Origin of the sequence: Anaerovibrio sp. JC8 (assembly GCF_002100115.1) — a bacterium.
Lineage (GTDB): Bacteria > Bacillota > Negativicutes > Selenomonadales > Selenomonadaceae > Anaerovibrio.
Genome location: NZ_ANBM01000002.1, coordinates 173,015 through 230,685 on the forward strand (window position 1 = coordinate 173,015; position 57,671 = coordinate 230,685).

Annotated in this window: 51 protein-coding genes and 2 tRNA genes (2 of these 53 running past the window's edge); 20 read left to right on the forward strand and 33 right to left on the reverse strand. The window is 48.1% G+C overall.

Annotated features, from left to right (window positions below):
- Positions 1-516, reverse strand: the 5' portion of a protein-coding gene (nagA, locus tag D081_RS02510) for an N-acetylglucosamine-6-phosphate deacetylase (RefSeq protein ID WP_085022559.1). The gene continues 648 nt to the left of window position 1, outside the view; 516 of the gene's 1,164 nt are visible here — the first part of the coding sequence; it begins with the start codon at positions 514-516; its stop codon lies off the left edge, out of view.
- Positions 517-632: 116 nt separating this feature from the next.
- On the opposite strand from nagA, the gene deoC reads away from it, so the two are divergent.
- On the forward strand, positions 633-1,298 hold the full coding sequence (gene deoC, locus D081_RS02515; protein WP_085022560.1) for a deoxyribose-phosphate aldolase: 666 nt from the start codon (positions 633-635) through the stop codon (positions 1,296-1,298).
- Between the two features lie 151 nt (positions 1,299-1,449).
- On the opposite strand, the gene D081_RS02520 is transcribed toward deoC, so the two are convergent.
- From D081_RS02520 to D081_RS02530, 3 genes are all read right to left on the reverse strand, one after another.
- The gene (locus tag D081_RS02520; protein WP_085022561.1) at positions 1,450-1,770 is read right to left on the reverse strand and encodes a hypothetical protein; all 321 of its coding nucleotides are present in this window, start codon (positions 1,768-1,770) and stop codon (positions 1,450-1,452) included.
- A 73-nt stretch (positions 1,771-1,843) separates the two neighbouring features.
- Positions 1,844-2,452 (reverse strand): hypothetical protein, encoded by a 609-nt coding sequence (locus D081_RS02525; RefSeq protein WP_085022562.1) that lies wholly within the window; start codon positions 2,450-2,452, stop codon positions 1,844-1,846.
- A 436-nt stretch (positions 2,453-2,888) separates the two neighbouring features.
- Positions 2,889-4,196 (reverse strand): DAK2 domain-containing protein, encoded by a 1,308-nt coding sequence (locus D081_RS02530; protein ID WP_085022563.1) that lies wholly within the window; start codon positions 4,194-4,196, stop codon positions 2,889-2,891.
- A 292-nt stretch (positions 4,197-4,488) separates the two neighbouring features.
- Between D081_RS02530 and D081_RS02535 the strand changes: the two genes are divergently transcribed.
- The 3 genes from D081_RS02535 to D081_RS02545 all read left to right on the forward strand — a co-directional run bounded on the left by D081_RS02535 (position 4,489) and on the right by D081_RS02545 (position 7,843).
- Positions 4,489-7,176, forward strand: a complete 2,688-nt coding sequence (locus D081_RS02535) for a cell division FtsA domain-containing protein (protein WP_085022564.1) — start codon at positions 4,489-4,491, stop codon at positions 7,174-7,176.
- 43 nt (positions 7,177-7,219) lie between these two features.
- A tRNA-Gly gene (locus tag D081_RS02540) sits at positions 7,220-7,293 on the forward strand.
- A 253-nt stretch (positions 7,294-7,546) separates the two neighbouring features.
- Positions 7,547-7,843: a hypothetical protein gene (locus D081_RS02545; RefSeq protein ID WP_085022565.1), complete on the forward strand. Its 297-nt coding sequence runs from the start codon at positions 7,547-7,549 to the stop codon at positions 7,841-7,843.
- Between the two features lie 115 nt (positions 7,844-7,958).
- Here the strand turns inward: D081_RS02545 and D081_RS02550 are convergent, their stop codons facing one another.
- Positions 7,959-9,095 (reverse strand): mechanosensitive ion channel family protein, encoded by a 1,137-nt coding sequence (locus tag D081_RS02550; RefSeq protein ID WP_085022566.1) that lies wholly within the window; start codon positions 9,093-9,095, stop codon positions 7,959-7,961.
- Between the two features lie 204 nt (positions 9,096-9,299).
- Between D081_RS02550 and D081_RS02555 the strand changes: the two genes are divergently transcribed.
- The 6 genes from D081_RS02555 (at position 9,300) to D081_RS02580 (ending at position 16,243) form a co-directional block, all read left to right on the forward strand.
- Positions 9,300-10,475 carry a phosphopentomutase gene (locus D081_RS02555; protein WP_085022567.1) on the forward strand — a complete coding sequence of 392 codons (1,176 nt, stop codon included), beginning with the start codon at positions 9,300-9,302 and terminating at the stop codon, positions 10,473-10,475.
- A gap of 275 nt (positions 10,476-10,750) precedes the next feature.
- Entirely contained in the window at positions 10,751-13,027 is a 2,277-nt protein-coding gene (locus tag D081_RS02560) for an anaerobic ribonucleoside triphosphate reductase (protein ID WP_085022568.1), read from the forward strand.
- A gap of 48 nt (positions 13,028-13,075) precedes the next feature.
- A complete protein-coding gene (nrdD, locus tag D081_RS02565; protein ID WP_027396792.1) occupies positions 13,076-13,360 on the forward strand; it encodes an anaerobic ribonucleoside-triphosphate reductase in 285 nt (94 codons plus the stop codon).
- Positions 13,347-13,844, forward strand: a complete 498-nt coding sequence (gene nrdG / locus D081_RS02570; RefSeq protein WP_085022569.1) for an anaerobic ribonucleoside-triphosphate reductase activating protein — start codon at positions 13,347-13,349, stop codon at positions 13,842-13,844. The genes nrdD and nrdG overlap by 14 nt, the downstream gene beginning before the upstream one ends.
- A 140-nt stretch (positions 13,845-13,984) precedes the next feature.
- Positions 13,985-15,232, forward strand: coding sequence for a threonine ammonia-lyase (ilvA, locus tag D081_RS02575; protein WP_085022570.1), 1,248 nt, complete (start codon positions 13,985-13,987; stop codon positions 15,230-15,232).
- A 231-nt stretch (positions 15,233-15,463) separates the two neighbouring features.
- Positions 15,464-16,243 (forward strand): NlpC/P60 family protein, encoded by a 780-nt coding sequence (locus D081_RS02580; protein ID WP_085022571.1) that lies wholly within the window; start codon positions 15,464-15,466, stop codon positions 16,241-16,243.
- A gap of 101 nt (positions 16,244-16,344) precedes the next feature.
- On the opposite strand, the gene D081_RS02585 is transcribed toward D081_RS02580, so the two are convergent.
- The 13 genes from D081_RS02585 to D081_RS02640 form a co-directional block, all read right to left on the reverse strand.
- Positions 16,345-17,373, reverse strand: coding sequence for a PocR ligand-binding domain-containing protein (locus D081_RS02585; RefSeq protein ID WP_085022572.1), 1,029 nt, complete (start codon positions 17,371-17,373; stop codon positions 16,345-16,347).
- A 118-nt stretch (positions 17,374-17,491) separates the two neighbouring features.
- The gene (locus tag D081_RS02590) at positions 17,492-18,415 is read right to left on the reverse strand and encodes a radical SAM protein (RefSeq protein ID WP_369823978.1); all 924 of its coding nucleotides are present in this window, start codon (positions 18,413-18,415) and stop codon (positions 17,492-17,494) included.
- Complete coding sequence (locus D081_RS12885) at positions 18,412-19,689, reverse strand: LTA synthase family protein (RefSeq protein WP_369823984.1); 1,278 nt, start codon at positions 19,687-19,689, stop codon at positions 18,412-18,414. The genes D081_RS02590 and D081_RS12885 overlap by 4 nt, the downstream gene beginning before the upstream one ends.
- A gap of 43 nt (positions 19,690-19,732) precedes the next feature.
- Positions 19,733-20,455, reverse strand: coding sequence for a hypothetical protein (locus tag D081_RS12890; protein WP_233127397.1), 723 nt, complete (start codon positions 20,453-20,455; stop codon positions 19,733-19,735).
- A 20-nt stretch (positions 20,456-20,475) separates the two neighbouring features.
- Positions 20,476-21,243 (reverse strand): DeoR/GlpR family DNA-binding transcription regulator, encoded by a 768-nt coding sequence (locus D081_RS02600; protein WP_085022573.1) that lies wholly within the window; start codon positions 21,241-21,243, stop codon positions 20,476-20,478.
- A gap of 118 nt (positions 21,244-21,361) precedes the next feature.
- Complete coding sequence (locus tag D081_RS02605) at positions 21,362-22,942, reverse strand: ClC family H(+)/Cl(-) exchange transporter (RefSeq protein WP_085022574.1); 1,581 nt, start codon at positions 22,940-22,942, stop codon at positions 21,362-21,364.
- 66 nt (positions 22,943-23,008) lie between these two features.
- A complete protein-coding gene (gene rpsR / locus D081_RS02610; RefSeq protein WP_027396783.1) occupies positions 23,009-23,242 on the reverse strand; it encodes a 30S ribosomal protein S18 in 234 nt (77 codons plus the stop codon).
- 15 nt (positions 23,243-23,257) lie between these two features.
- Positions 23,258-23,695 (reverse strand): single-stranded DNA-binding protein, encoded by a 438-nt coding sequence (locus D081_RS02615; RefSeq protein ID WP_085022575.1) that lies wholly within the window; start codon positions 23,693-23,695, stop codon positions 23,258-23,260.
- 19 nt (positions 23,696-23,714) lie between these two features.
- Positions 23,715-23,999 carry a 30S ribosomal protein S6 gene (rpsF, locus tag D081_RS02620; protein WP_027396781.1) on the reverse strand — a complete coding sequence of 95 codons (285 nt, stop codon included), beginning with the start codon at positions 23,997-23,999 and terminating at the stop codon, positions 23,715-23,717.
- Positions 24,000-24,202: 203 nt separating this feature from the next.
- Positions 24,203-24,278: transfer RNA gene (locus D081_RS02625), tRNA-Gln, on the reverse strand.
- 263 nt (positions 24,279-24,541) lie between these two features.
- Positions 24,542-25,219 carry a uracil-DNA glycosylase gene (locus D081_RS02630; RefSeq protein WP_085022576.1) on the reverse strand — a complete coding sequence of 226 codons (678 nt, stop codon included), beginning with the start codon at positions 25,217-25,219 and terminating at the stop codon, positions 24,542-24,544.
- A 3-nt stretch (positions 25,220-25,222) separates the two neighbouring features.
- Complete coding sequence (gene ptsP, locus D081_RS02635) at positions 25,223-26,929, reverse strand: phosphoenolpyruvate--protein phosphotransferase (RefSeq protein ID WP_085022577.1); 1,707 nt, start codon at positions 26,927-26,929, stop codon at positions 25,223-25,225.
- Positions 26,930-26,960: 31 nt separating this feature from the next.
- Complete coding sequence (locus D081_RS02640) at positions 26,961-27,236, reverse strand: HPr family phosphocarrier protein (RefSeq protein WP_085022578.1); 276 nt, start codon at positions 27,234-27,236, stop codon at positions 26,961-26,963.
- Between the two features lie 326 nt (positions 27,237-27,562).
- Here D081_RS02640 and D081_RS02645 point away from each other — a divergent pair, with 326 nt between their 5' ends.
- The 3 genes from D081_RS02645 to D081_RS02655 all read left to right on the forward strand — a co-directional run bounded on the left by D081_RS02645 (position 27,563) and on the right by D081_RS02655 (position 31,343).
- Complete coding sequence (locus tag D081_RS02645; protein ID WP_085022579.1) at positions 27,563-29,014, forward strand: hypothetical protein; 1,452 nt, start codon at positions 27,563-27,565, stop codon at positions 29,012-29,014.
- 23 nt (positions 29,015-29,037) lie between these two features.
- The gene (locus D081_RS02650; protein WP_085022580.1) at positions 29,038-29,988 is read left to right on the forward strand and encodes a PRC-barrel domain-containing protein; all 951 of its coding nucleotides are present in this window, start codon (positions 29,038-29,040) and stop codon (positions 29,986-29,988) included.
- A 68-nt stretch (positions 29,989-30,056) separates the two neighbouring features.
- On the forward strand, positions 30,057-31,343 hold the full coding sequence (locus tag D081_RS02655) for an O-acetylhomoserine aminocarboxypropyltransferase/cysteine synthase family protein (RefSeq protein ID WP_085022581.1): 1,287 nt from the start codon (positions 30,057-30,059) through the stop codon (positions 31,341-31,343).
- An 81-nt stretch (positions 31,344-31,424) separates the two neighbouring features.
- On the opposite strand, the gene D081_RS02660 is transcribed toward D081_RS02655, so the two are convergent.
- The 3 genes from D081_RS02660 to D081_RS02670 all read right to left on the reverse strand — a co-directional run bounded on the left by D081_RS02660 (position 31,425) and on the right by D081_RS02670 (position 35,296).
- The gene (locus tag D081_RS02660; protein ID WP_085022582.1) at positions 31,425-32,867 is read right to left on the reverse strand and encodes a sodium:alanine symporter family protein; all 1,443 of its coding nucleotides are present in this window, start codon (positions 32,865-32,867) and stop codon (positions 31,425-31,427) included.
- Positions 32,868-33,362: 495 nt separating this feature from the next.
- Positions 33,363-34,625 (reverse strand): metallophosphoesterase family protein, encoded by a 1,263-nt coding sequence (locus D081_RS02665; RefSeq protein WP_085022583.1) that lies wholly within the window; start codon positions 34,623-34,625, stop codon positions 33,363-33,365.
- A 35-nt stretch (positions 34,626-34,660) separates the two neighbouring features.
- Complete coding sequence (locus D081_RS02670) at positions 34,661-35,296, reverse strand: HAD family hydrolase (RefSeq protein ID WP_085022584.1); 636 nt, start codon at positions 35,294-35,296, stop codon at positions 34,661-34,663.
- 236 nt (positions 35,297-35,532) lie between these two features.
- Here D081_RS02670 and D081_RS02675 point away from each other — a divergent pair, with 236 nt between their 5' ends.
- Positions 35,533-35,967, forward strand: coding sequence for a PaaI family thioesterase (locus D081_RS02675; protein WP_085022585.1), 435 nt, complete (start codon positions 35,533-35,535; stop codon positions 35,965-35,967).
- Between the two features lie 269 nt (positions 35,968-36,236).
- Here D081_RS02675 and sufU read toward each other — a convergent pair whose 3' ends face one another.
- The 9 genes from sufU to D081_RS02720 all read right to left on the reverse strand — a co-directional run bounded on the left by sufU (position 36,237) and on the right by D081_RS02720 (position 45,653).
- On the reverse strand, positions 36,237-36,686 hold the full coding sequence (sufU, locus tag D081_RS02680) for a Fe-S cluster assembly sulfur transfer protein SufU (protein ID WP_085022586.1): 450 nt from the start codon (positions 36,684-36,686) through the stop codon (positions 36,237-36,239).
- Positions 36,676-37,911, reverse strand: a complete 1,236-nt coding sequence (locus tag D081_RS02685) for a cysteine desulfurase (protein WP_085022587.1) — start codon at positions 37,909-37,911, stop codon at positions 36,676-36,678. Before D081_RS02685 ends, sufU begins: the two co-directional genes overlap by 11 nt.
- Entirely contained in the window at positions 37,904-38,737 is an 834-nt protein-coding gene (locus D081_RS02690; protein ID WP_085022588.1) for a SufD family Fe-S cluster assembly protein, read from the reverse strand. Before D081_RS02690 ends, D081_RS02685 begins: the two co-directional genes overlap by 8 nt.
- A gap of 14 nt (positions 38,738-38,751) precedes the next feature.
- The gene (sufB, locus tag D081_RS02695) at positions 38,752-40,158 is read right to left on the reverse strand and encodes a Fe-S cluster assembly protein SufB (RefSeq protein WP_085022589.1); all 1,407 of its coding nucleotides are present in this window, start codon (positions 40,156-40,158) and stop codon (positions 38,752-38,754) included.
- 3 nt (positions 40,159-40,161) lie between these two features.
- Positions 40,162-40,929, reverse strand: a complete 768-nt coding sequence (sufC, locus tag D081_RS02700; RefSeq protein WP_085022660.1) for a Fe-S cluster assembly ATPase SufC — start codon at positions 40,927-40,929, stop codon at positions 40,162-40,164.
- Positions 40,930-41,118: 189 nt separating this feature from the next.
- Positions 41,119-42,321, reverse strand: coding sequence for a glucosaminidase domain-containing protein (locus D081_RS02705; protein ID WP_085022590.1), 1,203 nt, complete (start codon positions 42,319-42,321; stop codon positions 41,119-41,121).
- 211 nt (positions 42,322-42,532) lie between these two features.
- Complete coding sequence (locus tag D081_RS02710) at positions 42,533-43,453, reverse strand: SufD family Fe-S cluster assembly protein (RefSeq protein WP_085022591.1); 921 nt, start codon at positions 43,451-43,453, stop codon at positions 42,533-42,535.
- Positions 43,454-43,465: 12 nt separating this feature from the next.
- Complete coding sequence (locus D081_RS02715; RefSeq protein WP_085022592.1) at positions 43,466-44,194, reverse strand: ABC transporter ATP-binding protein; 729 nt, start codon at positions 44,192-44,194, stop codon at positions 43,466-43,468.
- A gap of 112 nt (positions 44,195-44,306) precedes the next feature.
- On the reverse strand, positions 44,307-45,653 hold the full coding sequence (locus D081_RS02720; RefSeq protein ID WP_085022593.1) for an RNA-binding domain-containing protein: 1,347 nt from the start codon (positions 45,651-45,653) through the stop codon (positions 44,307-44,309).
- Positions 45,654-45,890: 237 nt separating this feature from the next.
- On the opposite strand from D081_RS02720, the gene D081_RS02725 reads away from it, so the two are divergent.
- Complete coding sequence (locus tag D081_RS02725; protein ID WP_085022594.1) at positions 45,891-46,880, forward strand: hypothetical protein; 990 nt, start codon at positions 45,891-45,893, stop codon at positions 46,878-46,880.
- Between the two features lie 644 nt (positions 46,881-47,524).
- Here the strand turns inward: D081_RS02725 and D081_RS02730 are convergent.
- From D081_RS02730 to D081_RS02740, 3 genes are all read right to left on the reverse strand, one after another.
- Entirely contained in the window at positions 47,525-48,814 is a 1,290-nt protein-coding gene (locus tag D081_RS02730) for an adenylosuccinate synthase (protein ID WP_085022595.1), read from the reverse strand.
- 109 nt (positions 48,815-48,923) lie between these two features.
- Positions 48,924-50,216 (reverse strand): adenylosuccinate lyase, encoded by a 1,293-nt coding sequence (gene purB, locus D081_RS02735; RefSeq protein WP_085022596.1) that lies wholly within the window; start codon positions 50,214-50,216, stop codon positions 48,924-48,926.
- Between the two features lie 148 nt (positions 50,217-50,364).
- Positions 50,365-51,879 carry a phosphomannomutase/phosphoglucomutase gene (locus tag D081_RS02740; protein ID WP_085022597.1) on the reverse strand — a complete coding sequence of 505 codons (1,515 nt, stop codon included), beginning with the start codon at positions 51,877-51,879 and terminating at the stop codon, positions 50,365-50,367.
- 166 nt (positions 51,880-52,045) lie between these two features.
- Here D081_RS02740 and D081_RS02745 point away from each other — a divergent pair, with 166 nt between their 5' ends.
- The 5 genes in view from D081_RS02745 to dnaB are tightly spaced (at most 21 nt apart) and all read left to right on the forward strand, a layout consistent with a single transcriptional unit that may run on beyond the window.
- The gene (locus tag D081_RS02745; RefSeq protein WP_085022598.1) at positions 52,046-53,002 is read left to right on the forward strand and encodes a YybS family protein; all 957 of its coding nucleotides are present in this window, start codon (positions 52,046-52,048) and stop codon (positions 53,000-53,002) included.
- Between the two features lie 21 nt (positions 53,003-53,023).
- Entirely contained in the window at positions 53,024-55,045 is a 2,022-nt protein-coding gene (locus tag D081_RS02750) for a DHH family phosphoesterase (RefSeq protein ID WP_085022599.1), read from the forward strand.
- Positions 55,017-55,463, forward strand: a complete 447-nt coding sequence (gene rplI, locus D081_RS02755) for a 50S ribosomal protein L9 (protein WP_085022600.1) — start codon at positions 55,017-55,019, stop codon at positions 55,461-55,463. The genes D081_RS02750 and rplI overlap by 29 nt, the downstream gene beginning before the upstream one ends.
- A 13-nt stretch (positions 55,464-55,476) precedes the next feature.
- Complete coding sequence (gene lonC, locus D081_RS02760) at positions 55,477-57,468, forward strand: Lon family ATP-dependent protease (protein ID WP_085022601.1); 1,992 nt, start codon at positions 55,477-55,479, stop codon at positions 57,466-57,468.
- 9 nt (positions 57,469-57,477) lie between these two features.
- On the forward strand, positions 57,478-57,671 hold the beginning of the coding sequence (dnaB, locus tag D081_RS02765; RefSeq protein WP_085022661.1) for a replicative DNA helicase. It continues 1,138 nt past the right edge of the window; 194 of the gene's 1,332 nt are visible here — the first part of the coding sequence; its start codon is at positions 57,478-57,480; its stop codon lies off the right edge, out of view.

The window sequence follows — 57,671 nt, forward strand, 5'->3', positions numbered from 1 at the left end:
AATGAGCCTGATAATATCCCCGTAGTCACTGATTAAATCAAAATCGGCCTTCTGAATATTGCTGGCCTTCTGGGCCCCCTTGTGCTTTTCACTTATAAAGGGTCCCTCCATATTGGCACCAATAATTCTGGCACCCTCCCGGTAGGACATGGCCTGTCGCACTGTATCCAGTGCCTCATAAACCCGTGGCATATCATAGGTCATAGTGGTAGGCAGCATGGATGTTACCCCCGTTGCTGCCTGACAAAGAGCCATCTGACGAAGGCCTGTCTCCCGGCAGTCCATGGTATCTGAGCCGGCACAGCCATGAATATGAAGGTTGATAAAGCCCGGAGCCACATACTGTCCCTGGGCATAGTGAACCTCCTCAAAGGCATTGCGTCCCCTGCGGTCAAATTCTTCCTTGTCAATTATCTCTGTAATCCGGTCCTCATAGACCACCACTTTATCCTGTTCCACCCGAAAGGCCCCATCAAGCCCCGGGGTAATGAGCCTGCCGTTTACGATTGCTTTCATATTTCCCTCTTATTTTCCTTATGCTATAATCAAATTCAGTTGGAGTATAAAAATTCAACTGAATACGTCTCATTTTTCTATTAAAAATATATCACGATACAGGAGGATTTTCTATTATGAAGGGTTCTGAAATACTAGCCCATGTGGACCACACCTTGCTGAAGCCAACTGCCACCTGGGAGCAGATAAAGGAATTGTGCCGGGAGGCCATTGCCTGCAAAACCGCCTCAGTTTGCATTCCTGCCAGCTATGTGGCACCGGTTCATAAAGAATTTGGAGATAAAATAAATATCTGCACAGTTATCGGCTTTCCTTTGGGCTATGACAGCAGAGAAGCAAAAATTATTGCTGCTGGGCAAGCCGTAAAAGATGGTGCAAAAGAAGTTGATATGGTCATCAATATTACGGACGCCAAAAACGGCTTTTTTGACAAAATCACTGAGGAAATTGCCGCCATCAAGCAGGCAGTAGGAAACAATATCCTTAAGGTAATTATTGAGGCCTGCTACCTTACAGAGGCAGAAAAGAAAGCCCTTTGCAAGTGTGTTACTGAAGCCAAGGCTGACTTCATAAAGACCTCCACCGGCTTTGGTTCCGGTGGGGCCACCCATGAGGACATAAAGCTCTTTGCTGCCAATATTGGTCCTGATGTAAAAATGAAGGCTGCCGGCGGTATCCGCACCCTGGAGGACATGAAGCAGTATCTGGCAGAGGGCTGTGAGCGCATCGGCGCCAGTGCCGCAGTTGGACTACTGAAGGATAAAATGGATTTAGAGGTCTGAGTAATAAAAATTTCTAAAAGAGACTGGTGGTTTTCACGCCGTTCCAGAACTCAATGTTCAATTCACCAGCCCCTTTTCAGACCTTATTCAAATAATCATACTAAAAAAGACAGGCACAGATTACATCAATCTGCCTGTCTTTTCATTTGTCTTAATCTAAGGTTGGGTGAGCCTTAACGTACTCCACTGGACGGCTCCAATCCACATGAACCTCAGTGTTCTCCCAAAGTCTGGTGAGCACGGTCTGGAAGCTTCTTACATCTGCCAGAGGATCAAAGGTTTCCTCGGTGAAATCCAGCAGGGACTCATGAGGTACCTTAATAACGTGCTTCTCGCTGAGGAACTTCTCAGCATCGGCTACTGCCTTGGCATCGTCCAAAAATACCTTTACGGTCTTTGCCTCAGTATCATATTCAACCCAGCCGTTTACGCCACGGCAGCTGACAGCCACACTATATATCTTATCTTCCATTTTTCTTCTCCTTTAAGATTAGAATTCAAAAATACTAGAAATATTATACTACAAAAGTAAAATTTGGCTAGTCTTAATTAAGCTTGGAATCAGGAGTATATACTGCCACCTTCTTGAAGAAGCGGTCATTTATCTCCATAACCTCCTGGGCCGGCATCCGATAGAAATTCACCCGGCCTGCTTCCAAAGGCTTTGGCAGCCCTGATGGCTTGGAAATCTCAATCCAGCGATATGGAGCCGGATTGCCCTCCTCGTCCTCGTCGTAATAGAGAGTATCCTCAGGCCTTGGTTCCTCGGTGCCATCACACATCGGAAAGTTCAGCTTAATCTGCTCAATAAACATGAGGCAGGTTTCCTCGGACATATCCAAAGTGCCTTCCTTGCTTTCATCGTCACCATTGTAGGCAGCAATAAAAATGGCCTTGCCCCAGATAATCTGGTCGCTGTCAGCCCCCGGAAAACGGCGGTTTGGCTTCATGCCCAGAGCAGCCGCCAAATCATTTACCAGAATAAACAGGGAAATACCCGGCTGAATCTGAAAGAACTCCACGGCACCGTAGTTGCCCTCAAGGGTGTCCTTGATGGCCTCATCGTGAGGGCCATGAGCCGCCGGAAGCTTGATAATGGAAGGGTCCTTGCCTGGTTCAATCAATATAGCACGCATTAACTGCTGGTTACTCATCTGTGTCTATCTTCCTTCCTAATTGCAGCTTCTTTTGGTATTTTTCCTTTATATCTGAATGAAGCATTTTTGTATAATACTTTGTATATAGTAACTATAATTTTACCACACTATTCTTTAATCTTACTCACCTTTTTACCATTTTGTCAAGTCTTGTTATTCCCCCAAACCTATGGTATTATACAGCTAAAGAGGGATAATCTTCTTTGACCGTAGCGTCCATTCATCGTCTAACCGACTCTTTTTCATAAGGGAATCTGATTTTGTGCAGCAGATGCTGGATCGTCTCCGAACGAATAGCAGAACCTGTTACTTAGGATACCCACTTTAACACACAGGTTTAGCCTGTTGGACTACGGCATATGCGGACCCCGCTTTCGAGGAGCTGTTACTTCGGTAGCAGCTCCTTTCTTGTATTGTGAAAGGTAAAAAATGATTATTTATTCTGGGTGCTGTCCTCAGACATACGGCGAATGGCCTTCCGCATCTGGGCCACATTTTCCTCCACGGAAAGCTCCGGGAAAAATGCCCGCACAGCGTAAATCTGCTCCTCATGATTATTGGCCACCACCACGCTGACCCGGTCCCCCATAATGCGCTTCACCTGATGCATAACCAGCCGCAGATGCTCCGAATCTGTCAGAAGTATATATTTGTTGGCAATATCACTGTGGGCCGCATTGACAATTTCCTCCACTGACGGACCGGAGGAATCGCTGCCATCAATAATAACCGTAGCTCCGGCCTCCTGAAGCTTCTGGGCCCATTCGGTGTCATCAGCCACTGTCAGCAGGGCCTGAGGCATAATGCAGGCCTGCTGCACCATGGCCATGGCATGTGGCTCCGCCATAATATTGATATGAATCTCCCCCACATGGCCCCAGGCAACGGCACGCTCCAGAATAGTGCCGGGATGCTCGGAATGAACATGGATGAATATGGCCTTGAAGCGGCGTTCCACCACCACAAAATTGCCAATCTCCTGAAGCTCCTTTTCGATGAGAGGCACCGACAGCTTTGGATTGGCCACCAAAAAGCTGACACAGTAAGGACGGGCCTTGTCATTGGTAGGGCTCACAATGCCCCGGGCCTCATACATTTTCTTGCCCACATCAATCGGCGGCAAATTCAGATCACCCTGGAGGCCCTTCAGACAGCCCTCCAGAAACACCTGAAGAATCTGCTCACCGCAGTCAAGATGACCCACTTTATTCTCCTGGCTGGCCTTTATGGCCGCCTTCAAAATATCGCTGATATGCTTGCCGGATTTCACTGCATCGTGGGCACCCTTGGCCACCACCTTGGAGGCGACGATTATTGGCCGGTTCTTTTCCTCCGGAACTGCCTTCTGGGCGTATAAAATCCCATACTGGAAGGCCTTGCCAAATTCCTGGGAGGTAGCCGTGTACTTGCCGATAAGGCCTTTGGCAATGCCCCGTAAAATCTGGGAAACAATAACTCCCGCATTTCCCCGGGCACCCAAAACAGACGCGTCAGCAACGCGTCTGGCCAAGCCGCCAATACTTTCATTTACTGCCTCCGTCAGCGGAATTACCGCCGCTCCCATGGTTCTGAGCACATCAGAGCCCGGTTTGCCGGAGTAGAAAAAGGCACTGGATTCCTTGACGGCATTTATATTTTCAAATTCATTGAGAAATTCCCCGTAAGCGCCCAGCACCATGCGCTTATAGTCACTTCCCGTGATTTTTTCCCCTGTGCTTTCCGTATCTACAGTATCTGTCATTTTTAAACTAATGCCTCCATAACAGCATAGTGACTTTATTCACTTATCAAAATCAAGTATAACGAGGTTTCATATATCTATGACCTCGTTGCGACGCGAAGCTAGTCCTGAAAGGGAAACGCTGAGCGGAATATTTTTCTTCCTCTTAGGAAGAAAAATTCGAACAATTGCGTTATAATTATAATAAGTTGTATTTTTTCAAACTCACAAAAAGGATTATACTATGTTATTCTAGAAATATCTCTAGAAACCTTTTTTCAGGTTGAATTTTTGAATAAACGAGGACTTTATAATGGCAAAATCCGTTACAAAAAAAGAAAAAGAAGCTGTGGATAGCGAATTGAAACCCAGAACTACCAGAAGAACATCTGCCAGAAAAGCGGCATCAGTGGCTGAAAGCACTGCACCGGCTGAAGCTGTCGAGGCTGTAAGGGCTGTCTCTGTGGAAGCTGTCAAAGCTGAGGAAGTAAATACACCTGCGGAAACAGCAGATGTTACTGAAGCTGCCGACGTGGCAGAAGAAACTCCAAAGGCAAAAAGAGCAACCAAAACCCGGGCTACCAAAAAGCGGGGAGCCAAAAAGAAAGCTGCTGAGCCAAGAAAAGAGCGCAAGGAACGTATCTTTGCCCTTGATATCGGTACCAGAAGCGTTATTGGTATCGTAGCCGAAAGGGAGGCCAGCGGACTGAAAATCGTGGCCACCGAGCGTCAGGAGCACAAGACCCGTGCCATGCTGGACGGTCAGATTCACGATGTTCCTCAAGTTGCGGCCATTATTGATAATGTAAAAAAGGCTCTGGTTAAGCGAACCGGTCCACTGAAAAGTGCCGCAGTAGCCGCTGCCGGCCGTGCATTATATACCATGACTGCTGATGCGGATATGGAAGTCAATGGTATTATCACGGCAGAGCAGGAACGTGCCCTGGATTTTGCCGGGGTACAGGCAGCCCAGGCCAAGCTGGCTGCTTCCAAGACCATTGATGATCCAACCAAGTATTATTGTGTAGGCTACAGCACCATAAAATATGATTTGGACGGCATTCAGCTGAAGACCCTGGTGGGCCAGCGGGGCCGTATAGCCAATGCTACAGTTATTGCCACCTTCCTGCCCCGTCAGGTTATTGACTCCATGCACTCCGCCCTTCAGGCTACCAAGCTGGATATGCGGGCCCTTACTCTGGAGCCAATTGCCGCCATTAACGTGCTGATTCCTCCTACCATGCGCCATCTGAATCTGGTGCTGGTGGATATTGGCGCCGGCACCTCCGACGTGGCCATTACCAAAAACGGCTCCGTTATTGCCTACGGCATGGTGCCACAGGCCGGTGATGAAATTACAGAGGCCATTTCCCAGCGGTTCCTGCTGGACTTCAACGTAGCCGAAAAATTAAAGAGAGAGGCTGCCAACGGCAAGGACGTTCATTTTACGGATATTCTTGGCGCAGAGTACGATCTGACTGCCAAGGATGTTCTGGAGCCTGTTCTGCCAAACATCAAGAGTCTGGCGGAGGCCATTTCCAAGCAGATTATGGAGCTTAACGGCAGTGACCAGCCTCAGGCTGTAATTCTTGTAGGCGGCGGTGCCCTGACTCCGCATCTTGCAGATTATGTTGGTGAGGTTTTGGGACTGACCCCTGGCCGTGTGGCTGTGCGCCATCCGGAGAAGATCGACGGTATTCTGGAAATTCCGGATGAGCTTAAGCTGCCGGACGCAGTTACCCCATTGGGTATCTTAAAGGTTGCGGCTCTTACTTCACTGCATTTCCTTAGAATTTTCGTGAACAACGATGAATACAGCCTCTTTAATTTTCGTGAGCTCACTGTATCCGATGCCCTCCTGAATGCCGGCATTCAGCTTAAAAAAATGAATGGCCGTCCGGGGCTTGGCGTGATGCTCACCATTAACGGCGAAAACAAGTTTATTCCTGGTACCATGGGCACCATGGCACAGCTGAATATTGACGGCCGTCCGGCCACACTGGATACTGTGGTCAAGGAGGACAGCCGCATTGAGATTATTCCGGGTGAGGACGGTACCCAGCCGGAGGTAACCATCAATGATGTGCTGGAAATTCCGCCTTCCTACACTGTTTATATCAACGGTGAGGAGCGCAGCATCGATGCCCAGTTCACCATCAACGGACAGGCTGCCGAGCCGGGACAGCTTCTTAAGGACGGGGATATTATTACCAGCAAGGACACCCGCCTGCTGGGTGAAGTACTGAATTCCCTGAATCTGCCGCCTATGGGCCGTAAAATCAAGTACACCCTGAACGGCAAGGAAGCCCAGTTCACCGTAACCCCTACCATATTGCTGAATGATAATCCTGCCACCCTCTCCACAGAGGTCCATGAAAAGGATTATATCGAATACATCGAGTCTGAGGAGCCTAAGCTGGGCAACGTGCTGAACGTGTCCGAGCTGGATGCTACTCTAGTAATCTATTACGAGGGCCAGGAGCATAAGATTCCTTCAGCCACTGTTTCCCTTGAGGTAAACGGCCATCCTGCCAGCACCGGAACCATTATTGATGACGGTGCCGAGGTGCGCTACATGAAGTCCCTGCGGGCTACTACCACCATCAGTGATGCACTGCTGGCCGTAGGCTTCCAGCCACCTGCCGCTTCCTCCAGAAAATCCTTTACCATTATGGTAAACAAGCAGCCGGTTAACTTCACCGACCCGATTAAGAACGGCGATACTCTGGAGGTTATTCTTACTGATTATCAGCCACACCAGAGTGGAAGCAGCAATGATACTGCAGCTTCGGCCGCATCTTCTGAGACAGCAAAGCCACAGCTTGATGCCAGTGGCATGCCTGTTTCCCCTACGGAGAGCAGCTTCTCAGCCCCGCCAATGACCGAGGCTGCCAAGCGTGACCGGGAGCGGCTGGCAGATAAAATCAACAGCATTCCGGGGCTTAGTGCCGCATTAAACAGTTCCCGCAATAACACAAAGAGTCCGTTCCTTGATGACTGACCTTGATTAATTTTCCCTATTACGTTATAATAGGGAATTGAGCGCGGGCGTAGTTCATTGGTAGAATGGAAGCTTCCCAAGCTTTAGAGGGGGGTTCGATTCCCCTCGCCCGCTCCAGATTAAAATTAAAAGCTGAGACAGATGCATTTGCATTCGTCCCAGCTTTTTTGTTTATCTTTTTTAATATAGTTTATCAATATATATTATTTTTATAATCAGTTTTAATCAATTGTTATAGTAAATATTCTAAAGAAGTATAGTTAAACCACAATCTTTAGATGATTTTGTAGGACTAAGGTGCTATAATAACAGATGTAGATAATTTATTTTATTTATCTACTGCATTATTTTTTTAAGGGAGAGGTTTGTAATGAGAAGAAAAAATTCTGTTGCTGAGGCTGAGCAGAACCGGATTGATGAAGGTTTAAAGGCTCATATGTATGTCAGCATAGATAATATACAGGAGGAGAAGATGTTTTTGGAATATTTCCTCAAGGATGACATTGTGAAAAACTGCTACAGCAATTACAGCTCCGGTTATGACTATATGTTGTCCCTGAATCCCCAAAACTCGGGTAACCTTAACAGCTTCTGCTCTCAGATGAGGAAAATGCTGCCAAGTCTGAAGTCCACCACCATGATTTATGGGGGGAGACAGCTAAAGTAACAGTTTCACAGCTACCTGTCAATGACCACCAAAAAAGCCGGCAGAAAGGAGAATCTGCCGGCTTTTCATTTTACTGCTTCTTATTTGCTGTAATTATCTTGGCTGTTTTGCCATGTCATGCTTCCCCGTTATCAGCTCTGTCATGCTTTACTGTAACAATTGGGAACGGAATATCGATGCCTTCCTCACGGAACCGCTTGGTCAGCTCCTTGATGAAGATATGCTTCATGCGGTACTGATGGGTAAAGGCCTTACAATTTAAGAAAACATTAAATTCTATGGCACTGTCCCCAAAGGTGTGGAAGGATACCGCCGGCTTGGCTGGCGGAACAAAATCATCGGCTGCCAGGCCCTTTTCTGCCAGCAGCTCCTGGGTTACGCTGTCCTGAACCCGCTGGGCCACCTCCATGGCCACGGCCTCCACCTTGTCCAGATCGCTGTCATAGGACACACCGCAAGGCACCTTTATGCGGGTATCCTGGGCCGGCATGCTGTAGTTGGTCAGAATAGCCGAGGCTATCTGCTGATTTGGTACCACAATGGTATTGCCGTCCAGATTTTCAATGGTGGTGTACCGCCAGGCAATATCCTTTATTTTGCCCTCCTGACCGTTACTGAGGCGGACAAAATCATTGTTGCGGATCTGGGGTGCGAAAATTATGGTAAAGCCGGCAAAAATGCTGGCCATGGTCTCCTGCATACCAAGGGCCAGGGCCATACCGCCAATACCCATGGCAGTGATAAATGGAGTAATGGAAATGCCGCATTCTGCCAAAATAATGATTATACCTATTACATAAATGCTCCAGCTCACCATATCAGTAAGCAATGAAGTCTCGGAAATATTATCATGCCGTGCCACTATTATGTTATTGATAACCCCTGTAGCCGTGCGGGCAATGACCTGCACCACTGTAATAATCAGTATTATGAAGAAAATGTAGGTCAGCAGATGCTCCACCGGAGCCGGCAGGCTCATCATCTTTGTGAGAAAGCTGAGATACAGGGACACCACAATAAGCATTGGGGCTCCCTTCATGCCGCGGATAAGGGCAGCCTTCCAGCTGTTCTGCTTCAGGGTAGGGTGAGTCTCAATGTATCTGCCCACATATCTGTTGCACAGTCCCCCCACGGCGATGGCCAGAATCAGGCCGATTATCGGAGGCAAGAGCAACAACATTATCTGTTTTGGATCAAGAGTATCCACATATTCATGAAACATGTGAATATCAAAGGCTGTAAAATCAATCATATATTTCCTCCCAATCAGGACATAATCTGTTATTTATATGCTATATACATTACCTTTTAAATTATAACCCAATTATCCGAAATTTTCCTGTAAAAAGAAAAATATCCCCTGCCCTTCTGATATGCGTGGTGAAAATTGCAGGTTATGGCGGAAAATTGTAGAATTATAATAGGACAACAATATTTTATGAATGGAGGAATTCTCATGATATTCAAGCGAATATTTCTCATAGTGCTGGACAGCTTTGGCATTGGTGCCGAGCCGGATGCCGGGGAATTTGGGGATGCAGAAACCGTCAATACCCTGAAAAGTGTCCTGACCTCAGACAAGCTGAACATTCCCAACCTAAAAAAGTTAGGCCTCTTTAATATTGAAGGCGTAGAGTCAGCTGACAAGGAGGCTGAGCCCGGGGCTTCCTTTGCCCGTCTGCAGGAGGCCTCCAAGGGCAAGGATACCACCATCGGCCATTGGGAAATTGCCGGCCTGGTTTCTGATACGCCACTGCCGACCTATCCTGATGGCTTCCCGCCGGAAATCATCAAGCAGCTGGAGGATGCCTTTGGCCGCAAGGTTATCTGCAACAAGCCATATTCCGGCACCCAGGTCATTCACGACTATGGCCAGGAGCATATGGACACCGGGGCCCTCATTGTCTACACCTCGGCAGACAGTGTGCTGCAGATTGCCGCCCATGAGGATGTAGTACCAGTGGACCAGCTGTATGAATACTGCAGGCAGGCCCGCAAAATCATGACCGGTGAGCATTCCGTGGGCCGCATTATTGCCCGCCCGTTTATCGGCGAGTTCCCTAACTTTGAGCGTACTCCTAGACGTCATGATTATTCCATGGAGCCACCGGGGGATACCATTCTTGACCTCATGAAGGTGGCCGGCAACTCCGTTGTCAGCATCGGAAAGATCAATGACATATTTGCCGGCCGGGGAATCAGCCGCCATACGGCCATCACCAGCAACGAGGATGGCATGGAAAAGGCCATTGCAGAGCTGGGCAAGGATTATTATGGACTGTGCTTTGTAAATCTGGTGGACTTTGACATGAAATACGGCCACCGCCGTGATGTGGACGGCTATGCTGCTGCCCTGACCCGCTTTGATGAGCAGCTTGGTGAATTCCTGCCTAAGATGAAGCGGGGTGACGTGCTTATCATCACCGCGGACCATGGCTGCGACCCACTGGCTGCCGGCACGGACCATACCAGGGAATACGTGCCAATGCTGGTATGCGGCGAAGGCGTAAAAAAAGGAATCGACCTGGGCACCCGCCACAGCTTTGCGGATATAGCGGCCACCATTTCCAAGATTATGCGTATTCCTTACGCTACCAAGGGTAAGAGCTTCTGGGAGGAAGTCAAGGAATAATTGGTTGCCGAATTATACCTTTTTAATATGGTAAAGTTTTATACTTACCCACTTATCCCCAATTTTTAATATGCATGAGTTGTATATACAATAAGAAGGTGGTCTGTTACTGACCACCTTCTTTCATTTTCTGTATATTTATGCATTTTACTCACATATCCACATATAACCTTGTGGATAAGGTAAACCACAACATATAGTGTTGAAGTTTGACACTAAATACTATATATAGTAAAATCGTTAGTAGATTATAGAGGGGGGACAGGTAAGTTTACATGGCAAGTAATATACAGAATATACGAAAACGCAATGGGGACATTGTCCCATTTATTCCACAGAAGATAACGGATGCTATCCGCAAGGCCAATATGGAATCCATTGATGATACCTTTTCAGCCAAGGAGCTGGAGCGTCTTACCAATGAAGTAACAGAGGCCATTTCCGTCAAGGATATTCCTTCCGTGGAATTTATCCAGGACGCCGTGGAAAAGGTGCTTATAAGCAATAACTTTGCCAGCACCGCCAAGGCCTACATTATCTATCGGGCAGAGCACACCAAGATTCGTGAGGCTCAGGGGAACCTGATGGATATCTACAACGAGCTTACCTTTAAGAAATCAGCCGACGCAGATATTAAGCGGGAGAATGCCAATATCGATGCGGACACGGCTATGGGAACCATGCTGAAATATGGTTCCGAGGGGTCAAAGTACTACATTGATAATTATATCCTGCCGAAGGATATTGCCGCTGCCCACATTGACGGCGACATTCATATCCACGACAAGGACTTCTATATGCTGACCGAGACCTGCTGTCAGATTGACCTCATTAAGTTATTCAAGGATGGTTTTTCCACCGGTCACGGTTATCTGCGTGAGCCAAACGGCATCCGCTCCTATGCAGCTCTGGGCTGTATTGCCATTCAGGCCAATCAAAATGAAATGCACGGTGGACAGTCCATTCCAAACTTTGATTATGCCATGGCACCGGGTGTGGCCAAGACCTTTGCCAAGGAGTATTTCCGGGCATTGAGTGCCTTTTTTATTGCTGTTCTCAGCATGAATGCCAATGATGCCAAGCTGCTGGCCAAGGAAATCCAGCGTTGTATCCCTATGGATATTCGTCTGGGAAACACCGATGAATACATGCACCGTCTGGTGGACTTCCTGCCAAACCATCAGCAGAGCCACAATTATCAGGCCATTTCACCAAATCAGACAGAGCGTGCCCACAATTACGCTGTGGCTACTGCGGTGGATGCCACTGAGGATGCCACCTATCAGGCTATGGAGGCATTTATCCATAACCTTAATACAATGAATTCCCGTGCCGGTGCCCAGGTGCCATTCAGCTCCATCAATTATGGAACTGATACCTCTCCTGAGGCCCGCATGGTTATCCGCAACCTGCTGAAGGCCACTACTGCCGGCCTTGGAAACGGCGAGACACCAATCTTCCCGGTTCAGATTTTCAAGGTTAAGGAAGGAATCAACTACAACAAGCATGATCCTAACTTTGATTTGTTCCAGCAGGCTATACGCACCTCCGCCAAGAGGCTGTTCCCTAATTTCAGCTTCCTGGATGCACCGTTTAATCTCCAATTCTACAAGGAAGGGGATTACGACACCGAGGTGGCCTACATGGGCTGCCGTACCAGGGTTATGGGCAATGTTCACGACAAGAACCGCCAGGTAACCTGCGGCCGCGGCAATCTCAGCTTTACCAGTATTAACCTGCCTCGTCTGGCCCTCAAGGCCAAGGGCAATAAAAAGATATTCTTCAATGAGCTGGACAGCATCATTGAGCTGGTATTCCGCCAGCTGCTGCACCGCTTCAAGATTCAGTGCAGCAAGACCGTCCGCAACTATCCGTTCCTTATGGGACAGGGTGTATGGATTGACAGTGAAAAGCTGAAAATCGATGACAGCGTGGCCGAGGTTCTGAAGCACGGTACCCTGTCCATGGGCTTTATCGGCCTGGCCGAAACCCTTATTGCCCTCATGGGCAAGCATCACGGTGAATCCGATGAGGCTCAGCAGCTGGGTCTGGAAATCGTGGGACACATGCGCAAGCGCATGGATGAAAAATCCCAGCAGACCGGCCTGAACTTCACCCTGCTGGCCACTCCTGCAGAGGGCCTCAGTGGACGCTTTGTCCGCCTGGACCGCAAGGAATACGGTGAAATCCCTGGAGTTACTGACAAGGATTATTACACCAACAGCTTCCACGTACCGGTTTATCACAAGATAGCCGCCGCAAAGAAGCTGGAGCTGGAGGGACCATACCACGCCCTGACCAATGCGGGTCATATCAGCTACGTGGAAATGGATGGGGACCCTTCCAAGAATTTGAAGGCCTTTGAAGCCATTGTGCGCTGCATGCACGATAATGGCATCGGCTACGGTTCCGTAAACCACCCTGTGGACCGGGACCCTGTATGCGGCTACAACGGTATTATTTATGACGTATGCCCACAGTGCGGCCGCAGCGAGGCTGCCCACAAGAAACGCCGTATTGTACGCCGTCCACCGCAGTTTTGCAATGATTGAACAAAATTAATTTAGGTGAATTTATATATGAAAGGAAAGTGCAAAAAAATGGTAGTAAATGGAATTGATGTAACCGTAAAGGGACTGAATGATGTCAGCGAGCAGGAAATCATGAGCTACATCGACATGCTGGAGGAGGAAAACGATGAGGATCTCAGCAGCCTCACCATTTCCCCGGCAGAGGATGGCTCCGTGGCCCTGGATTACGTGTTACAGCCAGCCAAGTTCGAGCGTATCCGTCGCATCACTGGTTATCTGGTGGGCACTATTGACCGCTGGAACAACGCCAAGCGTTCCGAGGAGCATGACCGCGTAAAGCATGGCCTTAATTAAGCTAGCGGGTACGGTCAATGATTCAGTTGTAGACGGTGAAGGTTACCGTTTTACCATCTTCACCCAGGGTTGCCCCCATAACTGCATTGGCTGCCACAATCCCCAGACCCATGATTTTGACGGAGGTCATGAGGAAGATACTGATGATATACTGGGGACTATTCTGGATAATCCGTTGCTGCAGGGTGTCACCTTCAGTGGTGGCGAGCCCTTCTGCCAGCCGGTGCCATTGACTGATTTGGCACGAAAGATTCATCAGCATGGCCTGGATGTGTGGTGCTATACCGGCTACACCATAGAACAGCTCTTAAGGGGAACCCAACAGCAGGTGGAGCTGCTGAAGGAGCTGGATGTTCTGGTGGACGGCCCCTATCAGGAATGGAAGCGGGATATATCCCTCAGCTTCCGGGGCAGCAGTAATCAGCGGGTTATTGATGTACAGGAAACACTGAAAAGAAACGAAGTCGTTTTATATGAGGTGTAATGACGTATGTTACGGGGAGATTTTCTCCCCTTTTTCTTTTGCCACTTTTTCTTGGCAACTTTTTGTTTCCTGCGTTGACACCCATTTTTTCAAATGTTACACTTTTATGTAAATCATTTAATTAGTAAGGAGATAAGTCCATGGCAGAAGAAGTTAAAGTAAATACTATAGAGGAAATACTGGAAAACACCACTATTGCCGATGTTTATAAGGCAGCCAAGCAGCTGGACGGAGTGGCCAAGAAAACCAAGCTCATTGAGAGCCCGTTTTTTTCTGACCTCTGCGGCAACAATGTTTATTTGAAGCCTGAAAACATGCAGAATACCGGCTCCTTTAAGCTGAGAGGCGCCTACAACAAGATCAGCCAGCTCAGCGATGAGGAAAAGAAAATTGGTGTTATTACTGCTTCTGCCGGTAACCACGCCCAGGGTGTAGCCTTTGCTGCCCAGCAGCTGGGAGTAAACGCAGTTATCTGTATGCCGGCCACCACCCCACTGTTAAAGGTGGAAGCCACCAGAGCCATGGGGGCCGAGGTAGTGCTTCACGGTGACAGCTTTGATGACGCTTATGCCAAATCCCTGGAGCTTCAGAAGAAAAAGGGCTATGTATATATTCATCCATTTAATGACAAGCAGGTTCTTCTGGGTCAGGGTACCACTGCCCTGGAAATCATTGACGAGCTGAAGGATGTGGATGCCATCCTGGTACCAATCGGCGGTGGCGGCTTTGCCAGCGGCGTGGCCCTGGCTACCAAGGCTGTTAATCCACACGTCAAGGTAATCGGCGTTGAGCCTGAGGGTGCAGCCTGCATGGAAAATTCCTTCGCAAGAGGACAGGTGTCCAGCCTGACAGCAGTGGATACAGTAGCTGACGGCTGTGCCGTTAAGACCCCTGGCGACCTTACCTATGCCTTCTGCAAAAAGTATCTTGACCAGATTATTACCGTTTCCGAAATGGAAATCATGTCCGCTCTCCTTTCCCTTATTGAAAAGCACAAGCTTATCGCCGAGGGTGCAGGAGTACTGAGTCTGGCGGCCCTGAACAAGCTGCCATTCAAGGGCAAGAAGGTAGTTGCCATTGTCAGCGGCGGTAATATTGATATCTCCACTATTTCTGCCCTGATCGACAAGGCACTTATTGCCAGAGGCCGTGTATTCTGCTTCTCCGTTCTCCTTCCTGACAAGCCGGGCCAGCTGGTAAATGTAGCCAAGATACTGGCAGACAACAATGCCAATGTTATCAAGCTGGACCACAACCAGTCCAAGGTTACTGACAGCTTCAAGAAGGTGGAGCTGCAGATTACTGTGGAAACCAACAATTTCGACCATATCAAGAAGCTGACAAAGGCCCTTAACGATGCGGGCTATGCAGTGGAAAAGGTTTTTTAAAATTTTAATTAAAAATTAATATGGGTGTTCCATAATCAGATTGTCAAGAAAAAATCAATAATTTATCCACATTTTTTTCGAAAAGTGGATAACCATGTGGATAACTTGTGGTTTTAGTTGCATAAACTGCGAGTTATCCACATTTTTTTGTTGTTAATTATATTTTTTTGTTTTATACTTTAGTTGTGAAATTATGTTCCGAATCTTTGTAAAAAAGGTGGTGATTTCTGCATGAGAAAAAAATTGCTTGTGGCCCTCTTTGCTGCCCTGACCTTTAGCTGTTCAATGGTTTCCGCCCAGACATTGACCATGAATTCCACTGGTCCCGAGGTGGTAACCGTACAGCAAAAGCTAAAGGATCTGGGCTATAACATCAAGAAGGTCACGGGAGTCTACGACAACAGTACCAAGCGGGCGGTACTGGCCTTTCAGCGGGACAACAAGATTAAGCTCAGCGGCGAAGTGGATGATAAAACCATGAAGGTTATCAACACATTAAAGCCGGGGAAGGTAAATACCAACGTAAATCCCCCGACGATAAAGCCATCCACAGGTTCCAATGACAATGGCAGCTCCGTCCTCCCAAGCAACTCCGTGAAGCCAAAGTACGTGCCTGAAAGCCAGCCTTTCCTGCCGAAAAACAAGGTTAACGGAATTATCGCTACAGCCAAGAAGTACATTGGTGTAAAATATGTATCCGGCGGCACCACCCCAAAGGGCTTTGACTGCTCCGGCTACGTCCAGTACGTGTTCAAACAGAACGGCTTTTCATTACCACGTACTGCGGATATCCAGTACAAGCTGGGAAAATACGCTCCTGTCAGCAAGCTGGAGCCGGGAGATCTGGTATTCTTCCACACTGATTCCACCGGTGAAATTACTCACTGCGGTATTTATCTGGGCAAGGGACAGTTTATCCACGCTTCCTCCAGCAAGGGTATTCGGATTGATGAGCTTTCCAACGAATATTGGAAGAAGGCCTTTACAGCAGGCAAGCATATTGTAAAGTAACCCGGAATTCATTCTTACAGCACTCATATTTTTATACAAACGAAAATCCCCATCAACGGATGCATCAGCACCATTGATGGGGATTATTATTTTATGTAAATTTATCTGGCAGAGCTGTTGTTTGCCAAATCTACCAGCTGGGATGCAGTCTCGGAAAGGGAAGTGAGCTCCTGAGCCACATCGGAGATCGCAGCGGACTGCTGACCAACGATATCAGAGGTAGCCTCACCCTTGGCAACAGTTTCCTGAACAGACTCACCGATACGGTCAGTAAATTCCTGAATCTTATCAACAGTCTCACGGGAGCTGTCAGCCAGCTTACCGATTTCCTCGGATACAACGGCAAAACCGGCACCGGCAGTACCGGCACGGGCAGCCTCGATGGAGGCGTTAAGACCAAGGAGACGGGTCTGCTTGGCAATATCACGGATAAGGGAGGTGAACTCGTTAATCTTGCCGGAAATCTCAGATACATTCTGAATCTCCACGTTCAGGCCCTTCTGGTTATCGTTTACATCGTTGGCAGAAGCAGCCAGCTCCTCCATTGCTGCGGAGCAATGAAGAACGGTATCATTAATGGAGCTGGCCAAGGCCTTCAGGCGATACTCCATATAGCCAATGTTGGAAAGGGTAGTAGCCATAAGGAAAAGGCAATCGGCAGCCTGCTCCAGACGAGCCCTTGGAACAATCTGGATCTTGCGGACAGCCTCAACGTACTTTTCCGGGTCTACATTAATTTCTCTTGCATAATTACGGAACTTCTCCTCATCTGGTGGAGAGGTCAAAATCTGACCACCGAGAATGGAACCAATCTGCTTGCCGTTAAGCAGAATAGGTGCACCGAAGTCCATAAGGCCGGCATGGCACTCATATACAGATGGACGACCGGTTCTCGCTGCGGTCTCACCGCCACGCTTGTCGCACTCCTCGCAACGGCGGCAGCCTTCCTTGGAATCACGGGTATACTTCATGCAAAAATCGGACCAGTCGGTAGGTCTGGTAATCGGCTTACCATCCGCATCAACAGTTACTGCAGTCATACCTACTGCACGGGCGAATGTATCCTGGAATTTCTGCAGGAAATCCATGTCAAAAATATCCTGCACGCGAATATTCTCTAAATCTGCCATAAATAAACACCTCTCCTTGTGAAGTTAGTTTCAAACACACGGTCAAAAAAATCTTTCTAAATCGTCAAAAGATGGATAGTAACATTATACCTTTAATAATTAATTTAAACAACTAAAATTATGTACGAGAGCCTTCAACTCCTTCACCCGTCCATTTGGGAATATACTCCTCCCGGGCAGCCCCGGGGTCCTGAACAAAGCATCTGGAAAAGCCCAGCTCCAGTGCATAATCCACCACGGAATCATACTCAAAGGTGGTGAGACGGCGCTTTAGCTTGGGATGAGTAAGGGCCTTGTAGGCTGGGGTATACTGATTCATTATGCTCACCATAATGCTGTCCCCAAATTCCTCCCACAGCCATTTCAACAGCTCCATGCTGTCTCTGCGGGCTCCTGGTAAAATCATGTGGCGTACCAGCACTCCCCTTTGAAGAATGCCGTCCTTAACCACGGCCTCTCCGGTGAGCTGAACCATTTTTCTGATGGCCTGGGAAGCCACCTGAAAATAATCCGCCGCCCCGGAATACTCATCTGCCAAATCCGCCGAAAAATACTTTAAGTCCGGCAAAAAAACATCTACATTTTCCCGCAACATTTCCAATGTGGAAATATTTTCGTATCCACTTGAATTATACACCACGGGTAATGAAAAACCCTTTTTTTTAGCAAAAAATAATCCATTAATTATTTGAGGAACGTAATGGGTAGGCGTAACCAAATCCAAAGTAGCCGCTCCCCGCAGCTGCTGCTCATAAAATATTTCCCCCAGACGCTCATCGGAGACCTCTATCCCCTGACGTCCGTGGCTTATTTCGTGATTCTGGCAGAACATACAGCGAAGGCTGCAGCCGGAAAAGAATACCGTGCCAGCCCCCTTTTCCCCGGCAATAACCGGCTCCTCCCAGGGGTGCAGGCTCACCAGGGCCACCCTGGCCTCAGTGCCGCCCCCGCAGAACCCCTGGCCTGACAGGCGGTCAGTATGGCACCGCCGTGGACACAGGGTACAGTCGGCCAATAATTCCTTATTTATCATGGAGCTCATTTCTTTTCCTCCATAAGGCCTTCATCCAAAATAAAGCCGTATTTTGGCAGCCACCAGGATATGGAGCGGATGGTATCGCAATAAATCTGCATTTCCAGAACATCAATAGGCGGCCCCGGATTATTCGGGTCAACAGCTATAGGCTGCAGCGGATAGATATCCGCCTCTCCGAAATAATCCCTGGTAAACCACACGGCGTAATTTACCCCCATGTTATTTTGACGGGTAAGGCTGGAGCCTATGGATATGTACTGATACCCCTCCGGGGCAATCATTTCCAAAAGAGTAGGCCCTATATCGATCTGACTTCCCGCGGCCTTTGGAATCAGCAGATCAGGGGTTACTCCCCTGCCGGTTATAATGAAAGGCACCCCATAGCGCTCATAAATGGACGGTGTCTTATCAATGTTGTACCGCTCTGCATGGTCGCCCACAACCAGCACCAGACTGTCAGGATATTTTTCCTTAATGGTTTTGATAAATTTGGCCATTTCCCTGTCAGCGTACCAGAAGTGCCCCAGCTGGTTTAACAGCTCAGCATCGTCCTTGGCTTCATCAGGAAGGCCGTCAATTACCTTCTGGGCCTCAAAGCCCTTGGATTCCAGATCCACATTGAATGGAGAATGGTTGGAAACATTAAGAATAACGTGGAAGCTGTCCTTGTCCGGCTCTATGCCCTCCAGCACGGCCTGATAAAGATATTCGTCATCCACGCCCCACACACTGCCGGTGGACTCCGATGGCATACTGCCTTTGCCATGGAAATGGTCGAAGCCCTGGGCCAGCACAAAGGGCTCTATCCGCTCCCAGGTGGCCGGTCCCGCATACCACATGGTGGTATCATATCCCAGCTGCTTCATCTGGGGAGCTATGGCCGTAGGATATGGTGCCGCAAAGGATTCCGGCATAGTGGTAAGATACAGGTTGGCATCGGCCAATCCCGTAACAATACCCGTTACTGCTGAAACAGTGCTGCCCCCATTTGGCAAAAAGGCCGGACAATAGGCCGTATCCTTTTCCCCGATAATTGACCTCATGCCGTCGGCAATATGCAGATTCTTGTATTTATCCAATAAAGGCCAGTTGGCATAGCTCTCGGAAACAATCAAAAAGACGTGCTTCGGCTTTTCCAGCACCGGACCCTGGGCAGTTCTGGCAAGATAATCCGCCAGATTATTGCTGTCAGGATTTTTTCCTGTCAGATGGGCCGCCAGCTCCCTTATCTGCTGGGGAGTAAAATCCAGGCCCTCAGAGGACAGCAGACGCCCATTCATGCGGTAGCCTCGATAAATGGCCTGATAATCATCCAAAATGGCTTCATTCAAAAAGGAGTCCCTGGTAATGCCGGCATTTTCCCAGCTGACGGAATTTTCCCAGCTGAGGCTGCCCCCGAAAAACACCAGACGGGACACCAGAAACAAAACTGCCAGCACAAGGATTTTCTCGGCCATGGCCCCATATCTGCCGGAGCTGGCCAGCCTTCCCCTTATGCCCAGCCTCTCTGTAAGCTGAAGCTCCAAAAAATTTATTGAGAAGCCACCAGATAAGAGCCGCCACCAATAGGGCCCCTGCCAGTCTGAGGTGCAGATTGAACTCCTGCACCAGAGACACAAAGAGGGCATATACATCGTCATTGGCTGTATTAAAGAGAATCTGATGAAATCTTGAATGGAACTGGTGATAATATGGAATGCTGGCAAAAAACAGAATGGCTGTCACTGCCGAAGCCAGGGCATTCATCACCTTGAATACCACACGAGCTGCCCTGGTGCTGATAATTCCCACCAAGACCGCCGGCAGGCCCACCACCAGGGTAATGATTCCCGCCGTCTGGATACTGAGGCGGGTACCCCCGAATACGGCCAACCATATATCCGGAGAGCCAACACCGGGAGCCATATAGTCATGGAGCATTCCAATAAATATCACACGGCAAACAGAAAGGACTGAGAGATAAAAAAGAAATACCTTCAGCCCCTTGATTATAAGATTATAATAATTGTTCCAGTCCTTAAACCGGTTTGTACTGCTACTTGTCATATTACTTCCTTATGAAAATACTATGGCACAATAATTTCTACGCCGTAATCAGCCGCTGCCTTGCGTATCTTCTCCTCCGGCAGGGCATCCGTAATGAGACCGGACAGGGTGTCCAGAGTGGCATAGTTGTAGTTGCCATCAGTGCTGAGCTTTTTGGCCTCAGCCACCACATAGGCCCGCTTGCTAACCCGGATAATCCGGGCCTTGTTGATGCCATCCTCAATGTCATAGGTGGACACGCTGTTTTCCATAACATCAACACCCACTGCCCCCACAAAGGCAATATCCGGCTTGAGGCGGGAAATGAAATCCATGGTCATGCCACCCCAAAAGCCATCACGGCTCTTGTTAATCTTGCCACCGGCGAAAATAACCCGTATTCTTGGATGACGGGCCAAAATAATCAGAATATCTATCATGTTGGTGACAATGGTCAGCTCCCGCTGGTCCTTTATGAGCAGCTCGGCAATGGCCAGATTGCTGGTGGAAATATCCAAAAATACCATATCGTGCTCATGAATAAGCTTCACAGCAGCCTGGGCAATGCGGCGCTTGGCATCCACATCGGAGCCCTTGTGCTTGCTGACCTCAATGGCGTGAATATTCTCCCGGATAACCACGGCACCGCCATAGGTTCTCTTTAGGCGGCCCTGCTTCTCCAGGGATCCCAGATCCTTGCGGATACAGTCATCGGTTACATTAAACTTGGCACTAAGCTCCTTAACCCGAACCTTGCCCTCGGCGTTAAGCATGTTCATAATGCTTTCCTGGCGCTCTTCTAAAAACATCTATCCCACGTCCTTACAAACATTTTAATACTAAGAATTTTCCCGTTATTACTTTATCATATTTCATATTCTTTTGCACGCAATTCAAAAAAAATGTACAAAAGGAAAAATTCAGAGCTTAGCGTCTGGGGGTGGATTCCTTCTCCAGCATATCCTTTAATCTGGAAATATCTGTATCATTGGTCAATACGTAGACAAAATCCCCTGCGTAAAGCCGGGCATCCTCCATGGGATTTATGCGCTGAAGTCCTCTTTTGATATCCACCACCACGGTCTGTTCCGGCCACTTTATTTCTTTAATAAGGGCCTTGTCCGCCACACTGCCGGAGCTTACCACCAGCTCCAATGATACACGGCGGCCAGAGGCAATGGCTGCCCGCTGGTCCTTTACGCTGAGTGCCCGGCTAAGCAGCTCCTCATAAACTGGTTTGCCCCCTGTAAGATCTGCTACCAGATAGGCAGTCATGGACACGCAAATAAGGGCCAGTAAATGGTTGAAGGAGCCTGTCATCTCCATAATCAGCACGCTTCCTGTGATAGGGGCTTTAACCACCGCGGCAAAATAGGCCGCCATACCAAAAACAATAAGGTCTCCTGCGTATTTGTATGGCAATAAATCACAGCTTACCAGCACCGAGCTGAACACGGCACCGCCGGCAGCCCCCAGCACCAGCATTGGCAAAAAGATACCTCCCGGCACCCCGGAACCAAAGCAAAGCATGGTAAAAATGAACTTACCCACAAACAACAGAATGATGAAATACAGGGGATAATAGTTGGTGGACAGGGCATCCACCAGCAGGTTACCTCCGCCTAAAATCTCCGGCAAAACAAAGCCAAGGCCTGCCGCCAGCAAAAGGGGCAGCAGTGGACGTTTAATGCCGGAAAGTCCCAAACGGTCATAGGCATTCATGGAAAACAGCAGTGAGGGATTAAAAATCCGCCCCAAAAGACCAATATAAATACCTAATACTATTAAAATGCCAAACATATTAAGAGGGAATATTTCCAAATCCCCAATATGAAATACAGGGCCGGCCCCAAAAATAACCTGGCTGACAGTGGTGGCAGTAACTGCTGCCGTAACTGAAGCCATGAGCACCACGGGAGAAAAGCTCTTACTCATCTCCTCAAAGCCAAAGATAACTCCCGCCAAAGGTGCATTGAAGGCCGCCGCCAGTCCTGCACCTGAGCCGGCAGTCATAAGAATGCGTTCTTCATAGCGGGTTCTTATGACACTGCGGCTTACCCCCTGGCCCACACAGGCTCCCAGCTGCACACTGGGGCCCTCACGACCAAGGGACATGCCAGAACCTATGGCCAGTACACCACCTATGAGCTTTGACACCAAAACGGACAGCCAGCGCATGTTCATTCGCCCCATAAGTATTCCCTTGATTTGCGGAATACCGCTGCCAGTACACATGGGCTCATTGTGGACTATCTTCATAAGAAGCCAGGCAATAATAAGAAAAACTGCCAGATAAAGGACAGGAATACCGTAGTCCCCCTGCCGGAAGCTGTCTGCCACCATTTTGTAAACATCAGGCCGCCACTTATCCGACAACCCCAACAGATATCTGAACAGCGCAATAACACCGCCGGCGCCCACGCCCACGACGATTCCTTCTATAAATAAACGGAAATGAAAGCGACGTTCCCGTGTTATGTCCTTAACTAATCTTTCTGTGTTTGACATAGTTACCTCTAATAAAAAAGGATGTGAAAATGATTGCTCATTTTTCACATCCTTTAAATCATTGTATTACTCAGCAGTAAATGGCAACAAAGCGATGTTACGTGCGCGCTTAATAGCTACGGTAACCTGACGCTGATGCTTTGCGCAGTTGCCAGAAATACGGCGAGGCAGAATCTTGCCACGCTCGGTGATATAACGACGGAGCTTAGCAACGTCCTTATAGTCGATTACTTCTACTTTATCTACGCAGAAACTGCAAACCTTCTTACGAGGTCTTCTGCTTCTATCACGCTTAATCAAGTATATTCCCTCCTATCAAAATGGAATATCGTCATCTGATACCGGGCTGCCGCCAAAACCGCCCATAGGGGCTGCCTCAGCCGGAGCTGCCGGAGATGGGGCAAAGCCACCACCGTTAGGGTCACGCTGCTGCTTTGAGCCCATAAACTCAATCTCGTTGGCCACGACCTCAGTAACATATCTCTTGCTACCGTCCTGACCATCGTAGCTGCGGACCTGCATACGGCCTTCTACCAGTACCTGACTTCCTTTTATGAGGTTATTACCACAAATTTCAGCTAATTTTTCCCAGGCAATAATCGGAATAAAATCTGCAGTCTGCTGCTGATCGCCGGCATTACGTCCAAAGCGACGGTTAACAGCCAAAGTAAATGATGCAACTGCCTTGCCGGAAGTGGTATAACGCATCTCCGGATCACGGGCCAATCTGCCTGCCAGTATAACCTTGTTCATGGTTTACCTCCCGAAACTATTACTCTTCTACACGTACAACCATGTGCTTGAGAAGATCATCAGTAATCTTCATAACACGGTCAACCTCAGCTACGCAAGCAGGCTCTGCAGTTACATTCAGCAGAACATAGTAGCCCTCGGTACAATCCTTGATCTCATAAGCAAGACGCTTCTTGCCCCAACGATCCTCGGAATCAACAGTACCGCCATTAGCAGCAAACAGCTTAGTGAACTTCTCAACTACAGCGTTAGTTGCCTCTTCTTCCATTGGTTTAACAATGAATATGACTTCGTACTTTCTCACGAAATCACCTCCCTCTTTGGTCTTTGGCTCCTTATTACATAAGGAGCAGAGAAAGTTATCAAACGAAAATTTGAAACTATCTTTGTCCTTGTGACTTGAAAATTATACCATCATGAAGGACTCTATGCAAGAAATATTTTTCCTTTTTATAACTTTCCTTTTCGCAACAAAAAAGCACCGCCTCAGCGGTGCTTAATTCTCAGTGGCAGGGGTAGCAGGACTCGAACCTACGAATGCTGGATTCAGAATCCAGTGCCTTACCAACTTGGCGATACCCCTATTGGTCTTTCAGACAAAGAAGATTATATCCGAGATATGTCTCCTTGTCAACAAATATTTTTAAAATAATATAGGGCAGATGACTGGTGGCTTGAACATTTAGTCACTGGGCGTTAGGAAACTTTTTGTTGCTATACCTTGATTATAGTGGTGAAAATCATTTGTTTGAGCGAAGCGAGTTATGATTTTTGCCGCTATATAAAAGCAAGAAAAAGTTTTAGCACAGGGACGGCGTGAAAGCCACCAGTCATCTGCCCAACAACTTATTTGATATTTGGAAGCTGCCAGTTTATTGGCTCCTGGCCAGTGATCTTCAAAAATTCATTGGCCCGTGAAAATGGCCGGCTGCCAAAGAAGCCCCGATAGGCTGACAATGGGCTTGGATGGGGCGACTCAATGATGAGATGGGCCTCATTGGTAATCATGGCCTTCTTGCGGCGGGCCGGTGCCCCCCACAAAATAAACACCATGGGCTTTTCCCGCTCATTGAGAATGGAAATAATCCTGTCCGTAAAGGTCTCCCAGCCCTTCCCCTGATGGGAATTGGCATTGTGGGCCTGAACCGTCAGAACCGTGTTCAGCAGGAGCACCCCCTGGCGGGCCCAAGGCTCCAGACAGCCATTGTCCGGAACGGTGCAGCCCAAATCCGTCTCCAGCTCCTTGAAAATATTTTGCAGGGAAGGTGGCGGCGGCACATTGGGCAATACGGAAAAGCTCAGCCCGTGGGCCTGTCCCGGCTCATGATAAGGGTCCTGCCCGAAAATTACCACCTTGGTATCTGCCAGGCTGGTATAGTGCAGGGCATTAAATATGGAATACATATCCGGAAAAATCTGCCGCGTTTTGTATTCATTTATTAAAAACTTGCGCAGCTCCTTGTAATAGGGCTTTTCCATTTCCGGCAGCAGATACTGCTCCCAGTCATTAGTAAAAATTCTCATAGCTTAAATATTATTATGTAGATAATCGCGGATTTCCTCACCGGTTTCCATGGTCATTACCTTCTCCAGATGGGCCTTGGCCTCCTCCATGGATACAGAGCGGATCTTTTCCTTCACCTTTGGAATGGACGGTGCACTCATGCTGAGCTCCGTAATCCCCATGGCCATGAGAATCACTGCTGCATAAGGGTCGCTGGCCATTTCGCCGCACATGCCAACCCATTTGCCATTGTCCACGCCCGCCTTTATGGTGCGGTAAATCAGCTGCAGCACAGCCGGATTAAAATGGTCATAGAGTTTGCTGATCTGCGGATTTACCCGGTCCACCGCCAAGGTGTACTGCACCAGATCATTGGTGCCGATGCTGAAGAAATCCACATACTTGGCCAGCACCGGAGTCATTACTGCCGCTGCCGGGGTTTCCACCATGATGCCCACCTGAACATCCTTGGAGTACTCCTTGCCTTCAGCCTCCAGCTCAGACATGGCCTTGTTCACGGCCTCACGGACAGCCTTTATCTCGTCCACATTAATAACCATCGGACACATAATGGCAGCCTTGCCGTGTACGCCGGCCCGGAGAATGCCCTTCAGCTGCGGCATAAACAAATCAGGACGCTCCAGACTTATGCGGATGGCGCGATAGCCCAGGAACGGATTATCCTCATGAGGAATATTCAGATAAGCCAGCGGCTTGTCACCGCCGATATCCATGGTACGGATAACACAGGTCTCCCCCTGACAGGCCACAATAGCCCGCTTGTAGGATTCAAACTGCAGCTCCTCGTCAGGAATGTTCTCCCGGCCCATGAACAAAAATTCACTTCTAAAGAGCCCCACACCCTGATTACCGTATTTGGCTGCGGCCTCCGCATCCTCCGGCAGACCGATGTTGGCTGCCAGCTGCACCTTTACGCCGTCAGTGGTTTCTGCCGGCAGATCCTTCAGTGCCTCCAGACGCTTCTGCTCCTCCTGCTGGGCCTTAATCCTGGCCTCATAGGAAGCCAGCTCCTCAGCAGACGGGTCCACCAGCACCAGGCCCTCGTTGCCATCCAGCAGCACCTTGGCCCCCTCTGGAATATCCTCAACCCTATTTTCCAGGCCCACCACTGTGGTAATGGCCCGGGACTTGGCAATAATTACGGCATGACAGGTGGTACTGCCCTGGCCCATAATAACGCCGGCAATCTTTTCATCTGGAATATTGGCAATGGCAGACGGTTCCACCTCAAAGCCGCAGAGAACCACCGGCTCCTCACCGATTTCCGGCTCCTTGACTCCCAAAAGATAACGGGCAATACGGCGGCCAATGTCCTTTACGTCTGCAGAACGCTCCCGCATATACTCATCATCCATGCCCGCCAGCATCTCAGCGCATTCCTCTGCCGCCTCCAGAACTGCCTTTGGAGCATGGGCCATTTCACGGGTTTTATCATTCATGCCGTCTGTCAGCATTGGGTCCATCAATAAAAAGGAATGAGCCTCCATGATTTCAGCCTGCTCATCCTGTCCCGCAGCCCGCATGGCCTCCACGCTTTCATCAATGGCCGCAGATATGGTATCAATGGCCTCCTCCAGCTTGGAGAGCTCCTCCTCTGCACTTCCCGGAGTATAGGCTGCCATGTACCCGTCAAGGGACTGGCCCACCTTCATAATCTTTCCGATAGCAATGCCAGGGATGGCAACATTACCCTGGATTTTCTCTGACATCATAACCCCTCCCCAGATAAAAAGTCAGATATTAAAGCTCCTCAGGGAAGCCAAAGCCGTTGGCAAACATTTCGGTAACTGCCTTGGCTACATCAGCCTCATCAGGACCCTCAATGGTAACAGTAACCTCAGCATCCTGCTTTGCACCCAGGGCCATAACGGCCATCATGCTCTTGATGTTGGCACTCTTGCCGTTGAATTTAATTACAACCTCAGACTCAACGCCCTTGTTGAACTTTACCAGCTCCTTGGCTGGGCGTGCGTGCAATCCTGGCTTGTTTAATACCTTCAAATTCAATTCCTGCATAAAAATACCTCTTTCCTACTATTAAAATTTAGTTTGTTATGATAGAATTATACATGTAATAAAACTTGTATATTCGACACGATTAGAAAATCCCCTGTTGAGGTGCAGCAATCTTTTGTTGCTTCTCTGCTTATTTTAAAGGATTTTCCAGTGATTTGTCGAATATATTTTTATTGTGGGAAATAAAAAAAGCGAAATTGCATTTGATCCCACGCTTATGGGAGCTAAGCACCCATAAGCTCTGGATTAATTCGACTAAATTTCGTGGTAGTATAACTCTCCCATGAAATAAGTCTCATTTAACAACTTTATAGTGGTGATATTATTTGATATTTTTTATTGTTACGGCTATCGTCATGACTGTGGCAATATTGGTAGTCTATAAGATAGCCCGCAAGCTGGAATTGGCCCTAAGTCTTCCAGCCCTGGTGTGTTGCGGTATATGCGCACTGCTGATTAATTTCCTGTCCATTCCCATGACACCGTTTCTCACGGAGCATCGCTTTGTGGTGCTGGGGGCAATGGTTATTGGTGCGGCTGTGGTTATTACCAGCGTAAACTATTTGCTTATCCGCAAGCGGCTGAAAAAAGCAGCACCGCCTCAGAAGGAGGACATCCAGCCTGAGCTGGTTGCTGTTGAGGATGAGCTGGTGCCAGTGGTAAATGCGGCCATTCTTTCCGACGAGCAGGTTACGGCCATGCTTTCTGAGGAACCGGAGCCAGCAGTTGAGGCTGAACCTCCTGCTGAGACCGAGATTCCTGTTGAAGCTGAGCCAGTGGCTGCGCCAGCTGTTCCGGAACCAAAACCGGAGCCGGAGCCTGTTATGGAAGCTGAAATGACAGCAGAGCCTGAGCCGGCGGCTGAAATCGGGGCTGAGGAACCAGAAGCTGAGCATGAACCAGAGCCAGTAATCGAGGCTGAGATTCCAGAGGAAGCTCCTGAGGAAGAAATTCCGGAGGAAGCTGAAATCGAGGCTGAGCCTGAAATTGAGGCTGAAGCAGAAGCTGAGCCAGAGATTGAGGAAGAGGCTCCTGAGGAACCAGAGGCCGAAGTTGAGCCTGCAATCGAGGCTGAAGCAGAAGCTGAGCCAGAGGTTGAGGAAGAGGCTCCTGAGGAACCAGAATCCGAAGTTGAGCCTGAAATTGAGGCTGAAGCAGAAGCTGAGCCAGAGATTGAGGAAGAGGCTCCTGAGGAACCAGAGGCCGAAGCTGAGCCTGAAATCGAGGTAGAAGCAGAAGCTGAGCCAGAGATTGAGGAAGAGGCTCCTGAAGAACCAGAAGCCGAGACTGAAACAGAGCCGGAGGTTGAGGAAGAAGCTCCTGAAGAGCCAGAAGCTGAACCAGAAATTGCCCCTGAGCCTACTGTGGAGGAGAAGCTGGAACAGTCCAAGAATCTCGACGATGTTCTGGATTATGCCTTCGAGCTGAAGGGCAGCTCCAACTGGGACGGTGCGCTTAAGGCATACACCTATGCCCTGGAGCAGTACCGCAACGATTCCTACTCACCATTCCTTGTATTGGAGATTGTGAACATCCACAAGGATCATGGTCATTATGATGATGCTATCCAGTGCTTCTATGAAGCATTAGATATACCAGCTGTGGCTGACAGCCCGGATATGCTGGCCGAATTTGAGGACAGTATGATTTATCTGGAGGCCACCAAGGAAGTATTGAAGGATGAAAACCATCCGGATATGCCTTTCTTCGATATTCCGCAGGAATACATGTCAAAAATCGAGTCTATCTTCAATGAAAGAAAGGCTCGCTCAATTTGATAAATTTTAGGGAGGATTTTTCCATGAAAAAGAGTGTTGAAATTATCGGTTTACCAGTCATCAGTATTACTGAGGGCCGTGAACTGGGCATGAGCAAGGGCCTGCTGGTTGATGCCAAGAATGGCGCCATTGCAGCCATTATCATCGAGGACGAAGATTGGTACAGAGGCGTAAAGCTCCTGCCATATTCCTCTGTTGTAGCTATCGGTGAGGATGCCGTTACTGTTATTAACAGCGAGACCATTCTTACCCTTGAAAACGCCGGCGACTATGAGACCATGATGGACGAAAACGTAAAGGTTATCGGCACCAAGGCCATCACCAAGTCCGGTACCATTCAGGGTAATGTAGTTGAAATCTATGTTGGTGAAGGCGGCAAGATCGAGAAGTGCGAAATCGAAGCAGCTGACGGCAGCCTGTCTGAGATCTTCTCTGACCAGATCTCCATCTTTGGTAAGCAGGTAACCATCATCGATTCCGACGCGGAAAAAAAAACTGATGAATTAAGTGCTGCTCCAGTTGAAGCTGCACCAGAAGCTCCTGCAGAGGCTGAGCCGGTTGCAGAGGAGCCTGTTGCTGAGCCAGAGGCTGAAGCCGTAGAGGAAACTGCTGAGGAGCCAGCTCCAGAGCCAGAGGCTGTTGAGGAAGCTGTTGAAGAACCAGCTCCAGAGCCAGAGGTTGAGGAACCAGCTGAGGAGCCAACTCCTGAGCCAGAGCCTGAAGTAGAGGAACCAGTTGAGGAGCCAGCCCCAGAACCAGAGGCTGCACCAGCTCCGGACCCTGTTCATCAGGCTGCGAACAATACTACTATCGACAGACAGCGCAAGTTTATCCTTGGCAAGACTGCACGTCGTACCCTGACCTCCCCAACCGGTGTCGTTATCGTAAACGAGGGCGACCCTATTACTGAGGAGGTTATCCAGAGAGCTCAGCTCTCCAATATGTTCGTTCCTCTTACACTGAACGTTCAGTAATATTTATCCAGTAAGTTCAATGAGCATTGACCTGTGTCAATGCTCATTTTTTTGAAAGGGGTTTATAAATGAATCAGGATTATTCCATCAACACCAGATGCGTGCAGGCCGGCTATACTCCGGGGAACGGCGAGCCACGCCAGATACCGATAATTCAGTCCACTACCTTTAAATATGATACCAGTGAGGATATGGGCAAGCTCTTTGATCTGGAGGCCACAGGCTACTTCTACTCCCGCCTGCAAAATCCTACCTGCGACACGGTGGCAGCCAAAATCTGCAATTTAGAGGGTGGCAGCGCTGCCATGCTTACCTCCTCCGGCCAGGCGGCCAACTTCTTCGCCATCTTTAATATCTGCGAAGCCGGAAGTCACATTGTGGCATCTTCCTCCATTTACGGCGGCACCTTCAACCTCATTGCAGTTACCTTAGCCAAGATGGGCATCGAATCCACCTTTGTTTCTCCGGATGCCAGTGAGGAAGAGCTGTCCGCAGCCTTCAAGGAAAATACTAGGGCCATGTTTGGCGAAACCATTGCCAACCCTGCTCTCACAGTTCTGGACATTGAGAAATTTGCCAAGGTGGCCCATGCCCACGGCGTACCACTTATTGTGGACAATACCTTCCCTACCCCTGTAAATTGCCGTCCAATCGAATGGGGTGCTGATATTGTAACCCATTCCACCACCAAATACATGGATGGTCACGGGGCAGCTGTAGGCGGTGCCATTATTGACTCCGGAAAGTTTGACTGGATGGCCCACAAGGATAAGTTCCCGGGCCTCACCGCTCCTGACGAATCCTATCACGGACTGGTTTATGCAGAAAAGTTTGGCCAGGAGGGTGCCTTTATCACCAAGGCCACCGTTCAGCTCATGCGTGATTTGGGCTGCGTTCAGTCCCCTCAGAGTGCCTTTATGCTGAATCTCGGTCTGGAATCCCTCCATGTACGCATGGCCCGTCACGTGGAAAACGGCCAGGCAGTGGCTGAATTTCTGGAAAGCCAGCCACAGGTGGTTTCCGTAAACTATCCGGGGCTTAAATCCAACAAATACAACGGCCTTGCCCAGAAATATCTGCCACAGGGTGGCTGCGGTGTTGTATCCTTTGAATTGAAGGGTGGCCGCAAAGCCGCAGAGGCCTTCATGAAGAATCTGAAGCTGGCTGCCATTGAAACCCATGTGGCTGATGCCCGCACCTGCTGTCTGAACCCTGCCACCTCCACCCATCGTCAGCTTACAGAGGAGCAGCTCATTGAAGCCGGTATCCCTGCCGGTCTGGTGCGCATGTCCTGCGGCCTGGAAGATAAGAAGGACCTTATTGCCGACCTGAAACAGGCTTTGGCCGCCATCTAAATTATTTTAAACAAATTAAAAAGCTAAGGTATGTAATTAATACATTACCTTAGCTTTTTTGTTGCATCATCTAATATGTAATTAAATCAGGCGCTTGTGGGCATAGTCGGTGGATTCAAGGTTCAAATCTACCTTTTCGCCCTTTCTTTCCCTTACAACTACCCTATCTTCGTAATCAAAGCACTCCCGGGCCACATCCTTGCTGAGCCATAACAGGCAGATCAGATTCGGAATGGCCATGAGGCCGTTGGCAGTATCGGAGAAATCCCATACCATGTCCAGGGCCTGGGTGGCACCGATATAGGTGACAAAAGCATAAATTGTACGGTACATAACGATCAGATCGTGGTTGTCCCACAGATATTCCAGTGACTTTTCACCGTAATACTCCCAGCCAAGAATGGTGGAGAAGGCAAAGAGAGCCAAGGAACAGGAAATGATAACCCTGGCATGCTCACCAAAGACGGTGGAAAAGGCCAGAATTGTCAGATGGGCACCGGACACAGCCTTGCCGGTTTCAGGATCAATGGTTCCCAGAGCACCGGATGAGGCAATAACCAGACCGGTCAGTACGCAGATAATCATGGTATCAAAGAAGGTACCAGTCATATTTACATAGCCCTGACGGGATGGGTGGTCAGTTCTGGCTGCTGCAGCTGCAATAGGAGCAGAACCAAGACCGGCCTCATTGGAGAATACACCACGGGCCACACCCCAGCGAAGGGCTGACATCATGGAAGCCACAATGGAACCGCCTACACCACCGGCCATGGCAGATGGTGAAAAGGCCATGGCGAAAATCTCGGAGATGCCGGCCGGAAGGTTGCCTGCATTAACAATAATAACCACAAGGGCCACTACCATATAAAAGGCCGCCATAACCGGCACCACAATACTGGATACCACACCGATGGAATGAACACCCTTGGCCAGAACCACAATGGTCAGTATTACCAATATGGCACCTACAAAGGCCGGCTCCACCCCGAAGCTGGAATTAAAGGCAGCAGCAATGGAGTTGGCCTGGGTCATGTTGCCGATACCAAAGGAAGCGCATACTGCAAAAAAGGCAAAGAGGGTTGCCATGGTTTTACCAACGAAGCCGCCAATACCGTTTTTCATGGCATACATAGGGCCACCGGCCATCTCACCCCGGTTGTTGTTTTCCCGGTATTTTACAGCCAGAACAGATTCGGCATATTTGGTGGAAAGACCAAAGGCGGCGGAAATCCACATCCACACCAAAGCACCCGGTCCACCCAAAACCATGGCGGTTGCCACACCTACAATGTTACCAGTACCAACTGTAGCCGACAGGGCAATCATCAGTGACTGGAATGGGGTAACATCACCCTCTGAGGAATCCTTCTTGGCCAAAATCATCTTAATGGCGTAGGGCAGGTTCAGCCACGGCTTAAACTTCAGCCGCACCGTGAGAAAAACACCGGTACCTACCAACAGGGTCAGCATAACCGGACCCCAAACAAAGTCGTTTACCTGCTTTATCATAAGTCCATAATCCATACCTTCTCCTCCTTGAAAAAAAGGTGCAAAAAAATACCGCAACCCCGGCACACGCCGGCGTCACGGGCTTCATTGCCCAACATTTATAAATGCTATAGTGAAAGTATAGTACGAAACCTTATTTTTGTAAAGTATGAGTCGAAAAATATTTCAAATTTCGAATTATGTAAAGAAAAATTTAAATTAAACTTTTCATATATTAGGTATGTTTCAGTATGGCTAAAAAGAATCAGTGGAGAATTGTTTTGTATTAGTCATGATTTTATTGTTTTGAATTGTCTGACATATAATAATACAAAAAGAAAAAGGCGGATTTCTAATCCGCCTTTGCTTAGGTCCGTGACGTACGCCGTAATATCTCCACATAAAACGGCGAGGCCACCTCTCCTGACCTTGTGTATACATTATACGGCTCTCATATACCCATGTCAAGTAATAAAAACAAGATTTTTCAAAAATAAATAGGACTTTTTGCTAATGTTTTTTCAGAATTAGTTACACTTGTTTACTATTAGTCAATACAAAAGAATCCATCACCTGTCCATCGGGGAGATAACATTGTACTATAATGTCCTCACTGGTTGCCCTAATTGTCAGATAATTATCCGTTTCCGGCTGAGGCAGCATTACCTTGTCAAACCGCTCTGTACGGGGCACCCCATAGCGGCAGTTGCCCGCCACGCCTGTATCTATGTACACCGGGCCGTGATCCGAGGGCTCAAAGTTGAATATGTGGTTATGGCGTCTGTAGGTGTGCTGATGGGCTGTAAACACCAGATGAATTCCCAGCTCATCGAAGTATGGCATGAAGCGTCTGCCCACCTCATCTATGTCCGCCAGGGGCTCAGGACTCCCAAGATTATCATAATTAATGACGTCCTTGTGCATGAGCACCACCCGCCACGGCTTCTCGGTGGCCTCCACATCCTGACGCAGCCACTGCAGCTGCTGCTCCATCATTCCCGGCTTTATTGGGTCCAGCTCCTCAAACTGGGTGTTCAGCACAATAAAATGCACCGGCCCATAATCGAAGGAATAATAGTAACGCTGGAATCCGTTGCTGTTATTGTCCGGCACCGCAAAGAAATTCAAAAAGGCGTGGGGCACACGGCATTTCCAGTTAAGGTCGTAGGTTTCGTGATTTCCCATAAGGGGCACAAAAATCCTTGACGGCATATAGGCACCTATGGCATTAAACCACTGGCGCCACTGATAGGCCGCCTCACCGTTATCCACCAGATCCCCCATATTAATGAAGAGATTAATATTCGGATTGGCATTAAAGGCACCGGAGGCCACCTTTTTCCAGGTTTCGTAGCCATCAGAGCATTGGGAGTCAGGAAAAATCAGGGCTTCCATGGTATCACTGCCACTGGTGGACAATGGATACCAGGGGGTAGTGGCCCCATCCTGAACTATCTGATAGGTATACTGGCTTTGTGGCTTCAGATTATTAACGAGAACCCTGTTGATGTAAAAAGCTTCCCCATCATCCTGAAACAAGCCACCGCTCCCCATGTAATTTTTTACATTGCCGGCGGCATCCCTTATCTGTACCCTAAGGCTGGCGTGGGGATTACGGGATTGCCACATTATGGTGCGGGAACTGCTGCTGTCCTTTGTTATGAGCTGCCGTGGCATATAAATGTCGCTGCCGGCGGCTGCCGCCTGACTTTTGGTGAATTTCCCCATAATGGCAGAAAAGATTCCCGCCAGAGAAAACTTTAAAAATGAACGTCGGTTAATTTTTGAAGGCATAGGGTAACCTCCTGTAGTTGGTCATGATTCAAGAATTATTCCAGCTCACTTAAATGATTAACTATCTGAACTGACGGGTAAGGGGCAAATGCCTCTTTTACAGTATTTCCCGTAAGGACGGCAGCAAAATCCACCCCGGCATTTTGGGCCGCCCCGGCATCGTAGAGACTATCTCCCACGTAGATTATGTCCTCCAGTGCCGCCCCGGTGCGCTGAATGGCCATGTTTATGCCCTGAGGGTCCGGCTTGCTGGCGGTGGTATCCTCACTGCCGATAATAAAATCTATAAGGTGCTCATAGCCGTCCTGCTGGAATTTTTCCTCGATCCGATGGCGGGTCTTGGTGGAGATAATTCCCACGGTACAGCCCGCTGCTTTCAGCTTCTCCAGAGTGGCAATGGTATCCGGAAAAAACTCCGTATTGGGGGTCATTAATTCCGCCGCATACTTCTTGTAAATGGTAAGAAAGCGGCGCTTTTCCCCTAAATCGGTAATACCGCTGACCCGGGTAATGGCGTCCAGCATTGGCATGCCAATGGTGAGCTTCATTTCGTCCCAGGGCTTTTGGGGCAGGTTCAGCTCCTCCAAAGTCTTTATGAAGCAGCCCACAATGCCCTTTTCGGAGTTTACCAGAGTGTAGTCAAAATCAAAAAAATAATACTTATATTTCATGCAGCTTTTTCCTTTTCCAGCCAATTGGCGTATAATCTATATCATAGTGTATATTATAACGCCATTGTTCAAATTTTTCTTCTTTCAGAAGAAAAATCTTCCAATTAGCGTTTCAACGAGCTGGGAGATATGCTCGCCAGCTGTTGCAGTTTGTTTTCCCCACCTAAAGAGGTGGGGGACATCTTAAAGCTCGTTATATCACAGGTAACAAAAAGAAAATCAGCGAGGTATTACAAATGACAGACAGTATCGTAAACAGACTTACCAAGCATCTGCGGCTTTTTTACAAGGATAATCCTTATGTGGAACTTTTAAACATTTGGGTGGACAATGTGGAGGAGGGTGAGGTCACCCTGGAAATGAAAATCGACCGGAAGCACACCAATTTCTACGAAATGTCCCACGGTGGGGCCCTGATGAGCCTGGCAGATACTGCCATGGGTGCCGCCTGCCTTTCCCACAACAAAAAGGTGGTTACCCTGTCCTTCAATATGAACTTTATCAAGGGAGTGCCTCTGGGGGAAAAGCTCATTGCAGTGGGCAAGGTGGTGCATAACGGCTCCCGCACCATGATGTGCGAAACAGAACTGAAAAATGAGGATGGGAAGCTCTTCTGCAAGGCCAGCGGCAGCTTTTTCGTCATCGGCAAATTGCTGGCAGAAAGCAACTAAGGGCAACGCAAGACTAAAATCAAGAACAGTACCAAATATAGTAAAAATAAAGCTGGGGCGTGACTAGAGCAATAGAAACCGGAGCGTAAGAAACTTTTTCTTGTATTACCTATATATTAGTGAGGAAAATTACTTGTTTGAGCGAAGCGAGTTGTAATTTTACTCACTATATAAGTACAAGAAAAAGTTTTAGTGACGGGTTCGTGCTATAGGCACACCTCAGCTTTTATTTACTGTCTTTTATTCAGTTTTATGACTTTGGCAATATATTAACCGATTTTATGGCTTTCCTCTGCTTCCTTAAAGGCCTCCTCCAGTGTATGCCAGGAAAGCACCGCACACTTCACCCGTGCCGGCATATTGGAGATATTTTTCAGGGCGAAGGCCTCGTCCAGCTCCTCCTCTTCCTCCTCCGACAGGGTCTCCCGCTTAATCATGCGGAGAAACAGATTGGCCAGATGCCTAGCCTGTTCCACGGACTCACCCTTTATAAGGTCAATCATGATGGAAGTGGAGGCCTGGGAAATGGCACAGCCAATGCCCACAAAGGACGCATCCTTAATATAGCCATCCTCCACCTTGAGCTCCAGGGTAATTTCATCCCCGCAGCTGGGATTCCTGCCCTTAAGGCACATATTTGGACAGTCCAAATGATGCTTATGCTCCGTAGAGCGGCTATGCTCTGAAATCAGTTCTGTATAAATGCTATCAAGCTCCAAGGCCCAGCACTCCTCTCACCTTTGATAATGCGTCAATAAATTTATCCACGTCTTCCCTGCTGTTGTAGAAATAGAAGCTGGCCCGGCAGGTGGCATTCTGCTTCAAGTAAATCATCAGTGGCTGGGCACAGTGGTGTCCTGCCCTTATAGCCACACCGTGGGCATCCATAATAGTGGACACATCATGGGGATGTACCTCCTTCACATTGAAGGTAACTATTCCCGTCTTGTTGTCCCGGGTACTGTCACAGCCATAAAGCTCGATGTAATCCATTTCCTTCATGCGGCCAATGGCGTACTCCGTCAGCTCCCTTTCCTTCTGTTCAATGTAGTCAAAGCCTACCTTATTAAGGTAATCAATGGCTGCCGAAAGTCCTGCCGCCCCGCCCACATTTTGGGTGCCTGCCTCAAATTTTGCAGGCAGGGGAGCATAATCAGTGTGCTGCTCCTCCACGTAATCTATCATGTCACCACCCATAAGAAATGGCGGCATATCATTCAGAAGGTTTTCCTTGCCGTAGAGAACACCGATACCCATAGGGGCCAGCATTTTATGGCCGGAAAAGACGAAGAAATCTGCGTCCATATCCTGTACATCCACAGCCATGTGGGGCACGCTCTGGGAGCCGTCCACCACAACTACTGCTCCCACGGCATGGGCCTTGGCAATAATCTCCTTAACAGGATTTACCAGCCCCAGCACGTTGGAAACCTGGGCCACGGCCACCACCTTGGTTTTACTGGTTATTTTTTCCTCAATATCCTTACGGGAAAGATTGTGGTCAGCCTCCAGATAAATGTACTTCAGGGTAGCCCCCTTCATCTGGCACACGTACTGCCAGGGCACCAAATTGCTGTGGTGCTCCGAAATGGCAATGAGGACCTCGTCCCCGGTCTGAATATGGGAAAGGCCATAGCTGTAGGCCACCAGATTCAGGGATTCCGTGGCATTCTTTGTAAAAATAATCTCATGGGAATATTTGGCATTAATGAATTTCTGGGTCTTGCTACGGGCATTTTCATAGATGTCCGTAGCCTTAATGCTGAGATCATAGGCCCCGCGGTGGGGATTGGCATTGAAGCTGTCATAATATTCCTCAATGGCCTTAATCACCTCCAGAGGCTTCTGGGTGGTGGCCCCATTATCCAGATATACCAAAGGGCTATTCCCCATTGGCTTTCCCAATAAAGGAAAGTCTTTTTTATATTTCACGTTTTCACTCATTTTCAAGACGCTCCTTTATATAAGAATCAATCTCCTGCCGCAGCTTTTCGTCATCAATAAGCTCCAGCACAGGATTAAAGGCCGCCTCCAGCACCAGCTTCCGGGCCTCCACAGGATTCAGTCCACGGCTCATAAGATAATGTAGCTTGTCCTCGCTGATTTTGCCGGAGCTGACAGCGTGGTTGCCCACCACATCGTCCTCACCGGAAAGCATAATCGGCACGGAGCGGTTCCGCACTCCCTTGGACAGCACCACCACATTTTCCTTTTCGTAGCCCTTGGCCTGCTTGACACCCTGCTTAAAATCCAGGGTTCCCCGGAAAATCTTCTGGCTCTGGCCCATAAGGCCCCCGTAAACCTCCAGATTCCCTACGGTCTTTCTCCCCTGAAAATCCAGCACATAGTTCATATCAAGGCTGCGGTCCCCGTCACCGAAGTACAGCACGGAAACATCAGCCCGGGATTTATTCCCCTTCAAAACTATATTTACCTTGGAGGCAAATGCCCTGGACCCGGTTTCCACAGCCACCAGCTGAATTCTGGCATTTTTCTCCAAAACAATATTTATTTCATTGGCATGCTCCCTGTCCTCGGGCAGAAGCTGCAGCTGTGTCAGCTTCAGGCTGGCATTTTCACCAACATTTATATTTACGGCCCCATAGGATTCCTGGCGATACTCCACCACCATATTCTCCTGATGGTCAGGCTCAATATTTACATCCAGCTTCCGGGCTTCCGCCAAAAGCTCACTGTCCACTGCAGCCTCGTTAACACCCAGCCAGTTCCAGGTCCGCATAGGAATCTCACTAAATTGTACCTTACTCATTCCAAACGCCTCCCTTAACCCATGGTGCCTTCAAGCTCAATATTTACCAGATTGTTCATTTCCACGGCATATTCCAGCGGAAGCTCCTTGGCAATAGGCTCCACAAAGCCCCTTACGATCATGGAACGGGCCTCCTCCTCGCTGATACCACGGCTCATGAGATAGAAAATAGCCTCATCACTGATACGGCCAATGGTTGCCTCATGGCCAATATCCGCCTCATCCCCCTCAATGTCCATGGTTGGCAGGGTATCGGAGCGGGAAATATCATCCAGCATCAACGACTCACAGTTTACGGAGCACTTGGCGTAAGGAGCATTTTTAGTCACCTTGACCGCGCTTCTGTAGGTTGCCTTGCCCCCGGCCTTGGAAATGGTACGGGTGCTGATATTGGCAGAGGTATGAGGGGCACAGTGGATTACACTGGCTCCCGTGTCCAGATTCTGCCCCTTGGAGGCGAAGGTAACGCCGGTAAACTCACACTTGGCATTTTCACCCTTCAATACGCTGCATGGGTACAGCATGGAAACATGGGAACCGAAGGAGCCGGAAACCCATTCAATAATGCCGTCCTTGCCAACTACCGCCCGCTTGGTATTAAGGTTCATCATATTTCTGGACCAGTTCTCAATGGTGGAATACCGCAGCCGGGCCCCGTCATTGACGAAAAGCTCCACACAGCCTGCGTGCAGGTTGGTTACATTGTATTTAGGAGCACTGCAGCCCTCGATGAAGTGAAGGCTGGCATTCTTTTCCACAATAATAAGGGTATGCTCAAACTGGCCGGCACCGGCGGCATTCAAGCGGAAATATGACTGGAGGGGAATCTCCACATGAACCCCTTCAGGCACATACACAAAGGAGCCACCGGACCATACGGCACCGTGAAGGGCCGCAAATTTGTGGTCCTTTGGCGGTACCAGCTTCATAAAATGGTCCCTTACAATTTCCTCATGCTCATGAAGGGCCGTTTCCATATCGGTGTAGATAACACCCTGCTTTACCAGATCCTCCTGAATGCTGTGGTATACCACCTCGGAATCATACTGGGCCCCCACACCTGCCAGGGAGGTCTGCTCTGCCTCCGGAATCCCCAGGCGGTCAAAGGTTTCCTTAATATCATCCGGAACCTCGTCCCAGCTGCCGGTCATTTTGGCATCGGGCTGTACATAGGTTACAATTTCATCCATGTTAAGCTCGGAAAGGTCCGGCCCCCAGTTTGGAAGGGACAGCTGATTGTACACCTCCAAAGACTTCAGGCGAAACTCCAGCATCCACTCCGGATCATTCTTTCTGGCGGATATATCCCGGATAATGTCCTCCGTCAGCCCGGACTGGGATTTGTATTTAGATTTATCAACATTTTTTATGTCATAGAGGGTACGCTCAATATCCTCTATATAAGTCTTTTCCTGTGCCATATATTACTCAGCTCCCTGCAAAAAACCGAATCCGTCTTTATCAATCTTGTCAATAAGCTCAGGGCCGCCCTCAGCCACCAGCTTGCCCTGCATGAGCACGTGAACCCTGTCCACCTTGAGCTGCTTCAGAATGCGGGTGTTATGGGTAATAATCAGGCAGGCATTGTCCTCATTGTGAAATCTCTTGACCCCATTGGAAACAATCTGTATGGCATCCACATCAAGGCCGGAATCAGTTTCATCCAGAAGGGCCAGCTTTGGCTGCAGCATGAGCATCTGCAAAATCTCATTCCGCTTCTTCTCGCCCCCGGAAAAGCCCACATTCATATAGCGCTGGGCATAGGATTCATCCATCTGCAGCTCCTTCATGGCTGCCTTCAATTCCTTGCGGAACTTCAAAATCTTTATATTTTCCCCGGTTATGGACTGCTTGGCAGTACGAATCATATTTTCCACGGTGATGCCGGGAATTTCCTCCGGAGTCTGGAAGGACAGGAAAATACCACGGCGGGCTCTCTCAAAGGTCTTAAGCTCCAGTAAATCCTCACCCTCAAAGTCCATGGTGCCGTCAGTAATCTGATACTTTGGATGCCCCATAATGGCATTCATGAGGGTTGACTTACCGGAGCCGTTTGGCCCCAGTACCACATGAATTTCTCCCTTGTTAACCTCCAGATTGATGCCCTTCAGAATTTCCTTCAGGGCCCCGTCGGCTTCACCGTCAGCCACGCTGACCTGCAAATTTTTGATATTCAGTAATTTTTCCATAATGTATCTCTCCCATACCATGCAGAATAAGCAGCCACACTATCTGTATTTATTCTGACCAATTTACTAAGTTTTCGTTACGCTCTTATAATAGGGTGTTTTTTCCTCCCTGTCAATAATTCCTACTAAATTCATAGGAAATAAAAGAATCCCGCCTTCAAAAGGAAAGCGGGATTAATCTTTTAAAGTTATTTACTTGTTTTTAACACAAATCATTAAATCCTCATAGGCCTGTTTGCCAATGTCATTGTCCGGCTCCAGGGTGAGGAGCATCTCCAAATCATCCATGGCCTCACGGTACTTTTCCTTGTCTGCCAGGAGACAGCCGTGGTTATACAGAGCCACCGTATCAGTTGGGTTCAGAATCAGCAGCAGATTATAATCCGCCAGGGCCTGATCCGTGTACTGGTTGCTGGCATAGAGGTAAGCCCGTCCAGACAGGGCAGCGTAATTGTTTTCATCCATCCCCAGAGCGGTATTGTAGTCCTTCAGGGCTTTTTCATTGTAGCCCCATTCCCGATAAATATCCGCCCGCTTTACATGGGCAGCAATATTTTTCTTGTCCAGCTTCAGTATGCGGTCTGTGCTAAGGATGGCCATCTCATAGTTGCCGTCAGCATGGGCCAGATCATAAACCCGTTCCCATACCTCCACCTTGTCCGGCTGGCGGCGGGCTGCCTCCAGGGCCTTATTCAAGTCCTTTTCTTCCCCCTGAAACTGCCCGGCCTCCCGCCACAGTCTCAATATATCCTGACCGTAGGTGGTGCCCGGCACTGCCCAGCGGCCGTTTAAATCAGGCCAGTATTTTGCGGCTCCCCGATAATGCGGATATTTCTCCACCAAAACCATGAACCGGGGGTCTACCAGCTGTTTCTTTGGCATGCGGGTGGTGGCATAGGCCAGCAGATGCTGGATATGGGCCCGAACTCCCCGCTGGGGTGTATAGAAGGTATAGCCGGGAACATCGTTGCCCAGGGCTCCCAGACCACAATAGTTATTCTGCATGGCCTTTACATCGTTGCCATATTTAAAGAAGCCGGTTTCCTTCAGGGCCTGGCACAGGGCTATATCGGGACGGACTCCTTCATCGCCGGCCTCCTCATAGTAATAGGCCACCAGCTCCTCCAGCGTGCAGTTAATCTTCGGGTTTTGGTTGCGGGAGAGGATGTACTGTACCATCTGCTTCTGAGATAGAGTAGCCGGTCCCATGATGGTAACCTTGTCCTTGTCCGCCACCTTGTTCCAGCTGTTTACGGGCTTGTAGTGGGTGAGGCGGTGATGGATTTCCTGCCCCTCCTCGGCTTCCCCAATGCTCATAAGGCCGGCCAGCCCAACAATAAATGCTGCACACAATATAAGCCTGCCCAGATACTGCACATACTTCAGATTTTTCATACCCCAGCCTCCATTTCTTCCTTTTATTTACGAAAAAGGGACCGCTGTTGCAGTCCCTTGTCTTTATAACGCCAGTGTTCAAATTTTTCTTCTTTAGAAGAAAAATCTTCCAATTAGCGTTTCAACGAGCTGGGAGATATGCTCGCCAGCTGTTGTAGTTTGTTTTCCCCCCACCTAAAAAGGTGGGGACATCTTAAAGCTCGTTATATTTTTATCTTAAGAAGCCGCCAATAATCTGCTCCTCTGCCTCGGCCTCGGTAAGACCAAGGGACATGAGCTTAATGAGCTGATCACCGGCGATTTTGCCGATGGCTGCCTCATGAATAAGGGCAGCATCCACGTTTTTGGCATCCAGCTTCGGTACAGCCACCACATGGGCATTGTCCATAATAATGGCATCACACTCCGCATGGCCATTGCAGACGGTATTGCCGATAATGGCCGCCTCAAAAATCTGCTCGGAGCTGTCCTTGGCTACGGAACGGGAAATAACATCAGTGCTGGAGCCTTCCCCGTTGAGCTCCACCTCGTACACGCTGGTGGCCTTCTGATCCCCATGGGTCATAAGGCGCTCATGAACAATCATGGTGGCACCGGCATCCAGCTCCGCCTTGGTAATGCGGTGGGTGCTGTCCACGCCCTTTATCTGCACCATTTCCATGTCCACATAGCTGTTTTCCTTCTGGTAAACCTCGGTAACAGGGTTCAGAATACGCTTGGCACGGCCGTCACCCTCGCCGTAATGCTTTTCCACATAACGGATTTTGGAATTTTTCCCCACAAAGAAGCGGTGAATACCGTCATGCTGGGAATCCTGGGTACCGCAGTTATGAATACCGCAGCCGGCCACAATAACCACGTCGCAGTCCTCACCAATATAGAAATCATTGTAAACAGTTTCCTTGATGCCGCTTTCGCTGAGCACCACCGGAATGTGAACGCTCTCATTTTTGGTGCCGTCCTTGATAATAATATCGATGCCCGGCTTGTCGGTCTTGGTTACGATATCAATGTTCTCAGTGGTATTGCGGGCCGCCTTTTCGCCGTTGGCCCGGATATTATAAGCCCCCTTGGGCATCTTATAAAGGTCAGCTACCTCTGTCAGCAGCTGCTTCTGAATATTATCTAACATCAAACTGCCTCCTTAACTCATCTTGCTGCAAGCTCTGTTTACTGCGTCGGCAGTCCCCAACAGCTCAGGCAGTATCTCATCCTTAGGGCCCTGCGTCTTCACCTTGCCGTCCTCAATGACAATAATTTCATCGGCAATGTTAAGAATCCGCTCCTGATGAGAAATAATCAGCACGGTACCCTGGACGGTCTTGCGAATATTTTCAAAGACCTGAATAAGGTTCTGGAAGCTCCAGATATCAATGCCCGCCTCCGGCTCGTCAAAAATGGAGAACTTGGTGCCTCTGGCCAGCACGGTGGCGATTTCAATACGCTTCAGCTCACCGCCGGACAAGGAGGAATTTACCTCACGGTCAATGTATTCCTTGGCACAGAGCCCCACCTTGGAGAGGTACTCGCAGGCAGTATTGACGGAAATTTTCTTGCCGGTGGCCAGCCGCAGCAAATCCAGCACCTTGATGCCCTTAAAATGCACCGGCTGCTGGAAGGCAAAGCTGATACCCTTTCTGGCACGGTCAGTAATGGAGCAATCCGTAATATCCTCCCCGTCAAAAATCATCTGGCCGGAGGTAAGCTCCTTAACCCCCATAATCAGCTTGGCAAGGGTAGACTTGCCACCGCCGTTAGGGCCGGTAATAACTACAAACTTTCCATCATCTATGGTGAGATCGAGATGATCAATAATAGTTAAAGTCTCATTATTTTCTTCAACCTGATAGGTCAAATCCTTTAATTCAAGCATAATTTTCTCCTACTAAGCATAAACACACATCTTATCAACACAAATACTACCTCGTATTATACCCTTTTTACAAGTATGTACGCAAATAATGACATTTTCCATATATCAATACTTATTTTTTCACTTTCCAAATAGTATTTTGTTTTGCTCCTTCTCGTTCAATATATCCCTTATCTCGTAAAGAATTCAAAGTTCGTTGAATAGTTCGAATCGTCTTATATGTTTTTGTTGCCAATTCCTCTCTTGATAAATCTGGCTTTAGCTTTAAAAGTGCTAATATGGTATTTTCTGTACTATTCAATTTTTCAACAGAAGTGACATTAGAAGTGACATTTTCAATGTCACTTCTAAGCGAATTCCTTTTTAGCATAAATTTAAACCCATTCTCGCCATTGACGTATGAGTATTCTACACCAGCATCCTTGCACAAACTATTAATTCTTTTGAAGCCGCTCCCAAATTTTTCAATGGATTTATTCAAGAACAAAATTTTCGTTATTATTGGATTCCGTATCTCTGACTCAATATTACCTTTAATATAATCTTCTGGCTTATATTTACTTGCATATTCACCTGGACTATAAATAGTAATCATACTTGGATGGATACATATCTCATGAGTAGTTCTTCCGCCATATATGGCATGAGCAAAACTATTTGCCAAAACTTCTCTGATGACAGTCACTGGCACTTCAGGAATTTCATTCCTTTCCAAACCAATTATTTCACTGCGCCATCTTATATTCTTAAGAATATATTCCTCTGCATACTTTAAAAGATTAAATATATTGTCCTCATAAAGTTTCATATCCAAAATAGTTAACTTCTCATCTGTAGCAAATATCCCAACTTTCAATGACACTGGATGATTATTACCGAAAAGAACTTCACCTGCATTGGTTAAAAAACCATCTCTTACAAGACCAAATCTTTTCAAAATAATCGGACAAGTATATCTCCCTTGAGGTAATCTTCCCGCTTCTATTGCATTCTGCCAAAACATCTTAATAATGCGCCTATCTATCTGCTTCTCTGTTATATCAGAAAGTGTTTTTTCCCACTTTTCACGGTATTTATTAGTACCAAAAAAAACTCTCAGTTCTTCTGGCGTTACTTCACGATCTTCATCAGCTGTCCTTAAATAGTATCGGCCAGCAGCGGAATATGGTACGTTTTCACCGCTGAACTCCACCTTAATTGTACTATGTCCTTCAAAAATTACTTCTTGAATTGCTGGATAAATTTGTGGTTTTATTGATTCATAAATATTCCTAGATACATCTCTTAATGATGATTCAGACACAACCTGTCCAAAGACATATCCGTTAGGCTTTACGCCAAAGTATAATGTGCCTACACCATGCTTATTTAAAATTGATGCTATGGAAATCATTGCTTCTTTCATTTCACCAGTGGTTTTCTTAAATTCAAGTGTTTCTGTTTCTTTTCCTAAATTCACTGAAATTCCCCCTCGTAAGCTACAATATTATACATTAGAAGTGACATTTTGTCACTTCTAATGTCACTTCTATTTATTTCATAACGTAACTATACATGACAAGTAGTGCAATACAAGATAAACGTACTATTTTCATCAAAGGAGGATTTTTTATTATTATAGAGAATAATTTATTAAGCATAGGAAGTACGTTTAATGAATAAGTATTATATTAAACTTTGAGAAGGAATAAATAATATGAAAAAAATATTTGCTATTGTGTTTAGTATTTTTGTTTTACACAATCCAGTATTCGCATTTACTCCTCCATCAAATTGGATTTGTGTAAGTTTTGATGAAAATTATCCTGTTTCAATTTATATCAACCCTTCAATACAAGATAATGATGCTATAACTTTTTCTTTGGGTGACACAGAAATTACAGGAATTGAATATATTGTTTTTAATACACCCGAAGGTCGACGAGATTTTTTAAGTAAAATTCCAGGTGTAGGCAATATACTTGCAACCGATGACAACTGTGCATTGATAAGAGCCTGGGTTGACTATGTATATGATCCAACTGAAGGCAAATTGTATAAAAAATATAATTCCATGAATTTTTTTGATTATAACAATTCATGGACCAGTGATTTATATTTACGCGACCTTGGTTTGGACCAATGGGGAGGAGTTATAGAAGGTTTAGCATCTTGGAAGGCTTTCTTTGGAGAAAGAGATTTTTTAATATCGCGCCGTACCAGGGAAGCCGAAATACATGAAATAAAAAAAGACCCTAGCCGTTGGGGGGAATTATATGGTGAATACAAAGATGAAATGATCAAAAAATGTGAGATGTCGTGGAGTGGCCGAAAAGATTTTATGATGAAGCTAGACACATACAATGAAAACGACATATCTAAAACAATATACTTAGATGTAAGTTCTATAAATCCGACGTTCACAGATTCTAAATGGTATAAATGTTGGATAATGGTTGATTTCTCCCCACCTATGAAAATTACCGATGAACTTTATGCTAAAGACATGCGTTTTTATACTATTGTGGACTATAGTGATAACACAATATCGACTTGCTTGATAGAAATTAATCCGAGTAAGGGCAAGTGGCAAAAAGAATTTCTGTATCAACAAAAGAAATTAGGAGAATCTAAAGTTTTAGATTGCATTTACCATAATCTAAAAAAAGGATTCGACAATCAATTTCCAGGAATAACACGCAAATAAAAGCGGCATAACCTCAGGTTGACTATAGCCTGTAGTGGTATATATGATTTTTAATCACTAACTCAGATATATGTTTTGCTAGAACTCTATTTTAAATTAGCAAAGTATTTTTTGTACAAATATATGTTATCACAACATTAGTGCATATTAAATGTAACATTAAATTCTTACAAAATTGTATATTTACTAAGGAGGCGTTTTTCCATGAAATATTGTCCATATTGCCAACGTATGGTTAATCCTCGGTATCATACAAACTGGTTCCTTCAAATAATTTTAACACTTTTCACGGGTGGTTTTTGGCTCCTTATATATATCTTTTATTATATATTCTTCAAACAACCCTGCTGCCCAATATGCGGTAGTAATGATTTAAAAAGCAAAATGCCATCTCCGCCTCCACCAATGCAATATCCGCAATATCCACAACAATTTCCTCCACAGCGTAGAATGTAGATTTGCATATACATTACATAATACATATAATGGCAGCTATTAATGGAGCATTTTCAAAATCTTTTATCCTATTGTTTTCATTTGAATCAGTCATTACCAATGCCAATTTAAACATAATCTTTTAATAACAAAGCCCCAGTTTCTAGTTTATTGAACCTGAAACTGAGGCTTATGTTATTCTATCCTAATTATTTAAATAAGTCATCAGCGATGATGATGGTCTGATCACGGTTAGGACCAACGGATACGATGCCCAGCTTAATACCAGTAACCTCAGCCATGCGCTCCAGATAAATACGGGCCTTTTCTGGAAGATCCTCATACTTTCTGATGCCGCTGATATCAGTCTGCCAGCCCTCGAAGGTCTCGTAAACAGGCTCTACCTCAGCCAGCACCTTAAGGGATGCAGGAATCTCGTTAAGCATCTCGCCCTTGTACTTGTAGCCTACGCACATCTTGATTTCTGGCATAATGTCCAGAATATCCAGACGGGTAATGGCCATGTAATCAATTCCGGAAAGCATACCAGCATAGCGTACTACGCAAGCATCCAACCAGCCTGTACGACGTGGACGGCCGGTAACTGTGCCATACTCATGACCAGCATCGCGGATCTTGTCGCCGATTTCGTTAAGCTGCTCAGTTGGGAATGGGCCCTCACCAACGCGGGTGCAATATGCCTTAACAACACCCACAACCTTGCCAATATCACGAGGAGCCACACCGGCACCAACGCAAACACCGCCAGAAACAGGATGGGAAGAAGTTACATAAGGGTAGGTACCATAATCAATATCCAGCATAGTGGCCTGGGCACCCTCGAAGAGAATCTTCTTGCCAGCCTTGATTTCATCGTGGAGAAGAGCAATAGTATCACATACATAAGGACGGAGGCGATCAGCATAGCCATTGTATTCCTCTAAGATAGCCTCATAATCAAATGGCTCCTTGCCAAAAACGCCCGCCATCAGCTTATTCTTAATGGCCAGATTTTCCTTTAAGCGCTTGGCAAATTCTTCCTTGTCGATGAAGTCACAAACACGGATACCAATACGGTTATCACGATCCACATAGCATGGGCCGATACCATTCTTGGTGGTACCAACCTTGTTGGCCCCCTTCATTTCCTCAAGGCAGACATCCATTTCACAATGGTATGGCATTACCACATGGGCACGGTTGCTGATACGGATACCGCTTACATCAATACCCTTTTCAATCATGCCATCCATTTCCTGAAGCATAACCTTTGGGTTAAAGGCAACGCCGTTACCCACCACATTTAAGGTACCCTTGAACAGAATACCGGATGGCATAAGACGCAATTTATATTCAACACCATCAACGGCCACGGTATGGCCTGCATTGCTGCCGCCCTGAGAACGGACAACAACCTCTGCCTGCTGTGCCAAATAATCAACAATCTTTCCCTTGCCTTCGTCACCCCACTGGGTTCCCAGGATTACTACTGAAGCCATAAAGGTCTCTCCCCTCAAAATGGTATCTGGGAAATATCCCGATACACTTATAAAAAATTATAGGGACCGCTTAGGCGGCCCCTTATTTTAACAAATCAAAATCAATTTATTACAGTCCGAAGCGAGCCATAATCATGTCTACGTGACGGAGGAAGTAATCTACCTTGAAGCACTCATCAATCTCTTCCTGAGACAGATACTTAACTACATCCTCGTCCTTGCTGATATTGGTCTTAAAGTCTTCCTTCTCAAGCCATCTCTTCATGGCATTGCGCTGTACCCACTTGTAGGCGTCCTCACGGAGCACACCCTTGGATACCAGGGCAATGAGAATACGCTGGCTAAAAATCAGACCGCCGGTCTTATTCAAGTTCTCCATCATGGCGTCCGGATATACCAGCAGCTTGTCAATGATGTTGGTGAACTTCTTGATGCAGTAATCTACATTAATGGTAGAATCTGGCAGGATAACACGTTCTACGGAGGAGTGGGAAATATCTCTCTCATGCCAGAGAGCAATATTTTCCATGGATGCCAAAGCATTACCACGAACCAGACGGGCCATGCCGGCAATACGCTCACAAGTGATAGGGTTACGCTTATGAGGCATAGCAGAAGAACCCTTCTGGCCTGGGCTGAAGTATTCCTCAGCCTCGCGGATATCGGTGCGCTGGAGGTTACGGATCTCGGTAGCGAACTTCTCGAAGGAGCTTGCTACGATAGCCAGGGTGGTCATGTACTCGGCATGACGGTCACGCTGGATAACCTGGGTAGCCAATGGAGCAGGGGTAATGCCCAGCTTCTGGCAAACCAGCTCTTCAATCTTAGGATTAATGTTGGAATAGGTACCAACAGCACCGGAGAGCTTACCAACGGATACAACCTTCTTGGCATGCTCCACACGCTCAATGTCACGGTCTATTTCGTTCATCCAGAGAGCCAGCTTCAGACCAAAGGTCATAGGCTCTGCATGGATGCCGTGGGTACGGCCGATGCAGACAGTGTGCTTGAACTCAGCAGCACGGCGCTTCAGCACCTCACGGAATTTCTTCAGATCATCAATAATCAGCTCAGCAGACTTCTTCATCATGATGCCAAGTGCAGTATCCTTAACATCACTGGAAGTCAACCCCTTGTGAATATACTTGGAATCGTCGCCTACATACTCAGCCACATTGGTCAGGAAAGCAATAATATCATGGTTGGTTTCCTTCTCAATTTCCTTTACACGGTCCAGCTCGAAATGTGCTTTTTCGCGAATGTTGACAGCAGCCTCTTTTGGAATCTCTCCCAGCTCTGCCATGGCTTCACAAGCAGCGATTTCTACATCCAGCATAACCTCAAACTCATGCTGTAATGTCCAGATATTACCCATCTCAGGGTTGGTATACCGTTCGATCATTGATGCAATTCCTCCTTAAAAAAGAAAACAGCTTATTGCCCGTGTTTCAACGGGCGGGGTAATAATTATTCACCCCATTGTTATCCGCATATATCATAGCATTAGCCTTTAGACACTGTCAACCGCTTGGACTATGTATACACAGGCCTCAGTACATTACGCTGTCATCAAGATTAACAAATCCGGATACCAGTTCCCGGGCAATATTGGTGAGCTTTTCGCAGTCCCCGGCATGCTTGCCCTCAATGTTCATTGGCATATTTGGATCATGGAGGGACAGACGGAGAAGAATCCAGCCCTCATCCGAGAATACCAGACGGACACCCTCATAGGATGGGGAAGCCACCTGAATACCACGGGCCTCGGCCAGCTCCTTAAATTCCTCCAATACGCCGCGTCCATAGGTCTTGTAATCCTCCAGACCACGGATGTACAGACGGTACTCCCGGGCCTCAGCCGGATAACCCAGCTCCTCAATAAGGCTGGCCAGTGATTTATCCTCTCTCTTGGCCTTGGCGGCAGCAATAATCAGCTTTACAGCCAAATATGCACCATCATCCAGATAGTAGTTTTCCTGCAGGGCACCATGGCCAGAGGTTTCAATGGCCAATGGAGACGCAGTGCCGCTTTCATTGAGACGGATACACTCATTGATAACATTCTTGTAGCCTCTCTTGAAGCGGTGATGCTTCAGATGGAGCTTGCCCTCCAAAAATTCAGTGAGCTCATCGGAGGTTACGGAGTCAGTAACAATGGTGCTGCCCGGATAGTCAGGAGCCAGAATGGCGGCTATCATGGCAATAAGGGCATTGCGGCTTAAGGTCTTGCCGTCAGGCAGTACTGCGCCCATGCGGTCCACGTCTGTATCAAAAATCAGTCCCAGATCAGCATTGGAATCGTTGACGATTTTTTTAATTGAAGCCATGGCTTCCTTGTTCTCAGGATTTGGCACATGGTTCGGGAACCGCCCATCCGGGTCCAGATACTTGCTGCCGGTGGTGTCAGCCCCCAACGGCTTTAACACCCTGTCAGCAAAGAAGCCCCCTGCACCATTGCCGGCGTCCACCACGATTTTCATGCCGGAAAGAGGCTGCATGTAATTCTCTTCCAGATTGGCACCAACCCGGATCTTCTCGCAGAGATATTCGGAATAGAGCTCAATAAGCTCCAAAGTTTCCACGTCGCTGATATCATACTCTGCCGGCTCCAGCTTGGCTGCTGCCTTAAGAATAGCCTTGATATCGGCCTTTTCCAGACCGCCCTCGGCGGTGAAGAACTTCAGGCCATTGCGGTTATATGGCAGATGGCTGGCAGTAATCATAATGGCACCATCCATCTGGGTATCCTCGAAAACAATGGACATATACATGGCAGGAGTGGAAGCCATACCGCAGTCAAAGACTCTTGCCCCCAGATTCATGGCGCCTTCAATGGCCGCTTCCTTCAAGGATACGGCACTGAGACGGGAATCATGACCCACGGCAATCTTCAGCTTATTGGCCGGCTTGCCAGTTTTTTCCGCCAAAAAATTAACGAAAGCTGCACCAATGACATTGGCCACGTCATGGGTAAGGGTGACATCCTCGCCTTCAACCCCTTCCATGGCTACGCCACGTATGTCGCTGCCATTCTGCAGCTTCAGCATTTTCTTTTCATCCATCATATTGAGCACCTCCGGATATATATAAATTTTATGTTTATTGCTACCTTACATTATAATATTAGTACCGTAAAGATGCCATAGGTAGCATGTTTTTTCATAAGATGATATAATACTGAATTAATGTGGGGCAGTGCCCTATGTTATTTAGTAAGGAGAATTTAACAACATGGCAGATGTAAAAATAAAATCTATGACAGAATCCGGCCTTTTGGCTGCCATCACTGTCATAGTTGCATTGGCGGGAGTCTATATCCCCCTGTTGGGTGAAGTGGCCATTCTGGTTTGGCCCCTGCCCATACTGATATTGGAGGTACGGCATGGCCTGAAATGGGCTTTGCTGAGCGTATTGGCCGCCGGCATTATTATGGCCATACTTATTGAGCCCATGTCGGCACTAAGGCTGGTAATCGGCTTTGCGCCACCGGCCATTGCCCTGGGCTACGGCTTCAGAAAGGGCCTGCCTGCAGGACAGACCCTGCTCATGTCCCTGTTAACAGCTGTAATTGCCATGCTGCTGGCATTGGGGCTGTTCCTGGCCGTGACTGGCATTAATCCATTCACCATGGAGCTGGAGGTAATGGAGGATTCCTTCAACACCTCAATATCCGCCTACGAAACCATGGGAGTACCGCCTGAGAAGGTGGCCGAGATGAAGGAAAACTTCGGTCAGGCCTTTAAAATGGTGGGGATGCTCATGCCGCTTATCGTGATCTGCTCCGGCCTGATTACCACCCTCATTAATTTTGTGGTGGGCCGCAGGGTGCTGAAGCGTCTGGGCTATAATCTTCCGGGGCTGCCAACCCTTGACCAGTGGCGTCTGCCAGTGGCCCTGTTTTATTTGTTTGGCTTTTCACTGGTGGGAATTTACTGGGGTGAATCCCGCAGCATTGAGCTGCTGAAGCAGATTTCCTACAACGTATTTTTCCTGACTACCCTGGCCGGCTTTGTCCAGGGGGTGGCCATACTGAGCAATGTTCTGAGAGGCAAGATTTCCCGATGGATGTTCTGGATTATCATTGCCTTTATATTCATCAACGGATTGTTGGCCCAGCTGTTGGCCTTTGTGGGCCTCTTTGATATGATTTTTGATTATCGCAGGCGATTTTCAAAAAATCGCAATTAAGTGAGAATCGAGGTTTGTAACATGCCTAGAAATCTAAATGCCTGGATTGATATAGCCATCATCCATCTGGCGGCCCTGCTGCTGGTGGTGGTGCTGTTTCTATACAACTGGTATATCGGTGCGGCGGCCCTGATGGTCTGGTGCGCCACCCTGTTTTTCGGATACGAGCGCTGCCGGTACCGCAGTGAGGAATTTGCCCATTACTGTCATACGGTTATCAGCAATGTAAATGATGCGTCCAATTTTGCATTGGACAATCTGCCGCAGATGATCGTGCTGACAGACAAGAACGGACGGCTCCAGTGGTTCAACAAGGAGCTGGAAAAGCATATCCGGGTTATTCCCGAATACGGAATGGCCATTACAAAGGGTGAGGATGCCTTTTGGCCGGAGCTGGACCTTAATTCCATCTGGGGCAAGAATGGAGAAACCGTATTTATCCATGAGAATGTCCATTACAAGGTAAAGCATGTGCCTATCGCCACCAAGGAGGATTCCTGTGGTCTCATGGCCCTTTACGTAATTGACGATACCCCGCTGCAGCTGTTGAAGCGGATTCACGCTGACAGCCGCTCCGTTCTCATGTATATTCAGATTGATAACTACAATGACGTTTTGAAGGGCCTCAACGATGCTGAGAAAAACAGCCTGACCTTCGAGGCCAACAAGATGATTGACGAATGGATAACCCATCTGGAGGGCTATTCCCGTCACATCAGCCGGGATATGTACATTGCCTTCATCGAGCGCCGCAATCTTGATATGGCCATCGGTGAAAAGCTCTACATTCTGGACAAGATTCATAATCTGTTCAATACCACCAGCAAGCTGCCAATTACCCTGAGTATGGGTATTGCCGTGGCTGACCGCCAGACCTACATTGAAATGGGCCAGCAGGCACAGGCCATGCTGGATTTGGCCCTGAGCCGCGGCGGTGACCAGGCGGCCATTCTCATGAACGGCCAGACCAGCTTCTTTGGTGGCAAGACCAAGGCACTGGAGAAGCAGAACCGGGTTAAGGCCCGCGTTATGGCCTCCAATATCAAGGCTCTCATGCAGACTGCCGATGAGATTTTCATCATGGGCCATCACAACGAGGATTTTGATGCCCTGGGTGCTGCCATGGGTGTGGCCCGCATGGCCAAGACCCTGGAAAAGCCGGTGCATATTATTCTCAGTGACATGAACGAGGGCATTGACAAGATTATTGAAATGCTCGCCAGCCGTGAGGAGTACGCCGGAATCTTCATTCCAAATGACAAGGTGGTAAACATCACCGCCAAAAATCCGGTGCTCTTTGTGGTGGATACCTTTATTCCGCATCTCACTGCCGCTCCGGAAATGCTGGAGCGCATTGACCAGATAGTGGTCATCGACCACCACCGCCGCAGTGAAAACTGCATCAAGGATACCAAGATAGCCTACACGGAAACCGCCACCAGCTCCACCAGTGAGCTGGTAACAGAGCTGCTGATGTACTTCGGTGATGAGCTGAAGATCAGCCGCATTGAGGCCATTGCCCTTTACTGCGGTATTCTGGTGGATACCAAGAACTTTGCCGTACAGGTGGGTGTCCGCACCTTCGAGGCTGCGGCATATCTGAGACGTTGGGGAGCAGATCTGGTGGCTGTGCGCCAGCTCTTCAGAACTGACTTTGCAACGGAAGTGGCAGAGGCTCAGGCCAAGGCGGCCGCCAATATGCTGCCAAATGGCCTTATTATTACCAAGTGCCCTGATGCCGCCAACATTCAGGTGGTGGCAGCCCAGGTGGCTGATTCCATGCTGCGCATTGAAGGGGTACGGGTCAGCATTGTTATATTCCAGCTGACGCCAAACACCGTGGGGGTAAGTGCCCGTTCCAGCGGTGAAATCAACGTCCAGCTCATTATGGAGAACTTCGGCGGCGGCGGTCATCAGAATGTGGCCGGTACCCAGCTGAAGGATGGAACAGTGGACGATGTTTATAACCAGGTGTTGGAATACACAAATACGTTTATAGAGGAGTACGATAAGAATGAAAGTAATTCTGCAGAAGGACGTTAAGAACGTCGGCAAAAAAGGTGAAATTGTAGAGGTTTCCGACGGCTACGGCCGCAATTTCCTGCTGCCAAAGAAGGTGGCCGTGGAGGCAACCTCCAATAATATAAATGTGGCCAAGGCCCAGGCCGGCTCCGCTGCCCGCAAGAAGGCACAGGACACTGACGAGGCCAAGCTCATGGCAGCCCAGCTGTCCCAGGTCAGCGTAACCATTCCTGTTAAAATCGGTGAAAACGGCCGTCTTTTCGGCTCCGTTGGCGGCAAGGATGTGGCTGACGTATTGAAGAAGAAGCACAACATTGACATTGACAAGCGTAAAATTTCCCTTAAGACTGAAATTTCCGGTGTTGGCACCTACGAGGCAGTCATCAAGGTTCACCCTGAAATCACTTCCACCATTAAAGTAGAAGTGGTACAGGGCTAACAGGTTTTTATCCATGAAAAATTTCTTTTCCAAATTATTAAATCTTAAAACCCAGGACCGGGAAGCCAATCTGGAGTCTGCCAAGGCCGCTCTGGAGGCTGAAATGGGTCCACGGGATGAAATCGACAGAAAAATTGACGCCCTGTTTAATCTGCTGGTGGACTACTACGGTTCCGACAAGCTGGTTATCAAGGCCGGAAAAATGGATGCTTTACAGTATGTGCGCTCACCTAAAAGAGGTGAGCGTGTACTTGCTTTACAGAGAATTATTAACGACAATCCCACCATCAAGGAAGTACCAAAGGATGGTGAGCTGTTGGCCATTCTGGAGCAGCTGACGGAGCAGTTTTCCGATATTCTGGCCCGCCGTTCCGTGGAGGACGACCTTGAGAAAAAGGTGGCGGAGCGCCTGGAGGAAAACCATCAGGATTACGTTAAGGACATCAAGATGCAGATTCTCAAGGAGGAGAAAAAGAATGCCGAATCTCCTCTGGAGCAGAAAAAGCGGGAGCATCTTGAGGAACTGGAGAAGGTCAGCCTGACCCAGTCCGTCATGGAGCTGCTGCGGCCTTCCTCCACCGAGGAAATAGTGGGCCAAAAACGGGCCGTGGATTCCCTGCTGGCAAAGCTCAGCTCCCCGTATCCACAGCATCTGATTCTCTACGGACCTCCGGGAGTGGGCAAAACCACTGCCGCCCGTCTGGTGCTGGAGGAGGCCAAAAAGCGGAAGCTGTCTCCTTTCGGTGACGAAGCACCCTTTGTGGAAACCGATGGTACCACCCTACGCTGGGACCCACGGGATATGACCAACCCATTATTGGGCTCCGTTCATGACCCGATTTATCAGGGGGCCCGCCGCGATCTGGCAGACACCGGCATTCCGGAGCCAAAGCCTGGCCTGGTTACCGACGCCCATGGTGGTATTCTCTTTATTGATGAAATCGGCGAAATGGACGTTATGCTGCAAAACAAGCTGCTGAAGGTTTTGGAGGATAAGCGTGCCTACTTTGAGTCCGCCTATTATGACCCGGCTGACGAGAAGATTCCGCCATATATAAAGAAGCTCTTTGAGGAGGGTGCACCGGCTGATTTCGTGCTGATTGGTGCCACCACCCGGGAGGCCTCCCACATAAATCCGGCCCTCCGTTCCCGCTGTGCCGAGATTTATTTTGAGCCTCTGACTCCTGCCAACATTCAGGAAATTGTGAGAAATGCCGCCAAAAAGCTCTCCGCCGACTTAGGAGAGGGCGTGGCAGAGCTCATCAGTGAATATACCATTGAGGGCCGCAAGGCCATTAATATTCTGGCAGATGCCTACAGCCTTGCCCTGGAGCGCAACGCCCAGCAGGAATGGGATCAGGCTGCCGATAATCCTGTGGCCATTGAAAAGGCTGATATTTACAGGGTTGCCCAGGTGAGCCGTCTGAGTCCTTACGTTACCAAGAAGGCCTCCGACCGTCTGGAGGTAGGCCATATCTTCGGTCTGGGTGTGGCAGGCTTCTTGGGCTCCGTCATTGAAATTGAGGCCATTGCCTTTGAGGCCCATGAAAAGGGCAAGGGCACCGTGCGTTTTAACGAAACTGCCGGCAGCATGGCCAAGGATTCCGTATTCAATGCGGCCTCTGTGGTACGCATGCTAACGGGCAAGGATATCCACGACTACGATATTCATATCAATGTTATCGGCGGCGGCAATATTGACGGGCCAAGTGCGGGCACCGCCATTCTCACGGCCATTTTATCCGCCATTACCAAGCGGCCTATCCGTCAGGATGTGGCGGTAACGGGAGAAATTTCCCTTCAGGGCCGGGTGCGTCCCGTGGGAGGTGTCTTTGAAAAGGCCTATGGTGCCAAACAGGCCGGCATAAAGACCCTTATTATCCCTAAGGAAAACAGCAAGGATATACCAAAGAATCATCTGGGGCTGGACATTCATCCGGTCACCACTGCCAAGGAAGCCTTTGACTTACTGCTGGGGCCGGAGCCTCAGACCCGGGAGGATTAACAAATGCCAATGATTGATAGAGTTCCCCCACAAAATATAGATGCAGAGCAGGCTGTATTGGGGGCCATGCTCATAAAAAAAGAGGCCATCGCCGAGGTATCCCAGATTCTGAAGCCTGAGGATTTCTATCGTGATGCCCACAAAATTGTATATGAAGCCATGCTGAGCCTCTTCAATAAAAATGAGCCGGCGGACATTGTCAC

Excerpts from the sequence above, each read along its gene's own strand:
- deoC (WP_085022560.1), top strand. The coding sequence starts at position 633 with ATGAAGGGTTCTGAAATACTAGCCCATGTGGACCACACCTTGCTGAAG.
- D081_RS02520 (WP_085022561.1), bottom strand. The coding sequence starts at position 1,770 with ATGGAAGATAAGATATATAGTGTGGCTGTCAGCTGCCGTGGCGTAAAC.
- D081_RS02525 (WP_085022562.1), bottom strand. The coding sequence starts at position 2,452 with ATGAGTAACCAGCAGTTAATGCGTGCTATATTGATTGAACCAGGCAAG.
- D081_RS02530 (WP_085022563.1), bottom strand. The coding sequence starts at position 4,196 with ATGACAGATACTGTAGATACGGAAAGCACAGGGGAAAAAATCACGGGA.
- D081_RS02535 (WP_085022564.1), top strand. The coding sequence starts at position 4,489 with ATGGCAAAATCCGTTACAAAAAAAGAAAAAGAAGCTGTGGATAGCGAA.
- D081_RS02545 (WP_085022565.1), top strand. The coding sequence starts at position 7,547 with ATGAGAAGAAAAAATTCTGTTGCTGAGGCTGAGCAGAACCGGATTGAT.
- D081_RS02550 (WP_085022566.1), bottom strand. The coding sequence starts at position 9,095 with ATGATTGATTTTACAGCCTTTGATATTCACATGTTTCATGAATATGTG.
- D081_RS02555 (WP_085022567.1), top strand. The coding sequence starts at position 9,300 with ATGATATTCAAGCGAATATTTCTCATAGTGCTGGACAGCTTTGGCATT.
- D081_RS02560 (WP_085022568.1), top strand. The coding sequence starts at position 10,751 with ATGGCAAGTAATATACAGAATATACGAAAACGCAATGGGGACATTGTC.
- nrdD (WP_027396792.1), top strand. The coding sequence starts at position 13,076 with ATGGTAGTAAATGGAATTGATGTAACCGTAAAGGGACTGAATGATGTC.
- nrdG (WP_085022569.1), top strand. The coding sequence starts at position 13,347 with ATGGCCTTAATTAAGCTAGCGGGTACGGTCAATGATTCAGTTGTAGAC.
- ilvA (WP_085022570.1), top strand. The coding sequence starts at position 13,985 with ATGGCAGAAGAAGTTAAAGTAAATACTATAGAGGAAATACTGGAAAAC.
- D081_RS02580 (WP_085022571.1), top strand. The coding sequence starts at position 15,464 with ATGAGAAAAAAATTGCTTGTGGCCCTCTTTGCTGCCCTGACCTTTAGC.
- D081_RS02585 (WP_085022572.1), bottom strand. The coding sequence starts at position 17,373 with ATGGCAGATTTAGAGAATATTCGCGTGCAGGATATTTTTGACATGGAT.
- D081_RS02590 (WP_369823978.1), bottom strand. The coding sequence starts at position 18,415 with ATGAGCTCCATGATAAATAAGGAATTATTGGCCGACTGTACCCTGTGT.
- D081_RS12885 (WP_369823984.1), bottom strand. The coding sequence starts at position 19,689 with ATGAATGGGCGTCTGCTGTCCTCTGAGGGCCTGGATTTTACTCCCCAG.
- D081_RS12890 (WP_233127397.1), bottom strand. The coding sequence starts at position 20,455 with ATGACAAGTAGCAGTACAAACCGGTTTAAGGACTGGAACAATTATTAT.
- D081_RS02600 (WP_085022573.1), bottom strand. The coding sequence starts at position 21,243 with ATGTTTTTAGAAGAGCGCCAGGAAAGCATTATGAACATGCTTAACGCC.
- D081_RS02605 (WP_085022574.1), bottom strand. The coding sequence starts at position 22,942 with ATGTCAAACACAGAAAGATTAGTTAAGGACATAACACGGGAACGTCGC.
- D081_RS02615 (WP_085022575.1), bottom strand. The coding sequence starts at position 23,695 with ATGAACAAGGTTATACTGGCAGGCAGATTGGCCCGTGATCCGGAGATG.
- D081_RS02630 (WP_085022576.1), bottom strand. The coding sequence starts at position 25,219 with ATGAGAATTTTTACTAATGACTGGGAGCAGTATCTGCTGCCGGAAATG.
- ptsP (WP_085022577.1), bottom strand. The coding sequence starts at position 26,929 with ATGTCAGAGAAAATCCAGGGTAATGTTGCCATCCCTGGCATTGCTATC.
- D081_RS02640 (WP_085022578.1), bottom strand. The coding sequence starts at position 27,236 with ATGCAGGAATTGAATTTGAAGGTATTAAACAAGCCAGGATTGCACGCA.
- D081_RS02650 (WP_085022580.1), top strand. The coding sequence starts at position 29,038 with ATGAAAAAGAGTGTTGAAATTATCGGTTTACCAGTCATCAGTATTACT.
- D081_RS02655 (WP_085022581.1), top strand. The coding sequence starts at position 30,057 with ATGAATCAGGATTATTCCATCAACACCAGATGCGTGCAGGCCGGCTAT.
- D081_RS02660 (WP_085022582.1), bottom strand. The coding sequence starts at position 32,867 with ATGGATTATGGACTTATGATAAAGCAGGTAAACGACTTTGTTTGGGGT.
- D081_RS02665 (WP_085022583.1), bottom strand. The coding sequence starts at position 34,625 with ATGCCTTCAAAAATTAACCGACGTTCATTTTTAAAGTTTTCTCTGGCG.
- D081_RS02670 (WP_085022584.1), bottom strand. The coding sequence starts at position 35,296 with ATGAAATATAAGTATTATTTTTTTGATTTTGACTACACTCTGGTAAAC.
- D081_RS02675 (WP_085022585.1), top strand. The coding sequence starts at position 35,533 with ATGACAGACAGTATCGTAAACAGACTTACCAAGCATCTGCGGCTTTTT.
- D081_RS02685 (WP_085022587.1), bottom strand. The coding sequence starts at position 37,911 with ATGAGTGAAAACGTGAAATATAAAAAAGACTTTCCTTTATTGGGAAAG.
- D081_RS02690 (WP_085022588.1), bottom strand. The coding sequence starts at position 38,737 with ATGAGTAAGGTACAATTTAGTGAGATTCCTATGCGGACCTGGAACTGG.
- sufB (WP_085022589.1), bottom strand. The coding sequence starts at position 40,158 with ATGGCACAGGAAAAGACTTATATAGAGGATATTGAGCGTACCCTCTAT.
- D081_RS02705 (WP_085022590.1), bottom strand. The coding sequence starts at position 42,321 with ATGAAAAATCTGAAGTATGTGCAGTATCTGGGCAGGCTTATATTGTGT.
- D081_RS02710 (WP_085022591.1), bottom strand. The coding sequence starts at position 43,453 with ATGTTAGATAATATTCAGAAGCAGCTGCTGACAGAGGTAGCTGACCTT.
- D081_RS02715 (WP_085022592.1), bottom strand. The coding sequence starts at position 44,194 with ATGCTTGAATTAAAGGATTTGACCTATCAGGTTGAAGAAAATAATGAG.
- D081_RS02725 (WP_085022594.1), top strand. The coding sequence starts at position 45,891 with ATGAAAAAAATATTTGCTATTGTGTTTAGTATTTTTGTTTTACACAAT.
- D081_RS02730 (WP_085022595.1), bottom strand. The coding sequence starts at position 48,814 with ATGGCTTCAGTAGTAATCCTGGGAACCCAGTGGGGTGACGAAGGCAAG.
- purB (WP_085022596.1), bottom strand. The coding sequence starts at position 50,216 with ATGATCGAACGGTATACCAACCCTGAGATGGGTAATATCTGGACATTA.
- D081_RS02740 (WP_085022597.1), bottom strand. The coding sequence starts at position 51,879 with ATGATGGATGAAAAGAAAATGCTGAAGCTGCAGAATGGCAGCGACATA.
- D081_RS02745 (WP_085022598.1), top strand. The coding sequence starts at position 52,046 with ATGGCAGATGTAAAAATAAAATCTATGACAGAATCCGGCCTTTTGGCT.
- D081_RS02750 (WP_085022599.1), top strand. The coding sequence starts at position 53,024 with ATGCCTAGAAATCTAAATGCCTGGATTGATATAGCCATCATCCATCTG.
- rplI (WP_085022600.1), top strand. The coding sequence starts at position 55,017 with ATGAAAGTAATTCTGCAGAAGGACGTTAAGAACGTCGGCAAAAAAGGT.
- lonC (WP_085022601.1), top strand. The coding sequence starts at position 55,477 with ATGAAAAATTTCTTTTCCAAATTATTAAATCTTAAAACCCAGGACCGG.